This is a genomic window from Streptomyces sp. NPDC002499, from assembly GCF_053595415.1.
This window is the reverse complement of sequence record NZ_JBSFXO010000020.1, coordinates 1-57,671: the sequence shown is the minus strand read 5'-3', so window position 1 is coordinate 57,671 and position 57,671 is coordinate 1. Positions and strand designations below refer to the sequence as shown.

General features: G+C 72.0%; 40 protein-coding genes. 26 read left to right on the top strand and 14 right to left on the bottom strand.

What is annotated here, in order from left to right:
- Positions 1-295: 295 nt before the first annotated feature.
- From ACWD5F_RS43810 to ACWD5F_RS43790, 5 genes are all read left to right on the top strand, one after another.
- Positions 296-2,614, top strand: coding sequence for a serine/threonine-protein kinase (locus ACWD5F_RS43810; RefSeq protein WP_451261764.1), 2,319 nt, complete (start codon positions 296-298; stop codon positions 2,612-2,614).
- 162 nt (positions 2,615-2,776) lie between these two features.
- Positions 2,777-5,875 (top strand): protein kinase, encoded by a 3,099-nt coding sequence (locus ACWD5F_RS43805; RefSeq protein WP_451261714.1) that lies wholly within the window; start codon positions 2,777-2,779, stop codon positions 5,873-5,875.
- 210 nt (positions 5,876-6,085) lie between these two features.
- Positions 6,086-7,960: a protein kinase domain-containing protein gene (locus ACWD5F_RS43800; protein ID WP_451261713.1), complete on the top strand. Its 1,875-nt coding sequence runs from the start codon at positions 6,086-6,088 to the stop codon at positions 7,958-7,960.
- 92 nt (positions 7,961-8,052) lie between these two features.
- Positions 8,053-9,729, top strand: a complete 1,677-nt coding sequence (locus tag ACWD5F_RS43795; RefSeq protein ID WP_451261712.1) for a protein kinase domain-containing protein — start codon at positions 8,053-8,055, stop codon at positions 9,727-9,729.
- Between the two features lie 54 nt (positions 9,730-9,783).
- Positions 9,784-11,403, top strand: coding sequence for a serine/threonine-protein kinase (locus ACWD5F_RS43790; RefSeq protein WP_451261711.1), 1,620 nt, complete (start codon positions 9,784-9,786; stop codon positions 11,401-11,403).
- A gap of 12 nt (positions 11,404-11,415) precedes the next feature.
- Here ACWD5F_RS43790 and ACWD5F_RS43785 read toward each other — a convergent pair whose 3' ends face one another.
- Positions 11,416-12,327, bottom strand: a complete 912-nt coding sequence (locus ACWD5F_RS43785; RefSeq protein ID WP_451261710.1) for an AraC family transcriptional regulator — start codon at positions 12,325-12,327, stop codon at positions 11,416-11,418.
- A 104-nt stretch (positions 12,328-12,431) separates the two neighbouring features.
- Between ACWD5F_RS43785 and ACWD5F_RS43780 the strand changes: the two genes are divergently transcribed.
- From ACWD5F_RS43780 to ACWD5F_RS43760, 5 genes are all read left to right on the top strand, one after another.
- Positions 12,432-13,337, top strand: coding sequence for an MBL fold metallo-hydrolase (locus ACWD5F_RS43780; protein WP_451261709.1), 906 nt, complete (start codon positions 12,432-12,434; stop codon positions 13,335-13,337).
- 58 nt (positions 13,338-13,395) lie between these two features.
- Positions 13,396-15,222 carry a serine/threonine-protein kinase gene (locus ACWD5F_RS43775; RefSeq protein ID WP_451261707.1) on the top strand — a complete coding sequence of 609 codons (1,827 nt, stop codon included), beginning with the start codon at positions 13,396-13,398 and terminating at the stop codon, positions 15,220-15,222.
- A gap of 136 nt (positions 15,223-15,358) precedes the next feature.
- Complete coding sequence (locus tag ACWD5F_RS43770; protein ID WP_451261706.1) at positions 15,359-16,987, top strand: succinic semialdehyde dehydrogenase; 1,629 nt, start codon at positions 15,359-15,361, stop codon at positions 16,985-16,987.
- A 40-nt stretch (positions 16,988-17,027) separates the two neighbouring features.
- Positions 17,028-18,806, top strand: a complete 1,779-nt coding sequence (locus tag ACWD5F_RS43765) for a GMC oxidoreductase (RefSeq protein WP_451261705.1) — start codon at positions 17,028-17,030, stop codon at positions 18,804-18,806.
- 239 nt (positions 18,807-19,045) lie between these two features.
- Positions 19,046-20,188 (top strand): hypothetical protein, encoded by a 1,143-nt coding sequence (locus tag ACWD5F_RS43760; protein ID WP_451261704.1) that lies wholly within the window; start codon positions 19,046-19,048, stop codon positions 20,186-20,188.
- Positions 20,189-20,787: 599 nt separating this feature from the next.
- On the opposite strand, the gene ACWD5F_RS43755 is transcribed toward ACWD5F_RS43760, so the two are convergent.
- A complete protein-coding gene (locus tag ACWD5F_RS43755; protein WP_451261763.1) occupies positions 20,788-21,120 on the bottom strand; it encodes a chorismate mutase in 333 nt (110 codons plus the stop codon).
- A gap of 232 nt (positions 21,121-21,352) precedes the next feature.
- On the opposite strand from ACWD5F_RS43755, the gene guaA reads away from it, so the two are divergent.
- Complete coding sequence (gene guaA, locus ACWD5F_RS43750) at positions 21,353-22,933, top strand: glutamine-hydrolyzing GMP synthase (protein WP_451261703.1); 1,581 nt, start codon at positions 21,353-21,355, stop codon at positions 22,931-22,933.
- A gap of 34 nt (positions 22,934-22,967) precedes the next feature.
- Here the strand turns inward: guaA and ACWD5F_RS43745 are convergent, their stop codons facing one another.
- On the bottom strand, positions 22,968-23,441 hold the full coding sequence (locus ACWD5F_RS43745; protein WP_451261702.1) for a pyridoxamine 5'-phosphate oxidase family protein: 474 nt from the start codon (positions 23,439-23,441) through the stop codon (positions 22,968-22,970).
- 141 nt (positions 23,442-23,582) lie between these two features.
- Between ACWD5F_RS43745 and ACWD5F_RS43740 the strand changes: the two genes are divergently transcribed.
- Positions 23,583-24,377: a class II aldolase/adducin family protein gene (locus ACWD5F_RS43740; RefSeq protein ID WP_451261701.1), complete on the top strand. Its 795-nt coding sequence runs from the start codon at positions 23,583-23,585 to the stop codon at positions 24,375-24,377.
- A 35-nt stretch (positions 24,378-24,412) separates the two neighbouring features.
- Here the strand turns inward: ACWD5F_RS43740 and ACWD5F_RS43735 are convergent, their stop codons facing one another.
- Positions 24,413-25,309, bottom strand: a complete 897-nt coding sequence (locus ACWD5F_RS43735) for a DUF4429 domain-containing protein (protein WP_451261700.1) — start codon at positions 25,307-25,309, stop codon at positions 24,413-24,415.
- Between the two features lie 186 nt (positions 25,310-25,495).
- Here ACWD5F_RS43735 and ACWD5F_RS43730 point away from each other — a divergent pair, with 186 nt between their 5' ends.
- On the top strand, positions 25,496-26,821 hold the full coding sequence (locus tag ACWD5F_RS43730) for a hypothetical protein (RefSeq protein ID WP_451261699.1): 1,326 nt from the start codon (positions 25,496-25,498) through the stop codon (positions 26,819-26,821).
- A 166-nt stretch (positions 26,822-26,987) separates the two neighbouring features.
- Positions 26,988-27,518 (top strand): DoxX family protein, encoded by a 531-nt coding sequence (locus tag ACWD5F_RS43725; protein WP_401713901.1) that lies wholly within the window; start codon positions 26,988-26,990, stop codon positions 27,516-27,518.
- 134 nt (positions 27,519-27,652) lie between these two features.
- On the opposite strand, the gene ACWD5F_RS43720 is transcribed toward ACWD5F_RS43725, so the two are convergent.
- Positions 27,653-27,889 (bottom strand): hypothetical protein, encoded by a 237-nt coding sequence (locus ACWD5F_RS43720; RefSeq protein WP_451261698.1) that lies wholly within the window; start codon positions 27,887-27,889, stop codon positions 27,653-27,655.
- Entirely contained in the window at positions 27,876-29,384 is a 1,509-nt protein-coding gene (locus tag ACWD5F_RS43715; RefSeq protein ID WP_451261697.1) for a PspC domain-containing protein, read from the bottom strand. Before ACWD5F_RS43715 ends, ACWD5F_RS43720 begins: the two co-directional genes overlap by 14 nt.
- 244 nt (positions 29,385-29,628) lie before the next feature.
- On the opposite strand from ACWD5F_RS43715, the gene ACWD5F_RS43710 reads away from it, so the two are divergent.
- Both ACWD5F_RS43710 and ACWD5F_RS43705 read left to right on the top strand, forming a co-directional pair.
- On the top strand, positions 29,629-30,921 hold the full coding sequence (locus ACWD5F_RS43710; RefSeq protein WP_401713895.1) for an ATP-binding protein: 1,293 nt from the start codon (positions 29,629-29,631) through the stop codon (positions 30,919-30,921).
- Positions 30,918-31,640 carry a LuxR C-terminal-related transcriptional regulator gene (locus ACWD5F_RS43705; RefSeq protein WP_123998235.1) on the top strand — a complete coding sequence of 241 codons (723 nt, stop codon included), beginning with the start codon at positions 30,918-30,920 and terminating at the stop codon, positions 31,638-31,640. The genes ACWD5F_RS43710 and ACWD5F_RS43705 overlap by 4 nt, the downstream gene beginning before the upstream one ends.
- A 16-nt stretch (positions 31,641-31,656) precedes the next feature.
- On the opposite strand, the gene ACWD5F_RS43700 is transcribed toward ACWD5F_RS43705, so the two are convergent.
- Positions 31,657-32,730, bottom strand: a complete 1,074-nt coding sequence (locus ACWD5F_RS43700) for an NlpC/P60 family protein (RefSeq protein WP_451261696.1) — start codon at positions 32,728-32,730, stop codon at positions 31,657-31,659.
- A gap of 414 nt (positions 32,731-33,144) precedes the next feature.
- Between ACWD5F_RS43700 and ACWD5F_RS43695 the strand changes: the two genes are divergently transcribed.
- Entirely contained in the window at positions 33,145-33,498 is a 354-nt protein-coding gene (locus ACWD5F_RS43695) for a hypothetical protein (protein WP_401713890.1), read from the top strand.
- On the opposite strand, the gene ACWD5F_RS43690 is transcribed toward ACWD5F_RS43695, so the two are convergent.
- Together ACWD5F_RS43690 and ACWD5F_RS43685 are read right to left on the bottom strand one after the other, a co-directional pair.
- Positions 33,476-34,459 carry a tellurite resistance/C4-dicarboxylate transporter family protein gene (locus ACWD5F_RS43690; RefSeq protein WP_451261695.1) on the bottom strand — a complete coding sequence of 328 codons (984 nt, stop codon included), beginning with the start codon at positions 34,457-34,459 and terminating at the stop codon, positions 33,476-33,478. The genes ACWD5F_RS43695 and ACWD5F_RS43690 overlap by 23 nt on opposite strands.
- Positions 34,460-34,572: 113 nt before the next feature.
- Positions 34,573-35,724: an NlpC/P60 family protein gene (locus ACWD5F_RS43685; protein WP_451261694.1), complete on the bottom strand. Its 1,152-nt coding sequence runs from the start codon at positions 35,722-35,724 to the stop codon at positions 34,573-34,575.
- A gap of 293 nt (positions 35,725-36,017) precedes the next feature.
- Between ACWD5F_RS43685 and pcrA the strand changes: the two genes are divergently transcribed.
- Positions 36,018-38,516, top strand: coding sequence for a DNA helicase PcrA (gene pcrA / locus ACWD5F_RS43680; RefSeq protein ID WP_451261693.1), 2,499 nt, complete (start codon positions 36,018-36,020; stop codon positions 38,514-38,516).
- A gap of 83 nt (positions 38,517-38,599) precedes the next feature.
- Here the strand turns inward: pcrA and ACWD5F_RS43675 are convergent, their stop codons facing one another.
- Positions 38,600-40,051: a M23 family metallopeptidase gene (locus ACWD5F_RS43675; RefSeq protein WP_451261762.1), complete on the bottom strand. Its 1,452-nt coding sequence runs from the start codon at positions 40,049-40,051 to the stop codon at positions 38,600-38,602.
- Positions 40,052-40,369: 318 nt separating this feature from the next.
- Positions 40,370-41,239: a lipase family alpha/beta hydrolase gene (locus tag ACWD5F_RS43670; protein WP_451261692.1), complete on the bottom strand. Its 870-nt coding sequence runs from the start codon at positions 41,237-41,239 to the stop codon at positions 40,370-40,372.
- 385 nt (positions 41,240-41,624) lie between these two features.
- Here ACWD5F_RS43670 and ACWD5F_RS43665 point away from each other — a divergent pair, with 385 nt between their 5' ends.
- Positions 41,625-42,041 carry a cobalamin B12-binding domain-containing protein gene (locus tag ACWD5F_RS43665; RefSeq protein WP_451261691.1) on the top strand — a complete coding sequence of 139 codons (417 nt, stop codon included), beginning with the start codon at positions 41,625-41,627 and terminating at the stop codon, positions 42,039-42,041.
- 89 nt (positions 42,042-42,130) lie between these two features.
- Here ACWD5F_RS43665 and ACWD5F_RS43660 read toward each other — a convergent pair whose 3' ends face one another.
- Both ACWD5F_RS43660 and ACWD5F_RS43655 read right to left on the bottom strand, forming a co-directional pair.
- Positions 42,131-43,801 carry a DUF5691 domain-containing protein gene (locus tag ACWD5F_RS43660; RefSeq protein ID WP_451261690.1) on the bottom strand — a complete coding sequence of 557 codons (1,671 nt, stop codon included), beginning with the start codon at positions 43,799-43,801 and terminating at the stop codon, positions 42,131-42,133.
- Between the two features lie 76 nt (positions 43,802-43,877).
- Positions 43,878-45,233, bottom strand: a complete 1,356-nt coding sequence (locus tag ACWD5F_RS43655; RefSeq protein WP_451261689.1) for an SWIM zinc finger family protein — start codon at positions 45,231-45,233, stop codon at positions 43,878-43,880.
- A 156-nt stretch (positions 45,234-45,389) separates the two neighbouring features.
- Between ACWD5F_RS43655 and ACWD5F_RS43650 the strand changes: the two genes are divergently transcribed.
- The 6 genes from ACWD5F_RS43650 (at position 45,390) to sucD (ending at position 54,437) form a co-directional block, all read left to right on the top strand.
- Positions 45,390-46,520, top strand: coding sequence for an ATP-binding protein (locus tag ACWD5F_RS43650; protein WP_451261687.1), 1,131 nt, complete (start codon positions 45,390-45,392; stop codon positions 46,518-46,520).
- Between the two features lie 229 nt (positions 46,521-46,749).
- The gene (locus ACWD5F_RS43645) at positions 46,750-49,287 is read left to right on the top strand and encodes a DUF5682 family protein (protein WP_451261761.1); all 2,538 of its coding nucleotides are present in this window, start codon (positions 46,750-46,752) and stop codon (positions 49,285-49,287) included.
- A 232-nt stretch (positions 49,288-49,519) separates the two neighbouring features.
- Positions 49,520-50,677 (top strand): VWA domain-containing protein, encoded by a 1,158-nt coding sequence (locus ACWD5F_RS43640; RefSeq protein WP_451261760.1) that lies wholly within the window; start codon positions 49,520-49,522, stop codon positions 50,675-50,677.
- A gap of 199 nt (positions 50,678-50,876) precedes the next feature.
- Positions 50,877-51,857, top strand: a complete 981-nt coding sequence (locus tag ACWD5F_RS43635; protein ID WP_451261686.1) for a hypothetical protein — start codon at positions 50,877-50,879, stop codon at positions 51,855-51,857.
- Between the two features lie 496 nt (positions 51,858-52,353).
- On the top strand, positions 52,354-53,532 hold the full coding sequence (gene sucC / locus ACWD5F_RS43630) for an ADP-forming succinate--CoA ligase subunit beta (RefSeq protein WP_401713866.1): 1,179 nt from the start codon (positions 52,354-52,356) through the stop codon (positions 53,530-53,532).
- A gap of 20 nt (positions 53,533-53,552) precedes the next feature.
- Positions 53,553-54,437, top strand: coding sequence for a succinate--CoA ligase subunit alpha (gene sucD, locus ACWD5F_RS43625; protein ID WP_401713864.1), 885 nt, complete (start codon positions 53,553-53,555; stop codon positions 54,435-54,437).
- A gap of 190 nt (positions 54,438-54,627) precedes the next feature.
- Here sucD and ACWD5F_RS43620 read toward each other — a convergent pair whose 3' ends face one another.
- Positions 54,628-55,773 (bottom strand): helix-turn-helix domain-containing protein, encoded by a 1,146-nt coding sequence (locus ACWD5F_RS43620; protein WP_451261685.1) that lies wholly within the window; start codon positions 55,771-55,773, stop codon positions 54,628-54,630.
- A 96-nt stretch (positions 55,774-55,869) separates the two neighbouring features.
- Between ACWD5F_RS43620 and ACWD5F_RS43615 the strand changes: the two genes are divergently transcribed.
- Positions 55,870-57,507 (top strand): cell division protein PerM, encoded by a 1,638-nt coding sequence (locus ACWD5F_RS43615; RefSeq protein WP_451261684.1) that lies wholly within the window; start codon positions 55,870-55,872, stop codon positions 57,505-57,507.
- Positions 57,508-57,671: the final 164 nt, after the last annotated feature.

Here is a 57,671-nt window from a genome sequence, read left to right as displayed (position 1 = left end):
AGGGGGGCCGGGTTGAGCGGAACGGGCGGTTCCGGTGGGGGAGTTCCGGGATTCGGGGCGCTCGGGGTTTGGGGCCGGGGGTGCTGAAGTGTCGGGCTCGGGGTCTTGAGATGCGGGGCTTCGGGCGCTTTGTTACTGCGGGTTCGGGCGGCTGGAAGCCAGGGTTCCGGATGCGTGGGGTTTTTGGGGCAGGTGTTCGGGTCCAGGTGGGGCGTCAGAGGCACCCTGGGCGTAGGGCACTTGTCGGGTGAGGGACAATGGAGGCTCTGTCAGGGCGGGTTGCATGAGGGGACGCATGTCGGAGGCGGAGCGGGCGGGCACATCTCGCCAGGACACTCGTCAGGACAAGAGCGAGCGTCTTCTCGCCGGGCGGTACCGCCTGGGAGGAGTGCTCGGCCGCGGAGGCATGGGCACGGTCTGGCGGGCCGAGGACGAGACCCTGGGCCGGACGGTCGCGGTCAAGGAATTGCGGTTCCCGTCGAGCATCGACGACGAGGAGAAACGGCGGCTGATCACACGGACGCTGCGCGAGGCGAAGGCGATCGCGCGGATCCGTAACAACAGCGCGGTGACGGTCTTCGACGTGGTCGACGAGGACGACCGGCCGTGGATCGTGATGGAGCTCGTCGAGGGCAAGTCGCTCGCCGAGGTCATCCGCGAGGACGGCCTGCTGGAGCCGAAGCGGGCCGCGGAGGTCGGCCTCGCGATACTCGACGTGCTGCGTTCGGCGCACCGCGAGGGCATCCTGCACCGTGACGTGAAGCCGTCGAACGTGCTGCTGGAGTCCGAGACCGACCGTGTCGTGCTCACCGACTTCGGCATCGCCCAGGTCGAGGGCGACCCGTCCATCACCTCGACCGGCATGCTCGTCGGCGCGCCCTCCTACATCTCCCCGGAGCGGGCGCGCGGGCACAAGCCCGGTCCGGCGGCCGACCTGTGGTCGCTGGGCGGGTTGCTGTACGCGGCGGTCGAAGGTGCGCCGCCGTACGACAAGGGTTCCGCGATCGCGACCCTCACCGCGGTGATGACCGAGCCGTTGGAGGACCCGAAGAACGCGGGGCCGCTGAAGGACGTCATCTACGGACTGCTCACCAAGGACCCGGCGCAGCGGCTCGACGACGCGGGTGCGCGGCGGATGCTGAACGCGGTCATCCACGCGCCCGAGCCGAAGGCCGAGCCGGAGCCGGCGGTCGACACGACCAGGGTCGTGCCGTTGCCGGAGCAGCCCGACGGGCGTCGGGGCAGGGGGAGTTCGGGCTCGACGGGTTCCGGCGGCAAGCGCGGCGAGGAGGCCGCGGAGAAGCTGCGCGGGGCGTTCCGTTCCGTGAAGAAGGCGGCGGTGGCGGCCGGTGCCGCCGGGTCGGCGGCTGCGGCGCGGACCAAGTCGGGGGGCGGGTCGGAGGGTTCGAAGGCTGAGGGTGGGGCCGGGGCCGGAGCAGGGACGCGGGCTGGTGCCGGGTCCGGGACTGGTGTCGGATCCGGGGCTGGCGTCCGTGACGACCGTGTCGGTGGCTCGGCCGGGGCGGTGGCTTCCGCGGGTTCTACGGCTCCCGCGGGTTCGACGACACCCATGGCTCCCGTGACCCCTTCGGCTCCGGCTGTTCCTGCGGCTCCCAAGACTCCTGCCGCGTCCGGTGGTTCGGCTTCCCGGGGTTCTTCCGGCGGGGCCTCGACGACGGCTTCGCCGTCGTCCGGGGTGTCCTCGTCGTCGGCGACCTCGGGCGCCTCGGGGGCTTCGGGGTCCAACGCCTCGGGTGGTGGGCGGAGTTCGGGGTGGCCCGTGATGACGCCGCCGGATCTGCCGCCGCGGTCGGTGCCGAGGGCGCCGATCACGGACGTCGTGCCGAGGCGGACGTTGGTGATCATCGCGGTGGTCGTGGTGCTCGCGGTGCTCGGTGTCGTGCTGGCCTTCACGCTCGGTGGGGACGACGACGGGTCCGACAGCGGCAAGAGCGAGGGCGGGAAGACTGTCGCGAGCTCCGGTTCGAGCGCGAAGGCGAGCGCGGGGTCCGGGTCGGAGGACAACACCAAGGAGGACACCAGCGCCGGCAAGGGCGCGGGCGGGTCCTCGTCGGGGGACACCGGGACCGAGACGGACTCGACGGCCAGTGCGAACGCGTCCGGCGACGGGTCGAGTTCGGGCAGTTCGAACGGGTCGAGCGGGTCTTCCGGGGACGCCGCCGGCGTGGAGTCGACGCACAAGGGCAGCCAGGGGTACTCGATCGGGCTGCCCGCGGGGTGGAAGTACAAGTCCTCGGACGCTGCGGGTGACCGGTTCACGGGGCCCGACGGGCAGAAGCTGCTGGTCGCCTGGACGTCCACGCCGAAGGGCGACCCGGTCGCCGACTGGAAGAACCAGGAGCGTGCCATGGCGCGCTCGCAGTACACGAAGATCCGAATAGAGCAGGTGGACTACCGCGGCTGGAACACGGCCGACTGGGAGTTCACCTACGTGGACGGCGGCACCAAGTACCGCACGATCGACCGGGGGTTCGTGGTCAACGGGAGTCTCGGGTACGCGCTGATGTACACGGCGAAAGCCGCGAACTGGGACACTGACCTCCGCAAGGCCACCTGGCAGACCCTCGCGAAGACGTTCGAACCCAAATCGTGAGCTGACTGGCCGCTGTTTGGGGCGTGAGATCTGGCATCCCCTCTTTGCGAGTTGCCTCCGGCACGTATCGTGAAGGTTCGCGGACCGTACGCATCCGGGTATGCGTCGGAACGGGACGCGAGGCGAACGGAATTGACCGACCGGGCGGCTGGGGGAGGCAACGTGGACGACTATGCGGGACGGGTCCTGGCCGACCGCTACCGCCTGCCGCTGCCGCCTTCCGACGAGTACGAACTGACCGAGACCCGCGCCTTCGACACCTACAGCGGACAGGAAGTCCTCGTCCGGCAGGTGCCGTTGCCGGAGGTCGTCGAGGCCGAGGTGCTCGACGACCAGGGGTTGCCCGAGGGATTCACGGCGCGTGACCGCGGCGTGCGACGGTCCCCGGCGCGTGGTGAGCCGCGGCGGCCCGCCGATCCGGCCGTGCGGCGCGCGGTCGACGCCGCGCAGGCCGCGGCCCGGATTCCCGACCATCCTCGGCTCGACCAGGTCTTCGACGTGTTTGCCGAGGGTGGGTCGCTGTGGATAGTGAGCGAGTTGGTGCCCGCGAGGCCGCTGTCGGCGCTGCTCGCCGAGAAGTCGCTGACTCCGTACCGGGCGGCCGAGGTCGCGTCCGACGTCCTCATGGCGCTGCGGGTGCTGCACGCGCACGGCTGGGTGCACCGGAACATCACCGCGCGCACGGTGCTCGTCTGCGACGACGGCCGCGTGATGCTGACCGGGCTCGCGGTGGGGGCGGCGGAGGAGGCGTTGTGCGGGTACGACCCGGTGCCGGCGGCGGATGATGACGGTGCGGGCGCGGCCGCGGGTGTGGGTACAGGTGGCGGTGGGGCTGGGCCCGGGGTGTCAGGTACGCCGGGGCACGGTCAGGGGCATGGGCATGGGCAGGGAATTGAGCTTGGGCAGGGGGCCGGGCAGAGGTCCGGAACGGGACAGGGGCTCGGAGGGTCCGGCGGGTCCGCAGGCCAGGGATTCGCAGGAGCCGGGGCCGGTGCCAGTGCCAGTGCCTTAGGAGTGGGCAACTCCCCGGGGGGTGCGGGGGCTTCGGGGAGTCACGGTGGTGCGGGTGGTGCCGGGGGCGTTGATCCCGAGGCCGCTCGCCGTGCTGCCATCAACGCGCGTGCGGCGGGCGGGTTGCCGCCGGCCGGGACAGAGACGGCGGCCAACGGGACGGGGACGTCCGGCGCCCTCGCGCCGAAGGCGCTGGAAGGCGGCGGGGACATCAGGGCCGCGCGGGCCGGGGCGATCGCGGCGTACCGGGCGGGCGCCCGTGCCGCGGCCCGGGTCCAGGAGGCGCAGCAGCACGGGCGGGCGGCCCTGCCCGGTGCCCGGCCGGCGCCCGAGGTCGGGCCCGGCCCGCAGACCAACGGCTCGTCACAGCCGTATCCCTCCGGGGACGGCGGGGAGAGCAGGCCCGGTGCGGGAGCGCCGCCGGGGCAGATCGCCGACCCCTATGGCGTGGGCACCTCCTGGCACGGCGCGACGCCTCGCGGGGCGACACCGGTGACGGAGGGACAGGACCGTACGGCGCTGCCGGCCGGTGGCGACCCCGGCACGGGTACCGGCCCCGGCACGGGTACCGGTCCCGGCACGGGTACCGGCCCCGGCTTCAGCATGCCCTCCGCGCCCGGTGCCCCGGCTCCCGGCCTGGGCGCGGCCCCCGCGACGGGCGTCCCGACTCCCGGCCAACCCGGTTTCGGCGCTCACCCCGGGACGCCGGGTCGTCCCGACACGTTCGGCCACCCCGACTCCCCGTCAGGCCCGCACGGCGTGTCCGGCATCGGGTCTCACCTCGGTCAGCCGGGGCAGGCGGGCATCCATCGTGGCGCCGCCGCCCTTCCCTCCGCGGGTCACGCCGCGCCTGAAGTCGGGGTGTCCGGTCACTCCGGCCAAGGGCTCCAGGCTCCCGGCACCGCCGTCCCCACTCAGCGACCCCACCCCCCGAGCCGCTGGGACGACCTCCGTGCCGACGTTCCGGCCGCTCGGCGTGGGCCTGCCACTCCGCTCGCCGCCGAGCGGGCGCGGCAGGCTCGGATGGCTGTGGTGGGGCCCGTGACCGAGCGGTGGGCGCCGGAGCAGGCCGGGCCCGTGCACGAGAACTGGCAGTTGGCGGCGCCGATCGGGCCCGCCACCGACCTGTGGGCGCTGGGCGCGTTGCTGTACCGGGCCGTGCAGGGGCATGCGCCGTATCCGGAGGAGTCGACGGCCGAACTGGTGCAGATGGTGTGCGCCGAGCCGCCGGCCTTCGCGGAGGAGTGCGGTCCGCTGCGGCCGGTCGTCGAGTCGTTGTTGCGGCAGGATCCGACCGAGCGGCTGGAGTTCGAGGAACTCAGGGGCTGGCTGCGGTCGTTGGTGCGCTCCGCGCCCGAGGCCGAGGCCGGGGTGAACGTGGTGGCCGCGCCGCCCGCCGACTCCAGCCGGCTGCCCATCGTGCGCCGGCGGGGCGAGTTGGTGCGCCGGCGGCGGGCCGGGCTGCCCGCGACCTCTCCGCACGGGCGGCACAAGCGGGCCAAGACGGAGGCGAAGTCGCCGCGTCACCTCGGCCGCACCCTCCTGCTGCTGATCCTGCTTCTGCTGGCCGGGGCCGTCGCGTACGCCCTGATGTTCATGCCGAAGTCCGGCGACGACGGCGCGGCCGGCACGGACCGGACCGGGGCCGCGGGGGACGTCAGTCCCGAGCCGCAGCGGTCGGACGTGACCGCGAGCAGCGAGCCGCGGCCGGACCAGACCTCGCCCCAGCCGGAGAAGACACCGTCGAAGTCGGCGTCTGCGAGCGTCGGCGGGTCGGCGACCTCCGGGCCCGACGTCGGTGCCGGGTTCACCCTGCGCAAGGACCCCGAGGGCTTCCAGGTCGCCGTGGCCAAGGGCTGGACCCGGACGCCCAAGAACTCCTGGAACCAAGTGGTCTACTCGCACGGCGACTTCGAGCTCATCCTCGTGCCGGGCCGCGACGGCGCCGTGACCTACGGCAGCGATCCGTTGGCGTACCAGCGGGACACGGAGCACGAGTTGCAGCCGTACCGCACCTCCAGTTGGGCCACCGCCACCGGGCTGAAGTCGATCACGGTGGGCGAACGGGAGATGGCCGAGGGGCAGTACACCTGGAGCGACGACTCGGGGCGCGACCTCTTCGTACGGAATCTCGCGATCCTGATCAACGGGCGGTACCACGTGGTGCAGGTGCGTGGGCCCGAGTCGGAGCGGGACGAGGTGACACGGCTGTACGAGCAGGCGTCGGCCACCTACCAGTTCACGCGCTGACCTCCCGTCCGCAGGACGGGCTGACCTTCGCTCACGTCACCGGACGGCCTCCACTTGTGAACAGTGCGTGAAGAGGGCGATCGGTTCACTCTCCGGCCCAGAAGCGACAACTGTCACAGTGGGGTTTCCTTGGGACCCCCCTGGTTCCCTGGACGTGGACCGGTCCTTAGTCTGAGCCTGTCAAGACCATTGCGGGGCAACGTGAATCAGATGCAGGGCCAGCTTGTCGCCGGCCGTTACCGGCTCGCCGAGTCGATCGGCAGCGGTGGCATGGGCCGCGTGTGGCGCGCCCACGACGAGGTGCTGCACCGGGCCGTCGCGATCAAGGAGTTGACCGCCGCGCTCTATGTGTCCGAGGGCGACCAGGAACGGTTGCTCGCGCGGACCAGGGCCGAGGCGCGGGCCGCCGCGCGGATCAACAACTCCGCCGTCGTCACCGTGCACGACGTGCTGGAACACGACGGCCGGCCGTGGATCGTGATGGAGCTGGTCGAGGGGTACTCGCTGGCCGACGCGGTCAAGGAGCGCGGACGGATCGAGTCCGCCGAGGCCGCGCGCATCGGTCTGTGGGTGCTGCGGGCGCTGCGCGCCGCGCACACCGCCGGTGTCCTGCACCGCGATGTGAAGCCTGGAAACGTACTCATCGGGCACGACGGGCGTGTGCTCCTCACCGACTTCGGCATCGCCCAGATCGAGGGCGACTCGACGATCACCCGCACCGGTGAGGTCGTCGGCTCGGTCGACTACCTCGCCCCCGAGCGTGTCCGCGGCCACGACCCGGGCCCCGCCTCCGACCTGTGGGCGCTGGGCGCCACGCTGTACACGGCGGTGGAGGGCAGGTCGCCGTTCCGCCGCACCTCGCCGCTGTCCACGATGCAGGCGGTCGTCGAGGAGGAAGCCGCCGAGCTGCACCACGCAGGACCGCTCGCCCCCGTCATCACCGCGCTGCTGCACAAGGACCCGGCCCTGCGCCCGGACACCGCCGAGGCCGAGCAACTGCTCGCCGAGGCGGCGGAGGGGCGCCGGCCCAACGGGGCACAGGTGTACGTGCCGACGCAGCACACGGGCGTACGGCACGACCCGGAGTCCGGTACGGATTCGCAGGCCGAGTCCTGGACGGACTCTCAGCAGGGGCCCGGCGGGCGGGGCTCGCAGGCCGGTTCCGCGATGCCGCCTCGTGCGACGCCGCCGTATGCGACCGGCTCCGGCAGCTCGTATCCGGCGCCCGGTCCGGGTACGGGGTATCCCTCGGGCTCAGGTGCCGGGTACCCGTCCGGCTCGGGCACCGCCTATCCCTCCGGTCCGGGCAGCTCGTATCCCTCCGGCTCGGCCACCCCGTACCCGCCGGTCAACGGTCCGACGTCGGTCGGGCCGCACGGGATGGGGCCGGAAGGGCCCACCGGCGTCGGCCCGGGGCCCGCGCCCAGGCGTCGGCGGCTGCGGACCCTCGTGCTCGCCGTCGTCCTCGCGGCGGTCGTCGGCGGGGGGACGGTCGTGGCGCTCCAGAAGTGGGACGAGGGGCGGCAGAACGACGGGTCGGGCTCGGTGTCGTCGAGCCCGGAGCCGTCGGCGTCGTCGACGTCCACGGAGAACACCAACGGGGCCGTGCCCGCCGGGTGGCGGAAGTACGACGACCCCTGGGGCTTCAGCGTCTATCTGCCCGCGGGCTGGAAGCGGTCGGTCGTCGGGGTCGACGGCGATCTGCGGCAGGTCGACTACACGCCCGACGGCGGCGAGCACTTCGTCCGTATCGCCGTCGACACCTCGCCGGACTTCGCGACCGCCTACGACCACCAGGCCGACCTGGACCAGCAGCTCCAGGTACGGCTGGTCGACTACAAGACCGTGCGGCTGCAGAAGAACATCTACCGCGACCGCGACGGCTCCGTCTGGGAGTACACCTGGACCGCGCGGGCGAAGGACACCCCGTTCCCCGGGCCGCGCCGGGCCGTCGAGGAGACGTACATCGCGCGGGACGGCACCGAGTACGTGATCTACATTTCCTCGCCGGCCGCGGACTGGGCGACGACGAGCAAGCAGTTCACGTCGGTGCTTCAGGGCTGGCAGGAGAAGACCTCCCAGTGATCTGAACGGCCGTCCCGCCGACGGGGGTTGGCGCGCGGGTTGGCCGGTCGCGGCCCCGGAGCCGGTTCGTCCGGTGCGGCATGATGGGACGCATGGGGACCGAGGGGGCAGGCGTCCGCGTCATCGCGGGCCGTTACCGGCTGGAGTCGAGGCTGGGGCGCGGCGGCATGGGTGTGGTGTGGCGGGCGACCGACGAACTGCTCGGCAGGCAGGTGGCGGTCAAGGAGATACCGCTCGACCTCGACGAGACGCTCTCCGCGGAGGAGACCCGCCGCCAGCGCGACCGCACCCTGCGGGAGGGGCGTGCCGTGGCCCAGCTCCGCCACCCGCACATCATCGTCGTCCACGACGTCGTCGAGCAGGACGAACGCCCGTATCTCGTCATGGAGTTGATCGACGGCGGATCCCTGGCCGACCGGATCTCCACGCGCGGCCCGGTCGACGCCCCCGAGGCCGCGCGGATCGGCATCGCCCTGCTGAGCGCGCTCGCCGCGGCGCACGCGGCCGGTGTCCTGCACCGCGACATCAAGCCCGCCAACGTGCTGCTGGGGTCCGAGGGCGACCGGATCGTCCTCACCGACTTCGGTATCGCGCAGGTCGCGGGCGCCACGACGCTCACCGAGACCGGGGCCTTCGTCGGCTCGCCCGAGTACACGGCTCCGGAGCGGATGTCGGGGGCGCGGACCGGACCGGAGTCCGACCTGTGGTCGCTTGGCGCGCTGCTGTGCACGATCGTCAGCGGTGAGTCCCCGTTCCGGCGCGACTCGTTGGGCGGCATCCTGCACGCCGTCGTCTTCGACGAGATCCGCCCGCCGGCCCAGGCCGCCCCGCTCCTGCCCGTCGTACGGGGCCTGTTGGAGCGCGATCCGGACCGGCGCCTTGACGCGCCCCAGGCCGAGCGGATGCTGCGCGCCTATCTGGACTCCGGCCGCACGCCCCAACTGTCGCCCCGCTACACGCCGACCCGGCGGGACACGCCCACGCCGTCGCCCGCGCCGGCGACTCCTGCCCCGTCCTCCCCGACGGTGGAGACCCGGCGCTCCACCCGGGGCGTACTGGTGGCCGCCCTGCTCGTCGCCGCGACGGCCGGGGCGGGGGTGTCGGCGGCGGCGCTGCTCATGAACGGGGACGGGGACGGAGGCGGCGGGGCGCCGAAGAGTTCGGGGCCCGGGGTGTCGGTGAGCGCGACGACGGGGGCCCGTACGCCGACTTCGCACCCGTCCGCCCCGAGCACGCCGGTGAGCGGTACGCCGACAGCCGGTACGCCGACGCCGAGCGCGCCCCGCGCTTCCTCCCCCGCACCCACCGACGGGACCCACGCCTCCGCGCCCTCCGGCTACCGCGTCGCGGACGACCCCGCCGGATTCTCGCTCGCCGTCCCGGAGGGCTTCACCCGCACGCCCCAGGGCGAGCGCGTCTTCTACATGTCGCCGGGGCAGACATTCCGCCTCGGCATCAAGATTGCCGAACCCCAGGAGGGCGGCCCGCTCGGGGTGATGCGGCGCGCGGCGGCCAAGGGCCCGGACACGAACCCCGGTTACCACGACGGCCGGGTCACCGAGACCACGCACCACGAACTCCCCGCCGCCCTCTGGGAGTTCACCTGGAACGGCTTCAGCACGGCCGAGGGTCCCCGGCACACGTACGACGTGTGCTGGGAGGAGGACGGGCGGCTGTACGACGTGTGGGTGTCGGCGCCGGTCGGGAAGGTGCGGGAGGCGAAGGAGTACTTCGATGTCGCGGTGGACACGTTCGTCACGGCTCTGTGACCGCTGTGCCCGCTGTCTGGATGTGGAGCCACGTGGCGCGATATGCATGGTGACATGAGCAGCAACGGGGGATCCGGGCACCGGCCCGACGACACGACGAGTTTTGTTCTGCAACCGCCCAGTCAGGTCGTCGCCCATCCGCAGGTCGGCCCGCAGGAGCCCGGGACCGGTCGTCTCATCGCCGGGCGCTACCGGCTGCTGGCCAAGCTCGGGCACGGTGGCATGGGGACGGTGTGGCGGGCCAAGGACGAGACGGTGGACCGCGAGGTCGCCGTCAAGGAACCCCGCGTCCCCGACACACTTCCCGAACGCGAACGCGCCAACGCCTTCGAGCGGATGCGCCGTGAGGCCCGTGCCGCGGCCCGCCTCGACCATCCGGCCGTCGTGAACGTCCACGATGTGGCCGTCGTGGACGGCCAGCCGTGGATCGTCATGGAGCTGGTGCACGGCCGTTCGCTCGGCGACGCCCTCCAGGAGGGCACGCTGGACGCGCGCGAGGCGGCCAGGGTCGGCCTGGAGGTGCTCGGCGCGCTGGAGGCCGCGCACGCGGCGGGCATCCTGCACCGGGACGTCAAACCGGACAACGTGCTGCTCGGCCGGCACGGCCGGGTCGTCCTCACCGACTTCGGCATCGCCCAGATCGAGGGCGAGACGAACCTGACGGACACCGGCGGGTTCGTCGGCTCGCCCGAATACATCGCCCCCGAGCGGGTGTTGGGCCAGCGCCCCGGCCCCTCCTCCGACCTCTGGTCCCTCGGCGTCGTCCTCTACGCGGCCACGGAGGGCGTCTCGCCGTTCCGTCGCAGCAACACCCCGGCGACGCTCCAGTCGGTCCTCAACGGCACGCCGGCGCCGCCGACTTCGGCGTCAGGGCCGCTGTCCGACGTGATCACCCGCCTGCTCCACAAGGACCCGGCGCACAGACCGAACGCGGCGCAGGTCAGGGCGCTGCTGGAGGAGACGGCGAACCCGCCGACTCCCTTGCCCACACAGTCGGTTCGGGTCATCGCGCCGGGTGCCGGTGCCGGTGCCGGTGCCTGGGGCGGGCGCAGGACGTGGCTGGCGTTCGGCGCGGGAGTCGTCGCGGCGGCGGTGGTGGCGGGGGCGTCGGCGTATGTGGCGGTGGCGGATCCGTTCGGGGGGTCGGGGGGTCTGCCGGGTGGGTGGAAGGAGTACGACCTGGGCGCGAAGGTCGGTACGACGGTCGCGGTGCCCGCCGGTTTCGTGAAGGACAAGCCCGCGACGGACTCCGACGGGACCACCGTGCGGTTCAGGGACCCCAGCAGCGCGGTCTACGTCAGCGTGGACCGGGACGCCAAGGCCGACGACAAGGACAACGAGATCCCGGACTCCGCCGCGGCCAGGGCCTTCGCGGAGTGGGAGTCGCTCAAGGACGGCGAGTACTCCTGGGGCATCGGAGACACCCCCGCTCCCAAGGGCGGACCCGACGAGGCGACGTACGAGGGGCGCAAGGCGGAGGGGAACCACATCACCTACGTGGCGGCGGACTCGCAGAATCCACAGCCGCGCGAGGCCGAAGTCCGGTACTACCGGGCGACCAACGGCGACATGTACCGGCTGTGGATCGACTACCCGGGCAAGAGCTACTTCACCGACGAGGGCCGCGACATCGCCAAGTCCGTGATCGAGAACTGGCAGATCCACAACCTCTGACCCGTCCCTCCGTCACCCGCCCCGAACCCCCGCCCGATACCTCCCCGGCGTCACCCCGAACTCCCGGCTGAACGCGTGCGAGAGGGCGTACGGCGTGCTGTACCCGGTCTCGCGGGCCACGGACGCCAACGGGACGTCGGTGTCCCGCAGCAGCGCCGCCGTGCGGGTCAGCCGCCACCACGTCAGGTACGCCATCGGCGGCCGCCCCACCAGCGCCGTGAACCGCCGGGCCAGCGTCGCCCGGGAGACCCCCGCCTCGGCGGCCAACCGGTCGTTGGTCCAGGGGGCCGCCGGGTCCGAGTGCACGGCACGCAGAGCGGCCGTGGTCACCGGGTCGCTCAGCACCGCCGGCCACACACCCGTCGCCGCGTCCGACATCCACGCCCGGACCATGTAGATCAGCAGCAGATCGAGCAGGCTCGGCAGAGCGAGGCAGGAACCCGGCCGGCGCTCGTCGAGTTCGCGGGCCAACAGATCGACGGCGGCGCGGAGTTCGGGGTGCGCACCGACCCGGTTGGGCAGGTGGACGACCTCCGGCAACTCGGCCATCAGCGGATGCACACGGCTGCGGTCGAGGCGGTACTTCCCGCACAGCAACTCCACCGCACGCCCACCTCTGCCCTCACGCCCGCCCCCGACCGGCCCCCGCATCTCCTCGAACGGCACCGCCCGCCCCGTGTCCCCGGGCGCATCCGCCAGCACATGTCCCGCCCCGTGCGGCAGCAGTACGACATCGCCGGCGCCCAGTGTCACCGCCGCGCCGCCCCCGTCCGGCACCAGCCAGCAGCCGCCCGCGAGCACGACATGGAACCCCGCGCCCCCGTACGGCGCGAGCCGGGTGCACCAACTGCCCTCGACCCGCAGCCGGTTGGAGGAGGGCTGTCCGATCCGCACGGCAGAGATCGCGTCGCTCACCACGTCCATGGTCCCCAGGTTACGCGCCGACGGATCGCTGTTGAGGCTTTCGCGTATTCAGGCGAGCAGTTCAGGCATTGGGATGCTCACCCACTCCCCATAGCGTCGACGGCATGGCTGATGACAACGCACAGAGTTTCCTGATCGGCGACGTCGAACTCACCCGGGTCGTCGAATGGCAGGCGCCCTACGCCGGGACCCGGGACTTCCTCCCCACCGCCGGGCCCGAGGTGTGGCAGGCCCACCGGGACGTGCTCGTACCGGACCACTGGGAGCCCGAGACCGACCGTGCCGTGGTCGCGATCCAGACGTGGGTGCTGCGCAGCGGCGGGCGGACCGTGGTCGTGGACACCGGCGTGGGCAACGGGCGGGAACGGCCCGGCAATCCGCTGTTCCACCAGCGGCAGGGCGGCGATCTGCCGGGCAGGCTGGCGCGGGCCGGCGTGCGGCCCGAGGACGTCGACCTCGTCGTGAACACCCACGTCCACGGCGACCACGTCGGCTGGAACACCCATGACGAGGACGGGAGTTGGGTGCCCACCTTCCCCGACGCGACCTACCTCCTGCCGGCCGCGGACGACCGCCACTTCGGCCCCGACGGTGACTTCGGCGGCGGTGCGCGCCCCGACGACCGTCTGATCTACGAGGACAGCGTCGCGCCCGTGCACAAGTCCGGGCAGGCCCTGCTGTGGGACGGCGAGTACCGCATCGACGACCACCTCACCCTGGAGTCCGCTCCCGGCCACACCCCGGGCTCGGCCGTCCTGCGGATCCACTCGCGCGGCGAGCGGGCCGTCCTCGTCGGCGACCTGCTGCACAGCCCGGTCCAGATCCCGCACCCCGAGTGCAACAGCCGCTTCGACCTGGACCCCGCGCGGGCGGCCACCAGCCGCCGACGGGTGCTGGAACGGGCCGCTGACCAGGGCGAGTTGGTGATCCCCGCGCACCTCGCCGGTTCGGGCGTTGCCGAGGTGAGCCGGCGGGACGGCGCGCTGGTCTTCGCCCGCTGGACGCCGTAGCGGTCGTCACGGCCGGCCCGCGTCGACAACCGGGCGCCCCGCAGGGTACTGATGGGGCATGAGTGCAGGCGGCGAACGGACTCGCGAGGGACGGCTGCTCGGTGGGCGCTACCGGCTGACCGAGCGCATCGGCTCCGGCGGGATGGGCACTGTCTGGCGGGCGTACGACGAGCTCGTGGGCCGGGACGTCGCCGTCAAGCAGCCCCGGCTGCCCGGCGATCCCGAGGACGAGCACCGGCAGCGGGCCGCCCACCGCCTCTACCGTGAAGCCCGCGCCGCCGCCCGGGTCGAGCATCCGGCCGCCGTCTCCATCCATGACGTCGTCGTGGAGGAGGACGGACTCCCTTGGATCGTCATGGAGTTGGTCCGCGGCGAGTCCCTGCACGAACTCCTCCAGCGCGGCCCGGTCGACGCCCCCGAGGCCGCCCGTATCGGCCACGCCGTCCTCGGCGCCCTCCAGGCCGCGCACTCCGTCGGCATCGTCCACCGGGACGTCAAGCCGGCCAATGTGCTCCTGGGCACGCACGGCCGCGTCGTCCTCACCGACTTCGGCATCGCCCATGTCCAGGGCGAGGAATCCCTCACGATGAGCGGGGAGTTCATCGGTTCGCTGGAGTTCGTCGCGCCCGAGCGGATGTCGGGTCGTGGCGCGGGTCCGGCCTCCGACCTGTGGGCCCTGGGCGTGGTGCTGTTCGCGGCCGTGGAGGGCTGGTCCCCGTTCCGGCGTACGACGTTGGAGTCCACCCTCGCCGCGGTCATCGCCTCCGACCCGCCCGAGCCCAAACAGGCAGGCCCGCTCGGCTCGTTGATCACCCGTCTGCTGGCGAAGGACCCCGAGCAGCGGCCGGGCCCCGAGGAGGCGTCCGCGATCCTGGAGGCGGTGGCCGAGGGCTGGCCGGTACCGGTCGGCTCCGCCGGGGATGTGACGGACATTCAGGATGCTTCGCTGCTGAGGGAGTTCAAGGACGACGCGGGGACGGTACGGCTGGGGGCGGGGCCGGCGTCCCGTACGCCGTCGGAGTCGGCCGCACGAGCAGCGGCGGCGTCGGGGGCGGCGAGTGACGTGACGGCCGGGGGAGGACGGGCGCCCGAGCGTGCGTCGAACCCCGCCACCACGCCGGACTCCGAGGACGCCCCGCTCGCCGAGGGCACCCCGCCTGTCGAGGACCCGCCCCCTGCCGAACCGGTGACCCAGACCGTCCCCACCCCCGACACCCGCCCCCGCACCCGCCCCAGGCGCTCACCCCTCCGCCACCCCGCCCTCCTCGCCACCGCCGGGATCCTCGTCCTGGGTGGCGCCCTGCTCACCGTGCCGCGCTTCACCGCGTCCGACGACGGATCCACCACCGAGGTCACCGTCACCCGGAGCGTGGCCCCGGCAGCCTCCGGAACCGCGGCTCCGGCCCCCGCCCCCAGCCCCTCCGCCAGCACCTCCTGGATCGCCCACCGCGAGCCGGAGATGGACGCCGTCCTCTCCCTCCCCGCCGAGTACAAGGAGGCCGCCCGCGAGGGCAGCGCCGCCGACCAGCCCCGGCTCGTCGTCTACGACATCGGGCTCGTCCAGGTCCGCCTCACCCTGTGGGACAAGGCGCCCGGCACCGTGCTGGACCGTGCGCAGAAGGCGTACAACATCTGGAACGGCTACGCGCACGACGCGAGCGGCGGAGGGACCCGTACCGTCTTCCAGGGCTTGGACGCGGTCCTCTCCGACATCACCTACAACAAGGACGAGTCCCCGACCCGGGTGATCCAGCTGATCATCGCGACCGCGGACGACCGCATGTACGAGCTGCGCGTGGACATGCCCAAGGGCACGCCAAGCGAGAAGAAGGGCGCCGCCGTGTTCGAGGGCGCCAAGGACCGTCTGGTGATTGCGAAGGGCTGAACAGGGCTGTTGGTCCTTGCACAACAGCCTGATCAGCGTGTTCGTTGCCAGTCATCACTGGCGGTGTGTGTGCGGTCGGTGAAGCCGCGTTACCGACGGGTACCCAAAGCCTCCGCTCCGGCATACGCTGCCCGTCATGACGGACTCGCAGGCCCCGGAGAAGACCGGCACCACCGTTGCCGGCACCAACCCCCTCGCCCCCGCCCCCGAGGGCGCCCGCACCGCCGCGGACGTGGTCACCCCCGAGCTGGTCGCCCAGCTCACCAAGGGCGTGGCCGGTTCCGGGCGCACCGCCAACCACAGCCCCTTCACCGGCGAGAAGCTGGCCGACCTGCCGGAGTCGACGCCCGAGGACGTGGCGGAGGCCTTCGCGGCGGCCCGCGCCGCACAGGCGCTGTGGGCGCAGGTGCCGGTCCGGCAGCGCGCGGCCGTGCTGCTGCGCTTCCACGACCTGGTGCTCGCCCGCCAGGCCGAGGTCCTCGACCTCGTCCAGCTGGAGACCGGCAAGGCGCGGCTGCACGCGCACGAGGAGGTCCAGGCCGTCGCCGTCGCGGCCCGCCACTACGGCCGCAAGGCCCCCGCCTACCTCAAGCCGAAGCGGCACACCGGAGCCGTCCCGACCCTCACCAAGGTCACCGAACTGCGCCACCCGCGGGGGGTGGTGGGCCAGATCGCCCCCTGGAACTACCCCCTGGAGCTGTCGGTCGGCGACGCGCTCCCCGCCTTCGTCGCGGGCAACGCGGTCGTCATGAAGCCGGACACCGAGACCTGCCTGACCGCCCTGTGGGCCCGCGACCTCCTCGTCGAGGCCGGTCTGCCCGCCGACGTCTTCCAGGTCGTCATCGGTGAAGGACCGGTCATCGGCCCGGAGATCGTCAAGCACGCCGACTACGTCTCCTTCACCGGCTCCACCCGCACCGGCCGCGAGGTCGCGCAGGGCGCGGCGGCCCGTCTGGTCGGCGTCTCCCTCGAACTCGGCGGCAAGAACGCCATGCTGGTCCTGGAGGACGCCGACATCGAGAAGGCCGCGGCCGGCGCGGTCCGCGCCTGCTTCTCCTCCGCGGGCCAACTCTGCGTCTCCATCGAGCGGTTGTACGTCCACGAGTCGGTCGCCGACGCCTTCCTCGACCGCTTCGCCGCCCGCACGAAGGCGATGCGCCTGGGCACCTCCCTCGCCTACGGCGCCGACATGGGCTCGCTGGCCGGCGAACGCCAGCTGGAGTCCGTCACCCGTCACGTCGAGGAGGCCGTCGCCAAGGGCGCCACGCTCGTGGCCGGCGGCCGGGCCCGCCCGGACATCGGCCCGTACTTCTTCGAGCCGACCATCCTGGACGGCGTCGAGGCACCCATGGCCGTCTGCGCCGAGGAGACCTTCGGCCCGGTCGTCTCCCTCTACCGCTTCAAGACCGACGACGAGGCCGTGGAAGCCGCCAACTCCACGCCGTACGGCCTCAATTCCTCGGTCTGGACGAAGAGCGCGGCCCGCGGGCGCGAGGTCGCCGCCCGCCTGCGCACCGGCACGGTCAACGTCAACGAGGGCTACGCCTCCGCCTACGGCAGCGTCCAGTCCCCGATGGGCGGCATGAAGGACTCCGGCCTCGGCCGCCGCCACGGCTCCGAGGGCATCCTCAAGTACACCGAGGCCCAGACGATCGCCCAGCAGCGCCTGCTGCCGATGGCCCCGTCGTTCGGCATGACCGACGAGAAGTACGCCGCGTTCATGAGCACCAGCCTGAAGGCGATGAAGGCCTTCCGGCTCAGGTGACCGACGACGGCCCGCAGCGCATCTCAATGAGGAGAACACGTTGTCGCAAGATGCCTATGACTACGACGTCCTGGTCGTCGGTTCCGGCTTCGGCGGTTCCGTCACCGCCCTGCGCCTGACCGAAAAGGGCTATCGCGTCGGCGTGTTGGAAGCGGGCCGCCGTTTCACCAGGGAGTCCCTGCCCAAGAACTCCTGGGACCTCAGGAACTACCTCTGGGCCCCCAAGCTCAACATGTACGGAATCCAGCGCATCCACCTGCTGGGCAACGTCATGGTCCTCGCCGGCGCGGGCGTCGGCGGGGGCTCCCTCAACTACGCCAACACCCTGTACGTCCCGCCGAAGCCGTTCTTCGACGACCCTCAGTGGCGGGACATCACGGACTGGCAGGAGGAGTTGAAGCCGTACTACGACCAGGCGCAGCGCATGCTCGGCGTACGGCTCAACCCGACGATGACCCCGTCCGACGTCCATCTGAAGGCCGCGGCCGAGCGGATGGGCGTCGGCGACACCTTCCACATGGCCCCGGTCGGCGTCTTCTTCGGCGACGGCAAGGACGCCGAGGGGGAGTCGAAGGCGGCCCCTGGCGACCCGGTCGCGGACCCCTACTTCGGCGGCGCGGGCCCCGACCGCAAGGCCTGCACCGAGTGCGGCGAGTGCATGACCGGCTGCCGGCACGGTGCGAAGAACACCCTGAACGAGAACTACCTCTACCTCGCCGAGAAGGCGGGCGCGGTCGTCCACCCGATGACGACCGTCGTGTCGGTCACCGACGACTCGCAGGGCGGCTACGCGGTCGCCACGCTGCCCACCGACGCCCGCCGGAAATCCGCGGGCCGTACCTTCAAGGCCCGCCGGATCGTCCTCGCGGCCGGCACCTACGGCACCCAGACCCTGCTGCACAGGATGAAGGCGGGCGGCCAACTCCCTTACCTTTCCGAGAGGTTGGGCGAGCTGACCCGCACCAACTCCGAGGCGCTGGTCGGCGCCCAGACCGACAACCGCCGCTACCGAAAAGCGACGGGCGAGCCGAAGGTCGACTTCACGCGCGGAGTCGCCATCACCTCCTCGGTCCACCCGGACGAGAACACCCACATCGAGCCGGTCCGCTACGGCCGGGGCTCCAACTCGATGGGCGGCCTGTCGATCCTCCAAGTCCCGTACGCGGAGGGCTCGTCGAGGGCGCTGGCCTGGCTGCGCAACGCCACCCGCCACCCGCTCCTCGTGCTGCGCTCCCTCTCCAACCGGCAGTGGTCGGAGCGGACCATCATCGGCCTGGTGATGCAGTCGCTGGACAACTCCCTGACGACGTACCTGAAACCGGACGGCGTCGGCAAGGGGCTGCTCACCGCCCGGCAGGGTCACGGCGCCCCCAACCCCAAGCAGATCAGGGCCGCTTCGGAGGCCGCGACCGCGATCGCCGCCGAGATCAACGGCTTCGCCGGCTCGAACGTCGGCGAGCTGATGGGCACCCCGCTCACCGCCCACTTCCTCGGCGGCTGTCCGATCGGCTCCTCGCGCGAGAGCGGTGTCATCGACCCGTACCACCGGCTCTACGGCCACCCCGGCATCTCCGTCGTCGACGGCTCCGCGGTCTCGGCCAACCTGGGCGTGAACCCCTCGCTGACGATCACCGCCCAGGCCGAGCGCGCGATGTCGTTCTGGCCCAACAAGGGCGAGGCGGATCCGCGTCCGGCGCAGGGAACGGCGTACGAGCGGCTGAAGCCGGTCGAGCCGCAGGCGCCGGCCGTCCCCGCGGACGCGTTCGGCGGGCTGCGGCTGCCGTTCCTGGGGATGCCGACGGTGCCGCCGAAGAAGTAGGGGACGAAGCCGAAGCAGTGGGCGAAGCAGACGAAGTGGGGGACCTGCACCCCCCTCCGAGCGCAGGTCCCTCACTTCGTCTGTGGCTGTTGGTCCTGGTGATGAGACCGGTGCTTCTGGTGGTGTGACCGACGAGGCGCGGGAATGGTTGCCTCCGTATTCACGGAAACTTTTCGGCGTGAGTAATCGGCATGGGCATGGCTATCCTCGGCCCGTCGACCCAGCCAAGAGAGAGTCCGATGTCTGACAGACGGTCCGAAGATCCATCGGGGGACGAGCCGTCGTCCTCACCCATATCCGACGAGGTGTGGGAGCAGTTCATCCGTGACAACGAGCGGAGCATCCGCGACTCCGCTCCCAAGGAACCCTCCGCCCGGGCCCGCATGGTCACCGAGCGGCTGAAGCGCGAGGGGGCACCGCCCGAGGGCTGGCGCACCGGCCCGACCGGTACGCCGAAGAAGGGCCGTCGGCGCAAGGCGTGGGCGATCATCGGCGTACCCGTCGCGATCGCCGTGGCCGTCGTGGCGATGAAGCCGTCGCTGCTGCCGGGCGACCCCTTCGGCTCGGGTTCGGATTCGGCTGCGGGCGCCTCCTCCTCCCCGCTGCCCGCCGAGAGCACGAAGCCCACCGCGCCGCCCGTCGCGGCCGACCCGGACGTTCCCACGCTCGACGAGCCGTTCGCCGGTTCGCCCGCGCTGCGCTGGGCCGACGGCGAGGCAGGCATCGTGCTGCCGAAGGCCACGGCCCTCGGCGCGGTCTCCGAGGACCGGGTCGAACTGGCCCTCCAGCAGACCAGGAAGCTGCTCGTCGACGCGAACCTGAACCCGAAGGTGGTGGCGGGCGCCCGGCCCGAGGCCGCGCTCTCGGTGCTCGACCCCAAGCAGCCGAAGCTGATCGACGACCTGAACACCGCCCTGCGCACGCCGACCAAGGCCCACGACCCGCTGTCGATGTTCAGCCGCTTCGACCCGAGCGAGGTGCGGCTGGTCGGTGACGTGATCAAGACCCGCGGCCGGATCACCTTCAAGAAGGGCAAGTTCGACGCGGTCTCGGTGCACGCCGACTACACCTTCGTCTACCCGGTCGTGCGCACCGACGGCTCGACCGAGGTCACCCGCACCATCGTGCGCCGCGTGATCGACACCGAACTCCTCGACCCCACGCACTACAAGGTGACGCCGGGGCGGCTGAGCATCGCCAAGTACGACGAGGACGCCGGGAACTCCGCCTGCGACGTCAACGACGGTTATCTGCACCCCCAGTTCCCGTCCCAGGCCCCCTCCGCGAGTGCCACGCCGAGCGGTCCGGCGGTCGACCCGTACGACCGCAGCCGGGACATCGGCAAGGAGAGCGGGGACTGCGGCACGGTGAGCCGCACCTGACGGACCCCGTACGCGGATTCGGTACGTGGACCCCGTACACATGCGAAGGGCCCCGCGGGACGTGCGTCCGCGGGGCCCTTCTCCGTCAGCACCGACGTCAGGGCAGCGCCGGTGCCTGGGAGCGGCGCCGGGGGGTTGCGCCGCTTGTCTGTGCGCCCTGGTCGCCGCCCCGGCGCGAACCGGGCGCACGGATGGTCTCGACCTCTGGCAGTACGGAAGTACAGGGCTGTGCGATGGGCTGTACAGGTCAATACGGGGAGCTGTGGCGGGACTTGGGGCTTTCTAGGCATCGTGCTGGATGCTCGCGGCCTCCGCAACCGTTTGACCCAGGATCGTGCATATTTGCATATTCCGCCGGACGGCCCCGGGCGTCCCCGGAGCCGACCGTTCTCTTGGGTGACCGGGCTGCTGTCCCCTGCCGTCCGGTCACGACCCTGGAGCGAGGTCCCACGACACACGGCACGATCCCGTACGTCTCATCGCCCCAGCGGAGCCACGCGTGGTTCTTTCGGGCCCGCCCCTGGCTGGCACGGACATCGGGACCAACGAAGCGGTTCGCGCTGCGGTCACGGGCCGTACGGGTGAGAGGGGGCCCGAACTCAGATGCGCCCCCTGGACAGTTCGAGAAGCGTCATCGCGAGGGAGGTGCCGGGCTTGCCGAGCGCGCCGCTGTAGCGGCTGAGGATCTCGTTCTCACGGGACAGGTTCACGCGCCGGCCGCCGGACTCGATCCGGGCGTCCTGGATGACGGTGGAGACCGCCATCCGTTCCTGGATCAGGCCGATGATCCGGTCGTCCAGCGCGTCGATGCGCTCCCGGGCGCCGGTGATCACGTCGGCGGCCTCGGGGGTGTGCGCGCCGGTCTGCTCCGCTGCGGTGGCGGTCATGTCTGGGCTCCTCGTCGGATGCGGTGCGGAGCCCCGGAGCGGCAAGGTCCGGAAAACCACAGGCGCCCCGGACCTTGTCGGCCCGGGGCGCCTGGGAAGTCGCTTGTCAGTTGCTCAAGCAGCACGACCATGGCAGCCGGTGGGCCGGTTGCCATAGGTAAAGAGGAAGGTCGGGTGCGTGAGCATGGGCGCCAGTATGCCACGGGACCGGGCCGGGGCGGGCCTCGGTAGAATCGGCGTACGCACAAGACCCCCGCCCCACCGCCGGAAGGCTCCCGTGTCACCAGCGACCCCTACTGCCGCCGCCCCCGACACCGTCCTGGTCGTCGACTTCGGCGCGCAGTACGCCCAGCTCATCGCCCGTCGCGTCCGTGAGGCCCGGGTCTACAGCGAGATCGTGCCGAGCACCATGCCGGTCGCGGAGATGCTCGCCAAGAACCCGGCGGCGATCATCCTCTCCGGCGGCCCGTCCTCGGTGTACGCGGAGGGCGCCCCGCGCCTGGACCGCGCGCTCTTCGACGCCGGCGTCCCCGTCTTCGGCATGTGCTACGGCTTCCAGCTGATGGCGACCACCCTCGGCGGCACGGTCGACAACACCGGGGCCCGCGAGTACGGCCGGACCCCGCTGCACGTCTCCCGGTCGTCCTCCACCCTCTTCGAGGGCACCCCGGACGAGCAGTCGGTGTGGATGTCGCACGGCGACGCCTGCTCGGCCGCCCCCGAGGGCTTCTCGGTCACGGCCTCCACGGACGTCGTCCCGGTCGCCGCCTTCGAGAACGACGAGAAGAAGCTCTACGGCGTCCAGTACCACCCCGAGGTCATGCACTCCACGCACGGCCAGCAGGTCCTGGAGCACTTCCTGTACCGGGGCGCGGGCCTCACCCCGTCCTGGACCACCGGCAACGTGATCGACGAGCAGGTCGCCGCGATCCGCGAGCAGGTCGGCGACAAGCGCGCCATCTGCGGCCTGTCCGGCGGTGTCGACTCCGCCGTGGCGGCGGCCCTCGTCCAGAAGGCGATCGGCTCCCAGCTGACCTGCGTGTACGTCGACCACGGTCTGATGCGCAAGGGCGAGACCGAGCAGGTCGAGAAGGACTTCGTGGCCGCGACCGGCGTCCAGCTGAAGGTCGTGGACGCGGAGGAGCGCTTCCTCACCGCGCTCGCCGGGGTCTCGGACCCCGAGGAGAAGCGGAAGATCATCGGCCGCGAGTTCATCCGCGTCTTCGAGCAGGCCCAGGCCGAGATCATCGCGGACGAGGGCCCCGAGGTCGCGTTCCTGGTGCAGGGCACGCTCTACCCGGACGTCGTCGAGTCCGGCGGCGGCACGGGCACGGCGAACATCAAGTCGCACCACAACGTCGGCGGCCTGCCGGAAGACCTCGAGTTCAAGCTGATCGAGCCGCTGCGCAAGCTGTTCAAGGACGAGGTCCGGATGGTCGGCCAGGAGCTGGGCCTGCCGGACGAGATCGTCCAGCGTCAGCCCTTCCCCGGCCCCGGCCTCGGCATCAGGATCGTCGGCGAGGTCACCAAGGACCGCCTCGACCTGCTCCGCGAGGCCGACGCCATCGCCCGCGAGGAGCTGACCGCGGCCGGCCTGGACCGCGAGATCTGGCAGTGCCCGGTGGTCCTGCTCGCGGACGTCCGCAGCGTCGGCGTCCAGGGCGACGGCCGCACCTACGGCCACCCGATCGTCCTGCGCCCGGTCTCCTCCGAGGACGCCATGACGGCCGACTGGTCGCGGCTGCCGTACGACGTCCTCGCGAGGATCTCGACCCGGATCACGAACGAGGTCGCCGACGTCAACCGGGTCGTCCTCGACATCACGAGCAAGCCGCCGGGGACCATCGAGTGGGAGTAGAACCCCTGTTCACAGGGGTCAGGGTTGAGGGGGCTCAGGTCCGCTTGAGCGTGCGCAGCGGCTCTCCGGGCTGCCAGATCTCGACGACGAGGTACTTCTCGTCCTCGACGTAGGTCCGTACGACCTCCGTCAACTCGGTGCGGAAGAGGTGGAACGGCTCCGGCGGTTCCACCTCCCGCACGTACGCCGCCTTCGCCGCCCCGTCCTCGACCTCCACCGCCCGGCCGCCGACGCGGATGTCCCCGCCGGCCATGCCGGTGCCCTCGCCGGGGTTGGTCTGGAGCGCGAAGCGGGGGTCCCGGCGCAGGTCGAGGGCCTTGAGCGAACCCGGCATCATCCCGAACCACAGCTCACCGGCCAGGAAGCGCACCTCCAGGCCGCTGGTGCGCGGGGAGCCGTCCGCGCGCAGGGTGGCCAGGACGTGGTGGACATGGCCGGCGAAGCGCTCCTCGGCGGTCCGCGCCAGCTCGGGTTCGGCGCTGCGGAAGGCGGCCCAGTTCGATGTCATACGCCGATCGTCGCCCGTAAACCCGACATCTTCTGTCGTGATTCGGTCGCGTGCGTCATCTTTACATCACAACCCTGTTCTCCTGCGCTGACCGACGGTAACTTCCGCCCTTTAGAACACCCCAGTGCCGGAGGACCACACATGCACGGGCCGACCCCACCGCTGCCGCTCCCCACGGATCGGCTGCGCTTCGCCATGCCGCCCATGCACGAGTCGCTCGACGACGAGCGCCGGCACCGCAAGGAGCGGCTCGCGGGCGCGCTGCGGATCTTCGGACGGCTCGGCTTCGAGGACGGTGTGTCGGGGCACATAACGGCCCGCGACCCCGAGTACAGCGACTGCTTCTGGGTCAATCCGTTCGGCATGCCGTTCAAGCACGTCACCGTGAGCGACCTCGTCATGGCCAACTCCGACGGTCAGGTCATCGAGGGCCGCTACCACGTCAACCAGGCCGCCTTCACCGTGCACGCCCAGGTCCACGCGGCCCGCCCCGACGTCGTCGCCGTCGCCCACTGCCACTCCGTGCACGGCCGCGCCCTGTCCGCACTCGGCGACCTCCTCGACCCCATCACCCAGGAGAGCTGCGCCTTCTACGAGGACCACGCGCTGTACGACGCCTACACCGGCGTCGCCGTCGACGCCGACGAGGGCCGCCGGATCGCCGCCGCGTTGGGCTCCCGCAAGGCGCTCGTGCTGCGCAACCACGGGCTGCTGACGGTCGGCGACTCGGTGGACGCGGCGGCCTGGTGGTTCCTGTCCATGGAACGCTCCAGCCAGGTCCAGCTCACCGCCAAGGCGGCCGGCCGCCCGCTCCTCATCGACCACAAACTGGCCGTCGCCACCCGCGAACAGCTCGGCGGCGACCTGGTGGCGTGGATCAACTACCAGCCCGTCTGGCAGGACATCAGCCGCAGTGAGCCGGATCTGCTGAGTTGACGGTCCCGGAGCCGGCGGACGGCGTGCGGGCGGGCTCAGAAACCGCGCAGCACCGCCGCCTTCGTCATCGCGAACTCCTCGTCCGTCAGCACCCCGTCCCGGTACAGCTCGCCCAACTCCCGCAGCCTGCGCAGCAGTACGTCGTGATGGTCCGACTGCGCCGGCACGGCCGCCGCCAACTGCGGCCGCTCCTGGTCGTGGTCCGAGAGATCGCCGCCGGCACGGGTGGACGGGTGCGGGAGCCGGGCGGTGACGGCGGTGGCGATCAGCGCCGTGAGCAGGTCACGGCGGGTACTGCCCCACAGATCGAGGGCGTACGGATCCTTCTCCGGCGGCAGTTTGGAGAACACCGTCTCCCGGGTCACGAAGCGCAGAAAACCGTCCTCGTAGCCGGAGTTGGGCAGCCACTCCACCTGCACGAGGTCGCCGAGGGCGATGATCCGCGGCCCGGTCGCCCGCTTGACCCGGTCGGAGGTGTCGGACCAGTCGAGCCGCACCTGGGTGCCGTCGAAGGAGACGGTCCCGTCGGAGGAGCGCACCGAGACCGGCACCGGCGGCCCCGGCAGCAGATACGCCTTGGTCGGATCCTTCGGGATCCGGTCCAGCATCAGGGCCTGGCGGATCTCCTCCGCGATGTACTCGGCGACCCCGGAACGGTCCACGTCCACCAGCAGCCGGTACGGGTCGGCCGCCTCCGGCAGCCGCCCGCCGGTGGCCTGCAACAGCGGGTCGGCGCCCTCGCGCAGCCGCAACCGCAGCCGCCCGCGCTTGCGTTCGGGTTCAAGGACCACGCCCGCGACGGCTTCGAGGGGCACCGCGACCTCTCCGTAGGTCTGCCGGAACAGTGGCACGGAGCGGTGGAGACCCGGCGTGATCCTGACCGTGGTGCCGTCGAAGGCCCAGGTCCCGTCCCGCTGGATGATCTCGGCCATAGGGAAATTCTCGCAGCCGGGTCAACACTGCGGTCCGGGCTTCACCCGCCTCGACCAGACCTGCCGGACGCGGACGGGGTGGCGTAGGGCACAATGCGCTGTCATCACGCGGGACTTGCAAGGCGGCGGCCGGCACTCGGTCGGGGCCGCCGGTCGATGGGGTTGTGGGGAAGGCGGGCGTCGGGCGTGGCGGTGCAGGAGGCGAGAGGGGGCGCGGACGCGAGCGCCGGCCGGACGGGATACGGAACAGTGCCGGGCGGTGCTCCCGGCGGCGCGCACGGGGGTGGCTGCACCTGCGGGGACTGCCCGCACGGGGCGCGCGAGGGACACCGGCGCGCGGTCGCCGAATTCCTGCTGCTGCGCGAGGGGTTCGCCGCCGGACAGGGGCTGCCCGCCGCGGTGGCCCACTCGGCCCAGGCCTCCCGGCAGTGGGTCTCCGAGGAACTGACCCAGTCCGCGGGGCTGGTCGCCGAACGCGGCCGCGCCGAGGGCGAGGCCTGGCTGGCCTGTCTGTGGCGCCGGGCCGTGTTCACGGTGTGGGCCCTGGTCCTGACGCTTCTGCTGGTGCAGGCCCTCACGGCGATCGGCGCCGGCTGGACCGCCGCGCGCACCGCCGGACTGCTCGCCGCGCTGCTCGTGGCCGGCGCCCTGACCGCCGCGTCCTGGTTCCACCGGACGCGCGGTGGCGTACTGGCCCCGATCATCGGCGAGGACAACCGCCTCTCCACCTCCCGCACGGTCGCCGCGGTCTGGGTCCTGTTCGTCGTCTACGCCGTACTGGTGCTGGTCGGCCGGCTGGCCGCCGCGTCCGACCACGCGCAGCGCGACACCCTCATCTCCGGGCTCGAACTCGCCCGCGGCGCCGGGGTGGTGACCGTCCTCGCCGTGGTCTGCGCGATCGCCGTACTGGTCCGCCGGGTCGTCGGCCTGCGCGTGCTCGGCCAGCGACTCCAGAAGGTACGGGCGGACCGGCCCCGCGCGGCCGACCTGCTGACCGACGACTCCGGCCGGGGCACCTTCGCCGACATCCAGTACACCGTGATCAGCGCCGTCGCCGTGGTCTTCGCCGCCGTACGCCTGGCCCGCCGCCCGGACCAACTCCCCGACCTGCCCTGGGGTCTGGCCGTGGTCGTCCTCGTCTCCGCCGCCACCTACGTGGCCGGCAAGTACGCCGAGGGCGGGCGTCCGGTGATCCTCTCCGTGGTCCGCTCCCGCGAGGCCGGCGACCTCGACGCGCCCATCCGCACCGGCGACGACATCGAGATCCGGGGCGCCGGTTTCGTACCGCCGGGCGCGCAGGGCGCCGACCGGCTGTCCCGGATGGTCGTCCGGATCGGCGCGGTCCACGTCCATGTACCGCTGGTCCCGGTGGCCGGCGGCTTCCGCAACCCGACGGACGCGGTCCTGACCGTGCCGGTGCCGGCGGACGTGGAACCGGGGCGGGTGGAGGTCCAGGTGGTCACCGCGGCCGGGGTGGAGACCAACCGTTACGCGATCGACGTCACGGACTGACCAGGACCGACCAGGACTGACGCGGTCCGACAAGGACCGATACGTACGGGCGCCGGGCGTGTGTGCCCCGGCTCGAAATTCTGCACGAACGGATTGAGCGCTCCGCCCCTTACGTACGTATGGTCTTTGAAGGGGTCTTTGGCATGGCGGGCGAGAGGCGACGGCTATGACTTACGGCACGCGTACGGATATGCAAACCCCCTATCTCGACGAGGGCCCGAGCTGGCGGGACACCGCGACCCGATACGCCCTCCTCCCTCTCCGTGTGTTCCTCGGCGTCACGTTCATCTACGCCGGGTTGGACAAACTCACCGACAGCGCTTTCCTCAAGGACTCCGGCTCCGGTTCCGTCGGCGAGATGATGCGCGCCGTACGGGACTCCTCGGCCATCCCGGCCATGGTCGACATGGCCCTGAAGAACCCGGTCGGCTTCGGCTATGCCATCGCCTTCGGTGAACTCGCCGTCGGCATCGGCACCCTGATCGGGCTCCTGGCCCGGCTCGCCGCCTTCGGCGGAGCGCTGATCTCCCTCAGCCTGTGGCTGACCGTGAGCTGGGGCTCGGACCCCTACTACTACGGCAACGACCTGGCCTACCTGATGGCCTGGCTCCCGCTGGTTCTCGCGGGCGCGTCCGTGTTCTCCCTGGACGCGGCCCTGCGAGCGAGGCGGAGGCAACGTGCGGGCGGATACCGGTAGGTCCGTCCGGCCGGCGGGGACATCGGCCGAGGTGTGGGTGGGGCAGGTCCGTCGTCGGCCTGCCCCGTCGGCGTGCGGCGAGGCGGTGGCCGCCGGGGCGGGCCGTCCCGACAGGCCGGCCTCGGCGACCTGAGTCAGGCCGGTATGTCCTGGCGGGGCTCGGTGACTTTTCGTGGTGCCCGGCGGCGGCGTACCGCCCGGGTCAGGACGCTGGTCGCGCCGGCCAGGAAGAGGCCGACCGTGAGGAGCGGGATGATCGCGAACCACGGGGTGTCCCAGAGGCCGCCCGCGTCGCCGGCGTAGACGACACCCGCGAGGGCGAGGGCGAGGCCCGCGATCAGTTTGCCGGGCTGGAACTCATGACGTGGCACGGCTCACCTCCGCCTGTCCGAGGCCGACCTGGATGTCGATGTCGAGCGTGCCGGCGTTCTTGCCGCCCGTGACGGGTTTCAGGGTCACTACCTTGTGCTTGTCCGGCGCCACGTCCACGTCCTTCTGCTCGTCACCCGGCAATTGGATGTCGCCCACCCCCACGTCGATGCTCAGCCTCACGGTCGCGTCCTTCGGCACGATCACCTTCACCCGGCCCGCGCCGATCTCCGCCTCCGTCTCGACCGTCTGCCCCTTTGCCACGTGCACCCCGCTGAGGTCCAGCGTGCCGACCCCGGAGCCCAGGTTGTACTTCGCCCGCACGTCGGCCGCCGAGGCGGGCTGCCAGGTCGTGCGGATCCAGTGCGTGTCGATGTCCTTCGGGAGCGCGACCGAGCCGGCGAGCAGCGCCGCCGTGATGATCGCGAGGAAGATCGAGCCCGCGCCCGTGCGTCCCCGGACCGCGCTGACCGCGATGCCGAGGCCGAAGACGATCAGCGCGCAGGCCAGACCGGTCTGGAGGCTGGTGCCCAGGGCGTGGTCCTCCCAGGTCCCGGCGGTGCCCAGGCCGCCCGCGAGAAGGGCCAGCAGGAACACCCAGCCGCCGATCCAGCGCGACCCGCGCTGCCTCGGTGCCGGGACCTGCGGGGCGCGTATGTCCGCGCGGCTGCGCCAGGTGGAACCCAGGCTGATGTTGACCGCCGCCGCGATGTCCCGGTCGCGGGAGTCCTGGGGGCCCCAGAGATAGCCGGTGCCCCCCACGTGCGTGCCGTCCTTGACGATCGGGTCCCGCCACCAGGAGGGGTACGCGGCGGGGACCGGCGGCGCCTGGGCCTCCGGCGGGGCGTCGGCGGCGGCCTGGGCGGCGAGCGGGTCGGGGTCGTGGTTGCCGCGCTGCCGCGACCAGTACCCCGCGCCCGCGAGGAGCAGGGAGAGGACGACGGCGAAGGTCATCACCCCGCCGTTGGCCACCATCGTCAGGAACACTCCGCAGCCGACCAGCGCGAACAGCACCGCGGTCAGCGCCTGGCCGTCCACCCGGCCGGTGAGGAGCTTGCGGACCTCGTTCTCCTCCTCGTCCTCGTACGGGACCAGCAGCCAGGCGAACCCGTAGAAGATCAGGCCGATACCGCCGGTCGCGGAGAGCACGGCGAGCGTGATCCGGAAGATCACCGGGTCCATGTCGCACTGCCGCCCCAGCCCCGCGCACACGCCCGCGAGCATTTTGTAGTCGCGGTCGCGCCGGAACCTGCGGGACGCGTCGCCGACCTCGCCAGACCTGCTCACGCCGTCCGCGGCGGGCTCAGCGGCGGAGGCCGACGCCTGAGCCTGCGCGGGCCCGGACCCAGCCCGTCGCCCCGGTCGGGGCCCCGCCCCCGCGTCCGCCGTGGGTGGGGCGTCCGCGGCGGGCACGGCATCCTGCGGCCCGGCGCCCGCAGCGGGGCGCGGGCCGGAGCCGGGTCCCGGACCCGTCGCGGCGCGCTCGTGATCTGTCATGTGTCCATGGTGACGGGCGCGACGCGACGACGGCAGCCCGTACGACCCTGGCCGGACCCTGATTTCGCCCCTGACCCGAGGCCGGGGAAGCGTTCGACCGGCCCGGATCGCGGGGGCCGGGCCGGGATTCCGGGGGCGATCCCGACCCGACGCCGAAGATCACCCGACCCGGCGCCGAAGATCAGGGGAGTCTCCGGGGTCGACCCTGATGCTCTGCCGGCCTGGTCATGTGACCATCGATGCCATGCCGGAAGCCGCAGCAGCGCCCCTCGTCGAACCGCGGCCGCCGCGCAAGCTCTACCGCAGCAGTGACGGACGCTGGCTCGGTGGTGTGGCGCGGGGGCTCGCCGGGCATCTCGGGCTGCCCGTGATCTGGGTGCGGCTCGTGTTCGTCGGGCTGTTCATGGCGGACGGGCTCGGCGCGCTGCTCTACGCCGCGTTCTGGTTCTTCGTGCCGCTCGGCATCGGGGGCGTGGCCGGGCAGCGGCCGCCGTCGCTGGTCTCGACCGAGACCTCGCCGGACGGTCGGCGAAGGCTGGTCGCCCGGCGCCCCGACAAGGGGCAGATCGTCGCGCTGCTCCTCATGGTCGTCGTGGCCATGGTCTTCGTCGGCAGCGTGAATCTGGGCAACGGCGCGAAGGCCTACCTGTGGCCCGTCGTCCTCGTCGGCGCGGGCGTCGCCCTGGTCTGGCGCCAGGCGGACAACGCGCGGCGGGCCCGCTGGGCCGAGGTCGGCCGCCGCAAGCGCACCCTGCGGCTGCTGCGTGCCGCCGGCGGTGTCCTCCTCGTCACGGCCGGCGTCACCGGCATCTTCGTCCTCCAGGGTTCCGCCGCCCACCTCGGTTCCGTCCTCCAGGCGGCGCTCGCGGTGCTGGTGGGGATAACGCTCCTCGCCGGCCCCTACCTCGTCCGCATGACCCAGGACCTCTCCGAGGAGCGCCTGATGCGCATCCGCGCCCAGGAGCGCGCCGAGGTCGCCGCCCACGTCCACGACTCGGTCCTGCACACCCTCACCCTGATCCAGCGCAACGCGGAGAACGCGAGCGAGGTGCGCCGCCTCGCCCGCGCCCAGGAGCGCGACCTGCGCACCTGGCTCTACAAACCGGAGGGCACCGGCAAGGACGAGGCCGACGAACCCACCACCCTGGCCGACGCGGTGCGCCGCAACGCGGCCGAGGTGGAGGACAAGCACGGCGTCCCCATAGAGGTCGTCATCGTCGGCGACTGCGAGCTCGACGACCGCACGGGAGCACAGATGCAGGCCGCGCGCGAGGCAATGGTGAACGCGGCCAAGTACGGTGGCGAGGGCGGCGCGGTCCAGGTCTACGCCGAGGTCGAAGGAAAGACGGTCTTCGTGTCCGTCCGGGACCGCGGGCCGGGCTTCGACCCGGACTCGATACCCGCCGACCGGATGGGTGTCAGAGAATCGATCATCGGCCGCATGGAACGCCACGGCGGAACAGCCAGGCTGCGCGCGGTGCCTGACGGCGGCACAGAGGTCGAGCTGGAGATGGAGAGGGCGGAGATGACGTCATGAGCGACCCGACCGAGGCGAACCCGGAGCGCACGGAACAGGCGGCCGGCGGCGCGGGGGAGCGCCACGTACGCGTGGTCCTCGTCGACGACCACCGCATGTTCCGTACCGGCGTACAGGCCGAGATCGGCCAGACGGCACAGACCGGCGTCGAGGTCGTCGGCGAGGCCGCGGACGTCGACCAGGCGGTCACGGTCATCACCGCGACCCGCCCCGAGGTCGTCCTCCTGGACGTCCACCTGCCGGGCGGCGGCGGGGTCGAAGTCCTGCGCCGCTGCGCCCCGTTGATGGCCGACGCCGAGCAGCCGGTGCGCTTCCTCGCGCTGTCCGTGTCGGACGCGGCGGAGGACGTCATCGGCGTGATCCGTGGCGGCGCGCGCGGATACGTGACCAAGACGATCACGGGCACGGACCTGGTCAACTCCATCTTCCGGGTCCAGGAGGGCGACGCCGTCTTCTCCCCGAGGCTGGCCGGGTTCGTCCTCGACGCCTTCGCCTCCACGGACGCCCCGCCGGTCGACGAGGACCTCGACCGCCTCACCCAGCGCGAGCGGGAGGTGCTGCGGCTCATCGCCCGGGGCTACGCCTACAAGGAGATCGCCAAGCAGCTGTTCATCTCGGTGAAGACGGTCGAGTCGCACGTCTCGGCGGTGCTGCGGAAGCTCCAGTTGTCCAACCGGCACGAGTTGACGCGATGGGCCACGGCACGACGGCTGGTGTGACGGGTCGATCCGGGGTTCACACCACGCGCGTGGCGCCCGCGAACGGCATCTCGTCGATGGGCGCGATCCGCACCGGCGCCGAGGGGTTCGGCGCGTGGATCATCTGGCCCTTGCCGATGTAGATGCCGACGTGACTGATGCCTGAGTAGAAGAACACCAGGTCGCCCGGGAGCAGTTCGGAGCGGGTGACGCGGCGGCCGGCGCCGATCTGGGCGTAGGTCGTGCGGGGCACGGAGACGCCCGCGGAGCGGTACGCGGCCTGCACCAGGCCCGAGCAGTCGAAGGCGTCCGGCCCGGTCGCGCCCCAGACGTAGGGGCTGCCGAGTTTGGCGTAGGCGTACGAGACGGCCGCCGAGGCACGGGAGTTGGGGGCCGCGGCCGTGGCGGAGGAGGGGGCCTCCAGAGCGGTCCGGGCGCCCGAGGAGGACCGGGACGCGCGGTCCGAGCCGGCTCCCGTGCCCTCCTCGAACTGGGCGCGCTCGGCGGGCGACAGCTCCGACAGCAGCCGCTTGGCGGCGTCCAGCTTCCCGGTGATCGCCTTCTTGTGGCGGCTCTGCTCCGCCTGCCGTGACCGCAGCGCGGCCAGCTCGACGCGCGCGGCCCCGCGCAGTTGCTCGATCTCCCGCAGCTCCTCGCGGACGCCCGCGACCGCCGCGGCCTGCCGGGTGCCGGTCCGGTCGACGAACTCGGCGCCGTCGAGGTAGCGGTCGGGGTCGTCGGACAGCGCGAGTTGCAGCGCCGGGTCCAGACCGCCGTCGCGGTACTGGGCGGCGGCCATCGAACCCAGCGACGCACGCGCCGTGTTGAGCTTGTCCGTCTTGCGGGCGGCCTCGTCCCGCAGGGTGCCGAGACGGTGCTCGGCGGAGTCCGCCTTCTCCTTCGCCCCGTTGTACTTCTCGGTGGCCTTCTCCGCCTCCTGGTACAGCTGGTCCACCTTCGCCTTGACCTGCGTCGGCGTCAGTTTCGGCTCCGCGTGTCCCGTCCCGTCGAAGGCCGTCGCGGTCGCCGCGCCCGCCAGGGCGATGGTGAAGGCGGTGCGGGCCGTACTGCCGCCGGCCGAACGCCGGCCGGGCTTTCGGTGCGCTGCCAAGTGGACTGCACGTCCTTTCGTACGACCGCTCTCACACGTCCGGCGGCGGCCCGCACAGGGGGAGCGGGCCGCCGCCGGACCTTCTCGGCGGTGGTGGCCGACTGCCGCCCCTGGCCCGGGCGGCGGTGGGGAGCCGGTCACCTGGGGAAGGACGCTAAACCCGACTGTGTCGGCTTGGTAACGCGATGTGCGGAACTGCCGCCAGGGGACCGCCCGGTGACCGGAAACGATCGTGATCCCGGCCCGGGTCCGTCGACTTCACACAGTGCGTTGACCGATGTGACGATTCCCGGACACGTATGGGCGACGCGGTGCTATAGCCCGCATTTATGCAAGATCGGCCCTATGGGTTCGGCGCGTGCGGGGCGGCCCGGTGTCGGGTGGCACCCGGGCCCCTGACTAGGCTCCGGCGTCATGGACGTACTCATCCATCTCTTCGTCGGCCTGCACATCATCGGCATCGCCTCGCTGCTGGGCGGTTTCCTCACCCAGATGAAGGCGATGGGCCGCGGCGAGGCCCGGTTCGTCCCGGCGATGCTGCACGGCGCGCTGACGATGCTGGTCACCGGCGCGATCCTGGTCGGTCTCAACCAGGCCGACGACCAGCACGTGAACAACATCAAGATCGGCCTGAAGCTGGCCCTGCTGGTCGTGATCCTCGGCCTGGTCTATGTGAAGCGCGACGACGAGAAGGTCGACAAGAGCCTGTTCGGCCTGGTGGGCCTGCTCACCACGGCCAACATCTTCATCGCGGTGCTGTGGACGTGACCTCGGGCCCGCCCGCGGTGTAGGACCGCAGCGCCCCCGCGGCGACCACCAGCCAGGCCGCCACCGACACCCACAGCAGCACCTCCCCGGGGTCCCTGAGCCACGACACGTCCACGGCGGCGGAGACCGACAGGGTGGCGGCGGCCGTCATCCCCATCGGGAACACGGTCGACCAGCGGCGCACGTCGTAGCCGAGCCGCGGCCGGAGCACCTCCGCGACGAGCAGGACGGCGAACCAGGCCAGGTCGAGCACGAGCAGCGCGACCGTGACGCCGCGCAACACACCTCGGTCGTCGTCGTTCCACAGGTACAGCCGCGCGCTGTCGGCGGCCAGCAACTTCGACCCCGCGAGCGCCGAGATGGCGAGCGCGCCGCCCGCGATCCAGTGGTCGCCGGCGCCCGTGACCACCTGGCGCAGGTCGAAGCGGGGCAGCGCGACGAGGTAGAGGGCGAGGCCCAGCCAGAACAGCACCAGGGCCGCGTGCGCGAGCCACGCCGTGGTCCCGGCGGCGGCGAGGGAGGCACCCAGCACGGCGAGGCCCTGCGTGGCCACACACCCCAGAAACACGCCTCCCGGCATACGACGCTTCCAGTGCCGTACGACATCGACGAGCAGCACCGGCCACAGCACGGCCGCCAGCGCGAGCAGCGCCTCGGCGAGGGTCCGCCGGCCGAGGGCGACGAACCGGGTGCCGAGTACGGTCGTCGCCGCGACGGCGGTCAGCGCGGCCGGTGTCGCCGCCTCCGCCCACCATCTCGCCCGGTCCCGCAGCAGCCGTACGACGAAGTCCGCGGCCAGCGCCGTCCAGGCGACGCAGGCGACCACCAGGGCGATCCGCGACAGGACCTCGTATCCCGTCAGATGCCAGCCGACGGACACGATGCCGGTCGCCATCACGACGGCTCCGGCCGCCGGCGGACGCTGCGCCCACCAGGCGCGAAGGGAGGAGAGACCGGACATGGGCCGATGCTAAGGAGCACGGCACGGGTTGCGGGCGGGGCACGCGCGCGGGGGCGCGGAAATACGCGCGGGTGCGGGGCAGGGAGGTGGCGCCGGGGCGCGTACTCCTCGCGTCAGGCCGGGCGGACCACGCTGTGGATCGCCGACTCGCCGTCGTAGTAGATCGACTCCTCGCGGACGTACGCGCCGGGCTTCGGGGCGTGGATCATCATGCCGTTGCCTATGTAGAGGCCGACGTGGCTGATGTCGTCGTAGAAGAAGACCAGGTCGCCGGGTCGGGCGTCGGCGAGGGAGACGGTCGTCCCGGCGTTCACCTGGTCGTAGGTGACGCGGGGGAGGGTGACGCCGGCGGCTTTCCAGGCGGCCTGGGTGAGGCCGGAGCAGTCGTAGGAGTCGGGGCCGGTGGCGCCCCACACGTACGGCTTGCCGACCTGCGCGCGGGCGAAGGCGAGCGCCTTGGCGGCCTTGGTGGCGTAGGCGGAGTCGGAGCCGCTGGTGCCGGACGAGGAGGAGCCCGTGCCGCTCCGGGACGCGGCCTCCTGCGCCGCCTTCTCCTCTGCGGCCTGCTGATCCGCCAGTTCGGCCGCCTTGCGCGCGGCCTCCTGCCGCTTCTTCTTCTCGAGCTCGGCGAGCCGCGCCTTCTCCTGGGCGGTCAACTGCGACAACAGGCCGCGCGCGTCGGCGAGTTTCTTCTGGACGGTCGACTTGGCCGTCCGCAGATCGGTCTGCGTCTCGGTGAGCGTCTCCAGGCCCTGAGACGCCTCCTGGCGCTTCTTCATCGTCGCGGACTGCTCGGTGACGTAGTCGTCGACCGCGTCCTTCTGGCGGCCGGTCAGCCGGTCCATCAACTGGGTCTGGTCGAAGTAGTCCTGCGGGGAGTCGGCGAGCAGGAAGGTCGACGTGTCCGGTGCGGTGGCGCCGGTCCGGTACTGGGCGGCGGCGATGGAACCGAGCTCCGCCCGCGCCTCGTTGAGCTTCTGGGTGCGCTGGGCCACGTCGTCCAGGAGGGTGTCGACGCGCTTGCGCTGCTTGGTGGTCTTCTCTTTCGCCGCGTTGTACTTCTCGGTCGCCGACTCCGCCTGGCGGTACAGGTCGTCGACCTTTTTCTCGACCTCTTCGAGGCTCGGGTTCCCGTCGGCGGACGGGGCGGCCTCGGCCGTCTGGGAGAGCAGGGCCACGGAGGTGAGGGCGGCCGTGGCGATCGCAGGGGTGCGTATCCCTGCTACGCGCGTTCCCGAAGGACGCGACTTTCGGTGCGACGCCAAAAGAGGCGACTCCTTCCATGCTCCGACTACCGAGTCCGTGGTGGGGGGCCCAGACTGTTCGGTCGGTTCCTGAAACGGTAGCCAACTGGTGTGGCCTGTGTGAAGGTTGATGTTCGATATGCCCGATACGTTTTTGTGACCTTCGGTCAGGGATCGTCCGGCGGGGGCGCGGGGATTGCGGAACGTGAACATCCGGTTCCGGAGGGTGGGGAGAAGTCGCACCGTCACCGAATCCGGGGATGTTCCCGGGGCGGCGGCGGGTTGTCAGTGGGGCGCCCTAGACTCGGAGAGCGATGAGCAGCCTCTTTGACGACAGCTTCCTGGCGGACCTCCAGCCCCCTCGCGGGCACGCGGAGGAGCCCCCGCCACCGCCCGAGGACGAGCACGGACCGGAGCCCGTTCCGGACGATCTGTTCGGCGGGAAGTTCGACGCGCCGCCGGACAGAGACGCGTACTACCGCGACGGCGCCCCGCGCCCGGCGCTGGACGCGGCGACGCTTCTGGAAGGGCTGAACGAGAACCAGCGCGCGGCCGTCGTGCACGCCGGCACGCCCCTGCTCATCGTGGCCGGCGCAGGCTCCGGCAAGACCCGTGTGCTCACCCACCGCATCGCCCACCTGCTCGCCGAGCGGCATGTGCACCCGGGCCAGATCCTCGCGATCACCTTCACCAACAAGGCCGCGGGCGAGATGAAGGAGCGCGTCGAGCAACTCGTCGGCCCCCGCGCGAACGCGATGTGGGTGATGACCTTCCACAGCGCGTGCGTGCGCATCCTGCGCCGCGAGAGCAAGCAGCTCGGCTTCACGTCGTCGTTCTCCATCTACGACGCCGCCGACTCCAAGCGCCTGATGGCCCTGGTCTGCCGCGACCTGGACCTCGACCCCAAGCGCTACCCGCCGAAGTCCTTCAGCGCCAAGATCTCGAATCTGAAGAACGAGCTGATCGACGAGGAGGACTTCGCCGCCCAGGCCACCGACGGCTTCGAGAAGACCCTCGCCCAGGCCTACGCCATGTACCAGTCGCGGCTGCGCGAGGCCAACGCCCTCGACTTCGACGACCTGATCATGACGACGGTCAACCTGCTGCGCGCCTTCCCCGATGTCGCCGAGCACTACCGCCGCCGCTTCCGGCACGTCATGGTCGACGAGTACCAGGACACCAACCACGCGCAGTACGCGCTGGTGCGCGAGCTCGTCGGCACCGGTGCGCACGATGAGGACACCCCGCCCGCCGAGCACGACCTGCCGCCCGCCGAGCTGTGCGTGGTGGGTGACGCCGACCAGTCGATCTACGCCTTCCGCGGCGCGACCATCCGCAACATCCTCCAGTTCGAGGAGGACTACCCGAACGCGACGACGATCCTCCTGGAGCAGAACTACCGCTCCACGCAGACCATTCTGAGCGCCGCCAACGCGGTCATCGAGCGCAACGAGTCCCGCCGCCCCAAGAACCTGTGGACCAACGCGGGCGCGGGCGCGCGCATCACCGGCTACGTCGCGGACACCGAGCACGACGAGGCCCAGTTCGTCGCCGAGGAGATAGACCGTCTCACCGACGCGGGCGACGCGAAGGCCGGCGACGTCGCCGTCTTCTACCGCACCAACGCGCAGTCCCGTGTCTTCGAAGAGATCTTCATCCGCGTCGGCCTGCCCTACAAGGTCGTCGGCGGCGTCCGCTTCTACGAGCGCAAGGAGGTCCGGGACGTCCTCGCCTACCTGCGGGTCCTTGCCAACCCGGAGGACTCCGTCCCGCTGCGCCGCATCCTGAACGTGCCCAAGCGCGGCATCGGCGACCGCGCCGAGGCCATGATCGACGCGCTCTCGCAGCGCGAGAAGATCAGCTTCCCGCAGGCGCTGCGCCGCGTCGACGAGGCGTACGGCATGGCCGCGCGGTCGACGAACGCGGTCAAGAAGTTCAACACGCTGATGGAGGACCTCCGTACGATCGTCGAGTCCGGCGCGGGCCCCGCGACCGTCCTGGAGGCGATCCTCGAACGGACCGGCTACCTCGCCGAGTTGCAGGCCTCCACCGACCCGCAGGACGAGACCCGCATCGAGAACCTCCAGGAACTCGCCGCCGTGGCCCTGGAGTTCGAGCAGGAGAACAGCGGGGGCGACGGCGAGAGCGAGACGCCCGCCGGACTCGCCGCCTTCCTGGAGCGGGTCGCGCTGGTCGCCGACTCCGACCAGATCCCGGACGAGGAGGAGGACGGCTCGGGCGTCATCACCCTGATGACCCTGCACACCGCCAAGGGCCTCGAGTTCCCCGTCGTCTTCCTCACCGGCATGGAGGACGGCGTCTTCCCGCACATGCGCGCCCTCGGCCAGCCCAAGGAGCTGGAGGAGGAGCGCCGCCTGGCGTACGTCGGCATCACCCGCGCGCGTGAGCGCCTCTATCTCACCCGCTCCTCCCTGCGCAGCGCCTGGGGGCAGCCGTCGTACAACCCGCCCTCCCGCTTCCTGGAGGAGATCCCGACACAGCACGTCGACTGGAAGCGGACCGGCGCCACCGCGTCGGCCCCCGCCGGACCGGCGTCGGGCGTGGCGGCCTCGCTGTCCTCGTCCCGCTCCCGCTCCTCCGCCTCGGGCGCGTCCGGCTTCGCCACGCGCCGCAGTTCGGAGAAGCCGGTCGTGTCGCTGGCCGTCGGCGACCGCGTGACGCACGACCAGTTCGGACTCGGCACGGTCGTGGGGGTCAAAGGCACGGGCGCGAACGCCGAGGCGACGGTCGACTTCGGCGAGGAGAAGCCGAAGCGGCTCCTGCTGCGGTACGCGCCGGTGGAGAAGCTGTAGGCAACTCGCAGGGGACATGAGCTGAGCCCCCGCTCCAACCGCGGGGGCTCACAAGGAAGTCGGCGGGACGGCCCGCGCGGGAGCTACGTCGGGTTGATGCCGTGGCTGCGCAGCCACGGGAGCGGGTCGATGGCCGCGCCGCCGGCCGGCCGGACCTCGAAGTGCAGGTGCGGTCCTGTCGAGTTGCCGGAGTTCCCGGAGTACGCGATCGCGTCGCCGGCCTTCACGGTCGTACCGGAGGCGACCTGGTAGCTGGAGAGGTGGCAGTACCACGTCTCCGTACCGTCCTTCGCGGTCACGATCATCATGTTGCCGTAGGCGCTGTTCCACTGCGTCCGTACGGTGCCGTCGGTCGCGGCCATCACCTTCGTGCCGTACGAGACGGGGAAGTCGATGCCGGTGTGCACGGACATCCAGTTGATGCCGGCCTGGCCGAAGTAGGCGCTGAGTCCGTGCTGCGCGACCGGGAGCGCGTACTTGGGGCGCAGCCGCTCCTTGCGGGCGGCCTCCGCGGCGGCCTTCTTCTTCTCGGCGAGCTGCTCGGCCTTGAGGTCGATACGTTCCTGCGTACGGCTGGCCCGGTCGGCGAAGTCGTCGGCGCCGGCGGAGAGGCTCTTGAGCTGGGCGTCCAGCTTGTTGTTGGCGGCGGACGGTTTCACCGCGGTCGCGTCCGAGGCCGTGTTCGAGGAGTCCTGCTCGCTGGCGAAGGTGCCCACGGAGGCGACGGCGACACCAGCGACGCCCATCACGCACGCCGACGGGACGGCGATGGTCAGCAGCGCGGAGCGCTTGGGGGGCGGACGCCGGCGGGAACGGTTCGCGTTCCTGGTGGCCGCGCGCCCCTGCGGCGGTACGACCTCTTCCTGGTCGTCCAACAGCGGGGCCACGGCGGGCAGTTCACCGGTGGAGGCCAACTCGTCCTCGGCCGGGGCGTGTTCGCCGTACTCGGTGGCGTCGTACTCGGTGTAGTCCTCGAACTGGTCCTGCTGCTCGCCCTGTTCGCCCGGCGTGCCCTGGCTGTCCGAGTTCCACTGGGTGGCGTCGTAGGCGCCGGTGTCGAAGGCTTGCGTGCCCCATTCCCAGTGCTGGGTCTGGTCGGCCGCGGCGGCGGTGGTCTGGTCGGGCTGGAGCCAGGCGTTCGCGTCCCACTGGCCGGAGGTGTCGTTCCCGGTGGCCTGCGGCGGGATGGCGGAGAGCTGCTGGTACTCGGCGGACCAGGCGGTCGTCTCGTACGTGCCGGTGTCGTAGGCGGCGGCGTGGTGCTGGGCCGCGTACGCGTCGTAGTTCAGGGTCTGCTGCCCGCCGGTGGACCAGGTCGAGCTGTCGTACGTGCCGGTGCCTGTCCCGTCGTCCGGGAGGCAGCCGAAGAGGGGGTCGGCCGCGAAGGTCGCCGTGGCGTGGGTGCCGGTACCGGTCGCGAAACCGTTGGCGTCGTAGTCGCCGTACGTGGTGAAGTCGCCGTACTGGCCGTCCTGGGTGCCGTAGGACGCGTAATGCGTCGCGGCGGCCTCGGAGGCCGGAGCCGGGGTGGTCATGATCCCCGACGGGTGACGGTCGTTCACCAACTTCTCTTTCGCCTCGACAACAGGGGCTGGCAGAGCAGTGCGGCGACTGTACCCGGCGGTACGCGGGCGCGACAATCTTCAACAGGTTTTGCGCTCGCAGGAAACGGGCATTCGGCTGTGTTTCGGGGGAGGCCGGGCGAGGGTTTGGCCCTGTGTTCGAAGAACGTTCGATACGCGGGGGCTGTCCGAGGGGTGTCCGAGGGGTGTGGGGCGGCTGTGCGGAGGCGTCCCCCGGCTCTCCGACAGCCCACCGGACGTCACGCGCGGTGTGTCACCGACATCCCACCGTCACGCCACCGTCAGACCGCCGGCGTGCGCGACGGCCGCGGATCCCGCTTCCGTCGCGTCGAGGGCCTGGCGTATCCCGGTCGCGACGGCGGGGTGCACGGGCAGGGCGAGATGCCCGATTCCGCTCACCCGCACGTTCTGGGCGATCAGGTCGGGGTGGTCGACGCAGGCCGTCTCCAGCGGGTCCATCAGGTGGTCGAGGTCGCTCCAGAAACTGACGAAGTGCGTCCGGCAGCCCGGCGCGGGGAGCGTCAGCTCCTCCAGGACGTCCGAGCCGGGCCGCATCTGGCGCACGATCGGGTGCGCGTTGGCCAGCGGCGCCACGTTCGTGCCGGAGTGCGGGGTGCCGAGCGTCACCAGCGTGCGGACCCGGAGGTCACCGCCGAGGCGCTGCACGTAGTACCGCGCGATCAGTCCGCCGAGGCTGTGCCCGACGATGTCGACCTGCCGGCTGCCGGTGCGCTCGCAGATCTCCTCTATATGCCGGCCGAGCAGCTCGGCCGCGGTGCGGATGTCGCAGGTCAGCGGCGAGTAGTTCAGCGACTCGACCTGCTGCCTGCCGTGCTGGGCGAGGCTGCGGCGCAGCAGGACGAAGACCGAGCGGTTGTCTATGAAGCCGTGCAGCAGGACGACCGGCGGTTTGGTCCGGGTGGGCAGCTGTGCCGTGCCCTCGTCCGGCGCGGGGAGCGGGTCGGCGGGGCCTCGGCGCTCCTGGGTGATGCCCGAGGGATAGAGGAGGAGGTGTCCCGCGAGGATCGCGAACTCCAGCGCGGTCGCTTTCAGCAGGGCCAGGGAGAGTCCCGCCAGCCGGCTCGGCAGCAGCTTCTGGCAGAGCGGAACAAAGGGCGACACTGCCCCGGTGACCTTCATGGCCGACCTCCTGTCGGCACGCGGAGGACGGCTCTGTCCCCCGTGTGCCCTCGTGGGAGGTCGCGACGAAGGTGGTCGGCGGTGTGCGGGCGACCTGCGGCGTGCGGGCTGTCGGTCCCGTACGCCCTTCCCGCCGTCGCCGACCCGCCGCACCACCACGTCGCGCGGCCTGCGGCGCGATGGTGCGGCGACCCCGTTGCGGCTCCCGTCGCGCGAAATATGCGCTACGAACGTGTCCCACCGTGTGATTTCCCCCTCGGTCTCCCTCGCGAAACTGCCGGTTGCGGGATGCTGGAGATAACGTTCGTTCACTTGCTGGTAGGTCGGTACCCATGCCGGTACACATGTCGGTACGGATGGATGTAGTCGCTTCATGGAGGCAGTGATGGGTGTGGCAGCCGGTCCGATCCGCGTCGTGGTGGCCAAGCCCGGGCTCGACGGGCATGACCGCGGAGCCAAGGTGATCGCGCGGGCGCTGCGCGATGCCGGTATGGAGGTCATCTACACCGGCCTCCACCAGACTCCCGAGCAGATCGTCGACACCGCGATCCAGGAGGACGCCGACGCGATCGGGCTGTCCATCCTGTCCGGCGCCCACAACACGCTCTTCGCCGCGGTCATCGACCTGCTCAAGGAGCGGGACGCGGCGGACATCCTCGTGTTCGGCGGCGGGATCATTCCGGAGGCGGACATCGCGCCGCTCAAGGAGAAGGGCGTCGCGGAGATCTTCACGCCGGGGGCCACGACGCACGCGATCGTGGACTGGGTCCGGGTTGCCGTCCGGCAACCGACGGGGGCGTAGGTCGTTTTTCAGGCGCGGGTCGGTTGTGGTGGCCGTCCCTGGGGGCTGCGCCCCCAGACCCCCGCTTCGGCCCTGAAGGGGCCTCGTCCTCAAACGCCGGACGGGCCGGATCGGCCTGACCCGCACTCCAATTCCTCCGCCATCCTCGCCCGCAACCGCAATGTCGTGACCAGGCGTTGGAACGCCTCCGCCCAGTAGCCGCCCGCTCCCGGTGACGCGTCCTCCGCCTCCTCCGGTATCGATGTCAGGCCCTCCAGACGGCTCGCCTGGCCCGGGTCGAGGCAGCGTTCGGCGAGACCCATGACTCCGCTGAAGCTCCACGGGTAACTCCCGGCGTCCCGCGCGATGTCGAGCGCGTCGACCACCGCCCGCCCGAGCGGCTCGGACCACGGCACCGCGCACACCCCGAGCAACTGGAACGCCTCCGACAGACCGTGCGTCGCGATGAACCCGGCGACCCAGTCCGAGCGTTCGGCCGTGCTCAGGGTGCCGAGCAGCTTGGCGCGCTCCGCCAGGGACACCGCCCCCGGGCCGCCGGCCTCGGGCGCGGACGGTGTACCGAGCAGCGCCCGTGCCCACTCGGCGTTCCGCTGCCGTACCGCGGCCCGGCACCACGCCGCGTGCAGATCGCCCTGCCAGTCGTCGGCCACCGGCAGCGCCACCAGCTCCTGGGGCGTACGTCCACCGAGCCGTGCGGGCCACGTCGCCAGCGGGGCCGCCTCCGCCAACTGTCCGAACCACCACGACCGTTCACCCCGGCCCGCCGGGGCCTTGGCGACCACGCCGTCGCGCTCCATGCCCGCGTCGCACTCGTGCGGGGCCTCGACGACGACCGTCGGCGTCTCCCGCATCGGGTCGACGGCCACACACGCCCCGGCCCTGACCGCCATCCGTCCGGCGAGCGCCGAGTCCGGCAGCGCGGAGAGCAACTCCGCCGCCGTCGCCCGTACGTTGCGGCTGCGGTCGGCCAACGCCTGTTCCAGGAACGGCTCGTCCCGCGGGCCCAGTCCCGACCGCAGCGAGTCGAGGAACATCAGGCGGTCCTCGGCCCGCTCCGTCGGCCAGGTCGTCGTGAGCAACTCGCGCGCGGCGGCCGGTGCGTGGGCGCGCAGGGCCGACAACAACGCGACCCGTTCGGCGAACAGGCCCTCCTGCCAGAGCCGTCGAGTGCCCTCCTCGTCGTCCGGACCGGGCAGCGCCGCGCCCCCGCCCGGCGTCGCGCGCAGGGCGAAACGCCAGTCCGGGTTCAGCCGGGCGAGCCACACCGCGCGCGCCCCCGCGAACGTCAGCGCCGCCGGCCGTAGATCCGTCCGCCCGCGCGCCGCGTCCAGCAGGGCGGGCAGCACCTGCGGGGGCGCCCCGAACCCCCGGGCGTTCGCCGCCGCGAGCCACTGCGGCAACAGCTCCATGAGGTCGGGCGCCGTGCCCCTGCGGCCACCACCGCCCGCACCGGGACGGTCGGCGAGCAACAACGCCAGCCTGCGGGCCGCCGCGGCGGGCAGCGCCGGTCGCGAGTCCTGCGGGGCCGGTTCCGGGCGTGCGGCCGCCTGCGCCGGCCGCAACCCGGCCCGACGGCGTACGGTCTCGACGGCCGCCGCGTCCAGCAAGGCGACGGGTGCTTGGCGAACTGGCCCGTGCGCGTGTCCATGTTCGTGCACCGGCGGGGTACGCCGGTCCGTGCCGAGCAGCGCCGCTGTGACCAGTTCTTCCCAGCTGTTCGGCGCGGACCTGCTGGTGGCAGTGGACCCCGTGCTGCTCATGCGGTTCCTCTCCATGGAGTGTGAGTGGAGGGCTTGGGCGAAGGGGTGGGCCGTACCGGAGTCCCGGGCCGTCGGGTCAGCACAGCGTCACCGCCTCTGCCGTGCTCTCCGCCCAGGCCGTCAACGGCGTGAAGCCTCGGTGACCGCACTCGCCGAAGACCTTGACGGGGGTGCCGCCCGAGAGGGCGACCAGGCGCCAGAGGCCGGGGCGGGTCCGGGCCGTGGGGGTGAGGGGGAGCGCGGTGTCCGTGTCGGCGTCCACGAGTTGCCAGCCGTCGCCCGCCGGGGTCGGTATGACGCGGTCCAGGGTGATGGGGACCGAGTCCAGCCAGGGGTCGGCGCGCAGTGCCTCGCCATAGCGGGCCGCGGCCTGGCTGGTCGTCACTCCCGGTGGGCGTATCCCGGCGGGTGTCGGGGGTGCGAACTGATCGCCGAGCGCCGCCCGGGGCTGGCCCGCGCCCGGATACGCGGACACCTCCGCGTCCAGGGTCAGGCCCACCGGGAGCGCCAGTTCGGGGGCGCGGCCGGCGGCGCCGTAGGAGAGGAGCAGGGCCGTGCGGTCCGAGTCGGCGCCGTAGAGCCAGACGCGACGGGTCGTCAGGCGGGCGTCCGCCGTGTCGTACTGGGCCAGGATCAGCCAGCGGTCGCGCAGCGGCGGGCCGTCCGCCGAGTTGGGGAGGCCGATGCGGGAGCGGACCGTCGCCGCCAGGGACTCCGGCAGCCCTTCGCGGTGGAGCCAGGCCTGGTCGAGGAGGTGGAGCAGCGCGCACTCCTCCAGCAGCCGCACCGGCCAACCGGGACCGGACGACGGGATCGCCCCCAACTCCCGTACCCGCGCGGCCAGTCCGGGCGCCTGGGCGTCGACCATGCGGGCCGCCGTCTCCTCCCACAGCGCGTACCCCGTCTGCTCCGCGCCGGCCAGGCCACCGCGCAACAGGTCCGCCAGGCGCTGCTCCAACTCGGTCGCGCCCGCGGTGATCCGCTCGGCCCGGCGCTCAGCCCGCCGCCGCGCTGCCTCCGGGTCAGCGGATCCGGACGCGGAGTCGGAGTCGCCCGCGGTCCGCTTCTGCTCGGTGCGTTTCCTTCTCCCCTCTATCCACTCCGCCGCCCAGTCCGGCGGCGCGCCCGGCGCCACCGCGCCGTCCTCGCCCGCCCACAGCAGCAACAGCCCGAGCGCGTGTTTGCACGGGAACTTCCGGCTCGGACAACTGCACTTGTACGCGGGCCCGGAGGCGTCCGCGATGTCCACGACCGTCTGATACGGCTTGCTGCCACTGCCCTTGCACAGCCCCCACACCGTCCCCTCCTCGCCGCTCCCCGCCTCGGACCACGGCCCGGCCGCCCCGAGTTTGCTCCCCGCTTTGCGTGATGCGGCGTCAGGAGCCAGTGCCAGCACCTGATCCGCGCTCCAGCGCACCCCCAGCTCAGTCATGACATCGAAGGTAGAGCCCGGCACTGACAATCGGTCCGCGAGCGGTTCGGCGGGCGGGCCGGCAAGCGCGTTTTAGCAGGTCAGATCGCGTTGTCAGTGGCATGGTGCACGGTGGACACCAGATCCGAACCGGCCGAGCTGGAGGGGGCCTCAGCCATGACTGTGTCCGTAGAACCCGCGTCCGTCCGAGCGAGCGAGAAGCCGTCGAACGAGCCGTTGCGGCCGCACGCCGAGCACGCCTTCGCTGATGAACTCGCCGCACTGGCCGCGCAGGACGACCGCCCGCGCCCGGCCCGCTGGAAGCTGTCGCCGTGGGCGGTGGCGACCTATCTGCTCGGCGGCACGCTGCCGGACGGCACGGTGATCACGCCGAAGTACGTGGGCCCGCGCCGCCTCGTCGAGGTCGCCGTCACCACCCTCGCCACCGATCGCGCCCTGCTCCTGCTCGGCGTGCCCGGCACGGCCAAGACCTGGGTGTCCGAGCACCTGGCCGCCGCCGTCAGCGGTGACTCGACGCTGCTCGTGCAGGGCACGGCGGGAACGCCGGAGGAGGCGATCCGGTACGGGTGGAACTACGCCCAGTTGCTCGCCCACGGCCCGAGCCGCGACGCCCTCGTGCCCAGCCCGGTCATGCGGGCCATGGCGGAGGGGATGACGGTGCGGGTGGAGGAACTGACCCGCATTCCCGCCGACGTACAGGACACGCTGATCACGATCCTGTCCGAGAAGACGCTGCCGATACCGGAGTTGGGGCAGGAGGTGCAGGCGGTCCGCGGCTTCAACCTGATCGCGACGGCCAACGACCGCGACCGCGGGGTCAACGACCTCTCCAGCGCCCTGCGCCGCCGTTTCAACACGGTGGTGCTGCCACTGCCGGAGAGCGTGGAGGCCGAGGTCGACATCGTCTCGCGCCGCGTCGACCAACTCGGCAGCTCCCTCGACCTGCCGTCCGCACCCGACGGCATCGACGAGATCCGCCGTGTCGTGACGGTCTTCCGCGAGCTGCGTGACGGGGTGACGTCCGACGGCCGTACGAAGGTGAAGTCGCCGAGCGGCACGCTGTCGACGGCGGAGGCGATCTCGGTCGTCACCAACGGACTTGCCCTGGCCGCCCACTTCGGCGACGGCGTGCTGCGGGCCGGCGACGTCGCCGCGGGCCTCCTCGGCGCGGTCGTCCGCGACCCGGCGGCCGACCGCGTGATCTGGCAGGAGTACCTGGAGGCGGTCGTGCGGGAGCGCGACGGCTGGACGGACTTCTACCGGGCCTGCCGAGAGGTGAGCGTGTGACGAACGACCTGGGGTGGGGGCGCTCCGGCGGGGGCCAGGGATCGGGCGGATCCGGTGGGAGCGGGGGAGCTGGCGGGACCGGCGGGTCCGGCGCTTCGGGAGAGTCGGACGGCGCGGTGTGTGTGGGGTGCGTGACTGCCGGGGGCGGTCGGGGCGACGGGCGCGGGCGCCGGGGGAGGCGGCCGGTTCGACGAGGGGAACGGGGTCGATGGGGGCGGCGGTGGCTTCGATGGCAGAGCGGGGGCCGGGGTCGGCTTCAGCGAGGTGTCCGGCGGGCGAAGTCGGTGGGCGCGGTGCGGAGGGGGACGTTGTGACGGGCCTTGAGCCTGAGCCGGGTGCGAGCGGGCCGGTCGGTGATCGGCCGTTGCTGCTGGGCGTACGGCATCACGGGCCCGGGTCGGCGCGGGCCGTGCGGGCGGCGCTGGACGCGGCCCGGCCGCGGGTCGTGCTGATCGAGGGACCGCCCGAGGCCGATTTCCTGATCCCGTTGGCCGCCGAGGAGGACATGCGGCCGCCGGTCGCCCTTCTCGCCCATGCCGTGGACGAGCCCGGCCGCTCCGCGTTCTGGCCGCTGGCCGAGTTCTCGCCGGAGTGGGTGGCCATTCGCTGGTCCCTGGAGCACGACGTCCCGGCCCGTTTCATCGACCTGCCGGCGACGCACACGCTGGCATGGGAGAAGGAGTCGGAGGACGGGCCGGACGAGACGCCGGACTCCGGCTCACAACAGGCCCTCGACGCTTCCGTCCGGGTCGATCCGCTCGCAGTGCTCGCCGACGCCGCCGGTTACGACGATCCCGAGCGGTGGTGGGAGGACGTCGTCGAGCACCGGGGGGTGGGCGAGGGGGACGCGTTCGCGCCGTTCGCCGCGCTGGAAGAGGCCATGGGGGCGCTGCGGGAGACCTACGGCGCCGGGGGACACGACCGGGATCTCGTGCGGGAGGCGTACATGCGGCTCCAAGTGCGGGCCACGCAGCGTGAGTTCGGGGACGACGTGGCCGTGGTGTGCGGGGCCTGGCACGTGCCGGCGCTGCGGCAGCGGACGGCCGTCGCCGCCGACCGGGCGCTGGTGAAGGGGCTGCCCAAGGTCAAGGCGGACATGACGTGGGTGCCGTGGACGCACCGGAGGCTGGCGCGGGTCAGCGGATACGGGGCGGGGATCGACTCGCCCGGCTGGTACGGGCACTTGTTCAGCGCGCCGGACCGGCCGGTCGAGCGGTGGCTGACCAAGGTGGCCGGGCTGCTGCGGGACCAGGACCGGTTGGTGTCCTCGGCGCATGTCATCGAGGCGGTGCGGTTGGCCGAGACGCTCGCCGCGATGCGTGGGCGTCCGCTGCCGGGGCTCGGTGAGACGACCGACGCCGTGCGCGCGGTGATGTGCGAGGGCTCGGACGTGCCGTTGGCGCTGGTGCACGACCGGTTGGTCGTGGGGGACGTGCTGGGGGAGGTCCCGCGGTCGGCGCCGGCGGTGCCGTTGCAGCGGGACCTCGACCGGATCCAGCGGAAGCTGCGGCTCAAACCGGAGGCGCTGGAGCGGGAGTTGGAGCTCGACCTGCGCAAGGAGACCGACGCCGGGCGCAGCAGGCTGCTGCATCGGCTCCGGCTGCTGGGCATCGGGTGGGGCGAGCCGACGGCCTCGCGGGGGAGCACGGGGACCTTCCGGGAGACGTGGCGGCTGCGGTGGGAGCCGGAGCTGTCCGTGCGGGTGGCCGAGGCCGGGGTGTGGGGCACGACCGTGCTCGGCGCCGCGACGGCCAAGGCCGAGGCGGACGCGGTGGGCGCGCGGGGCCTCGCCGACGTCACCGGGCTCGCGGAGCGCTGCCTGCTGGCCGAACTGCCCGACGCGCTGCCCGTGGTGATGCGGGTCCTCGCCGACCGGGCCGCGCTCGACACGGACGTCGGTCATCTCGCCCAGGCCCTGCCGGCCCTGGTCCGTTCGCTGCGGTACGGCGATGTGCGCGGCACGGACACCGGGGCCCTGGCCGGGGTCGCCGCGGGCCTCGCCGAACGCGTCTTCGTCGGCCTTCCCCCGGCCTGCGCCGCCCTGGACGCCGACGCGGCCGAGGAGATGCGACGCCACCTGGACGCGGTGCACGGCGCGGTGGGGTTGCTGGCCGACGCGCCTGCGCAGGGTGCCTCCGGGGTGGAGGTGGCCCCGCGCGATTCCACGGTCGGGGTCGGGTCGGGGGGTGGTGGGACTGCGTTGCGGGGGCGTTGGTATCGCGTGTTGCGGGTTCTGGGGGTGCGGGACACCGTTGCGGGGGTGGTGCGGGGGCGGGCCGTGCGGTTGCTGCTGGACGAAGGGGAGTTGGGGCAGGACGAGGCCGCGCGGCTCATGGGGCTCGTGCTGTCGCCGGGGACGGCGCCGGGGGACGCGGCCGCGTGGATCGAGGGGTTCGTGGGCGGCGGGTCCGGGGGCGGGATGCTGCTCGTGCACGACGAGCGGCTGCTCGCGCTGGTCGACGCCTGGCTGACGGCCGTGCCGGCGGCCGCGTTCACGGACGTGCTGCCGCTGCTGCGGCGGACGTTCTCGGCGTACGAGCCCGGGGTGCGGCGGACCCTCGGTGAACTGGTCCGGCGTGGGCCCGGACGGCCGGGGCATACGGCGGTGACCGGTGCCGGGATACCCGGCTTCGCGGCCGAGCTCGACGCGGAGCGCGCGGACGCCGTACTGCCCGTGGTGCGGCTGCTGTTGGGACTGGACGCCGTGGACGGCGTGAACGGCATGGCCAAGGACGCGGACGACAACCTTGTGGGGGTGGCTCGATGAGGACCGACGGGCGGGCGCAGGTGGGGGAGCGGGGCGATGTGGTGGACGCCGATGGACGCACGCCCGGTCGCAAGTGCGGGCAGCGGACAGGGACTTACCGTCGACCGGTGACGACCGTGACGGTGGTGCCGCTGTGGGACCGGCGCCGTACGGAGGCGCGCGGATGAGCACCGGAACGACGGACACGGGAGCGGGAACGGGAGCCTCGACGGGTGCGGCAACGGGGGCCCCGATGGCCCCGGACCCGACCCAGGAGCGGCTTCGGCGGTGGCGGCTCGTGCTCGGGGGTGACGCGGCCGACGGCACCGGATGCACGTTGTCGGGGCGGGACGCGGCGATGGACGGGGCGTTGGGCGCCCTGTACGGGAGGGGCGAGGGGCAGGCGAAGGCGGGGCGGGATCGTTCGGCGGGGCTCGGGGCGTCGGCGCCGTCGGTGGCGCGTTGGCTCGGCGACATCCGGACGTACTTCCCCTCCTCCGTCGTGCAGGTGATGCAGCGGGACGCCATCGACCGGCTCGGGCTGTCCGCGCTGCTGCTCGAACCGGAGATGCTGGAGGCGGTGGAGGCCGACGTGCACCTGGTCGGCACGCTGCTCTCCCTCAACAAGGCGATGCCGGAGACGACGAAGGAGACGGCGCGGGCGGTCGTACGCAAGGTGGTCCAGGACCTGGAGAAGCGGCTCGCCACCCGCACCCGGGCCACGCTCTCCGGCGCCCTGGACCGCAGCGCCCGTATCAACCGGCCGCGTCACCACGACATCGACTGGAACCGCACGATCGCGGCCAACCTCAAGCACTACCTGCCGGAGTACGGAACGATCGTGCCCGAGCGGCTCATCGGGTACGGGCGTGCCTCCCAGTCGGTGAAGAAAGAGGTCGTCCTCTGCATCGACCAGTCGGGGTCGATGGCGGCGTCCGTCGTCTACGCGTCGGTGTTCGGGGCGGTCCTCGCGTCCATGCGGTCGATCAGCACCCGGCTGGTCGTCTTCGACACGGCGGTCGTCGACCTCACCGACCAGCTCGACGACCCGGTCGACGTGCTGTTCGGCACCCAGCTCGGCGGCGGCACGGACATCAACCGGGCGCTCGCCTACTGCCAGTCCCAGATAACTCGCCCTGCCGAGACGGTGGTCGTGTTGATCAGCGACCTCTACGAGGGCGGGATACGCGACGAGATGCTGAAGCGGGTCGCGGCGATGAAGGCGTCGGGGGTGCAGTTCGTGGCATTGCTCGCGCTGTCGGACGAGGGGGCGCCGGCGTACGACAGGGAGCACGCGGCGGCGTTGGCCGCGCTGGGCGCACCGGCGTTCGCGTGCACGCCGGACCTCTTTCCGGAGGTGATGGCGGCGGCGATCGAGAAGCGGCCGATACCGGTGCCGGACACGGCGTGAGGGTTCGGCAACTCGGGCGCGAGGTAGGCGACTTGGCAGGAGACTTGTCGATCCGTTGACACCGGCGCGGGCAGCAAAACGGACATGAGTGTCCATCGGTAACAGGGGGCTTGCGCAACCTCGGCAGGGGCGTGCAAGGATCGACGCCCGCCAGCGGTGCGCATGAGTCGCCCGCCCGCACGGGAGGACCCGCCCCCACTTGAACCGGCCCGCAGCACTGCCCGGTGCCGCTCTGCGCGTGATGCGCACGGCGGTTGGGCGGCGTGCGCTGCAAGTGGCGTTACTGGTGGGCGGGTTGTTCGCGGTCGGGCTCCTCTGCGGAGAGCAGGCGCAGGCGGCGGACGGGGCGACCTCGGGATCGTCGGTGCGGCCGTTGACGGTGCATGTGGTCGGGCAGTTGCTCAAGCCGCGGGCGCCGGCTGGAGTGAGGCCGCCGAGGCCGACGGAGCCGCCGAGGCCGACGGAGCTGCCGAGGCCGCCGAAGTCGACGGAGCCGCCGAGGCGGGTCAAGCCGGTCGCGGTGGCCGATCACGTCGTGCAGTCCGTGAACGTCGGGGTCCTGGAGCCGGTCGGCGGAGTCGTGCGGGCGGTCACCGACGAGCTGGGCGAGGTGACCGCGCAGATACCGCCGCTGTCGTCGTTGCCGATCCTCTCCTCGCTCCCGGACCTCCCTGCGCTGCCCACGCTCCCCACCCTGCCTACGCAGCCGGAGCCTCCCGAAGCGCCGGGACAGACGTTGCCCGCGCCCGCCCCCACCCCCGCGCCCGTCGTGCAGGCGCCTCAGCCGGACGGTGCCGGGCACACGACAGGCAGGGCCCCGGGTAAGGGCAACGGCAAGGCCAGGGGACGGAGCGGCTCGGCCGAGGTCGGATCGACGACGTACGGCCCGCTGCTCATCGTCGATGCCGGTGCCGTCGGGCATGGCTCGGCGCCGAGCGGTGGTCAGCGGGTTGCCGGTGCCGGGTACGCGCCCGTGCACCAGGCGCCCGGCGGTGACCCGAGCGATGGTGCGGCGGGCAGCCGTTCGGGTGTCGACGGTGGTTCCTCGCGGCACGGTGACGCGCATGCGGTCGCGCTGACTCACCGGGTGCCGTTGCGGTTCGTGGCCGGTGCCGCCGGGCGGTCCGAGGCGGCCGAGATCCGGGACAGGCACCGGGACATTCCGGTCTCCCCCGCGTAGAGCCGTCTCCCAGGGCACTCAGGACCCTCCCGGCTCCTCTGCTGCTCCCTCCCTTGCTGTCCCCTCCCCTTTCTTTCTGCTTCCTGCTGCCTGCCGCCGTTCCACGACTCCGCGGGTCCCGAGCAAGGACGACCGAAAACCGTCGGTCGGTCCTGCTGACATCCCGCGGTCGGGGCGGGTGACTCCCATTGGGGTGGGCGTCACCCGTTCCGCGCCCCTCGGGGCGGTACCAAGGGCCCCACCGGGTCAACCCCAGCCCGGTGGGGCCTCACTCGCGGCACGGCGTGCCAGTGAGCGCGGCATCATGTGACAGGTATCACCGCTCAGGTGTGACCCTCGATTTAGGGGCCCTCCGCAAGCAGCGATAACCTGCGAGACGGACATGCCGCGCGCTCGGTCACCGTGTGCGCCTCCCTTGTGACAGCGGACGTCACGTTGCCCTTCGCGGCACGCCCACGCATCCAACGAACCGCGAGATCACTGAGGACGGAAGCGCGTGGACCTGTTCGAGTATCAGGCGAGGGACCTCTTCGCCAAGCACGATGTACCGGTGCTGGCCGGTGAAGTCATCGACACGCCTGAGGCGGCCCGCGCAGCCACCGAGCGGCTCGGTGGCAAGTCCGTCGTCAAGGCCCAGGTGAAGGTCGGCGGCCGTGGCAAGGCCGGTGGCGTGAAGCTCGCCGCCACCCCGGACGAGGCCGTCGCGCGTGCGACGGACATCCTCGGCATGGACATCAAGGGCCACACGGTCCACAAGGTGATGATCGCCGAGACCGCGCCCGAGATCCTGGAGGAGTACTACGTCTCCTTCCTTCTCGACCGCACCAACCGCACCTTCCTCGCCATGGCGTCCGTCCAGGGCGGCGTGGAGATCGAGGTCGTCGCGGAGGAGAACCCCGAGGCCCTCGCGAAGGTCCCGGTCGACGCCAACGAGGGTGTCTCGATCGAGAAGGCCCGCGAGATCGTCGCGCAGGCGAAGTTCCCGGCCGACGTGGCCGAGCAGGTCGCCGAGATCCTGGTGACGCTGTGGGACACCTTCGTCAAGGAGGACGCCCTCCTGGTCGAGGTCAACCCGCTCGCCAAGGTCGCCTCCGGCAAGGTCATCGCCCTTGACGGCAAGGTCTCCCTCGACGAGAACGCCGAGTTCCGCCAGCCGGAGCACGAGGCGCTCGAGGACAAGGACTCGGCCAACCCGCTCGAGGCCGCGGCCAAGGCCAAGAACCTCAACTACGTCAAGCTCGACGGCGAGGTCGGCATCATCGGCAACGGCGCGGGTCTCGTCATGAGCACCCTCGACGTCGTCGCGTACGCCGGTGAGGCGCACGGTGGGGTCAAGCCCGCCAACTTCCTCGACATCGGCGGCGGCGCGTCCGCGGCCGTGATGGCGAACGGCCTGGAGATCATCCTCGGCGACCCGGACGTCAAGTCCGTCTTCGTCAACGTCTTCGGCGGCATCACCGCCTGCGACGAGGTCGCCAACGGCATCGTCCAGGCGCTTCAGCTGCTCGCGGACAAGGGCGAGGACGTCACCAAGCCGCTGGTCGTCCGTCTCGACGGCAACAACGCCGAGCTGGGTCGCAAGATCCTCTCCGACGCCAACCACCCGCTGGTCCAGCGCGTGGACACCATGGACGGCGCGGCCGACAAGGCCGCCGAGCTCGCGGCTGCGAAGTAAGGGACGAGGGACTAACAGCCATGGCTATCTTCCTCAACAAGGACAGCAAGGTCATCGTCCAGGGCATGACCGGTGCCACGGGCATGAAGCACACCAAGCTCATGCTGGCCGACGGCACGAACATCGTCGGTGGCGTGAACCCGCGTAAGGCGGGCACGTCCGTCGACTTCGACGGCACCGAGATCCCGGTCTTCGGCACGGTCGCCGAGGCGATCGAGAAGACGGGTGCGAACGTATCCGTCCTCTTCGTACCGCCGGCCTTCTCCAAGGCCGCCGTCGTCGAGGCCATCGACGCCGAGATCCCGCTCGCGGTCGTCATCACCGAGGGCATCGCCGTCCACGACTCGGCTGCGTTCTACGCGTACGCGGTCGCGAAGGGCAACAAGACGCGCATCATCGGTCCGAACTGCCCGGGTCTGATCACCCCCGGTCAGTCGAACGCCGGCATCATCCCGGGCGACATCACGAAGCCGGGCCGTATCGGCCTGGTCTCGAAGTCCGGCACGCTGACGTACCAGATGATGTACGAGCTGCGTGACATCGGCTTCTCGTCGGCGGTGGGCATCGGCGGCGACCCCGTCATCGGCACCACCCACATCGACGCTCTGGCCGCCTTCGAGGCCGACCCCGACACCGACCTGATCGTGATGATCGGTGAGATCGGTGGCGACGCGGAGGAGCGGGCCGCGGACTTCATCGCGAAGAACGTGACCAAGCCGGTCGTCGGTTACGTCGCGGGCTTCACCGCGCCCGAGGGCAAGACGATGGGCCACGCCGGCGCCATCGTCTCCGGCTCCTCCGGCACGGCCGCCGCGAAGAAGGAGGCCCTTGAGGCCGCGGGCGTCAAGGTCGGCAAGACGCCGACCGAGACGGCCAAGCTCGCGCGCGAGATCTTGGGCGGCTGAGGTCAGCTAGCTGAACGTTGATGGGCTCGTTCTGTGGGTTGGGGCGGGCCCATCGGCGCGTTATCGGGCGGGTGCGGGTTCGTTGTGGCTGGTCGCGCAGTTCCCCGCGCCCCTAAAAGATGGGGCGTCCGAGCCGACCTGCTTTTAAGGGGCGCGGGGAACTGCGCGACCAGCCCCCACCGGGCCGCGGCTAACGACTCAACGGAAGTAGCCTTTCGGGTCCGCTCGTCATCTCGCCGTGCAGCTTCTCCCGGAGCTCGATCTCCTCGTCCGACAAAGAACCCGGCGCCACCTGCGGTGGCACACCCTGCACCTCCGCCCCGGGGGCGATCGGTGGCTCGTAGTGCGTGGGAGCCGTCCGCACCGTGAGGGCCGTCGTGCCGATCAGGGCGATGGTGAACGCGATCGCCGCCCGCGTCCAGAAACGTGCCCTCCGCTCACTCCCGATCCGCACCGCCGGCGGCCGAGCCGCGCGCAGCCGCTCCGTCGCGGCGACCTCGGCCAGGCGCCGATGCAGCACCTCAGGATCCGCCAACTCCGGCAACCGCGCGGCAAGCGCCTCGCGCGCGTGCAGCAGCCGGTTGGCCGTCGCCGGCGTGCTCGCCTCCGTCTCCGCCGCCGTCTCGGGCAGGTCGAGGCCGACACCGTCGTAGAGCATGAGGGTGCGGCGGTGCGGGGCCGGGAGCTTGAGGAGTGCGGTCAGCAGGGCGCGGTCGGCCGCGTCGGGGGGTGGCGGCTCGGGGTGGCGGTAGCGCGGGCGGAGGCGGTGCCAGGGGGAGAGCGCGTATTCGTACGCCGTCGCCCGTACCCAGCCCGCCGGGTCGCGGTCGACCGCCACCTCGGGCCAGCGCTGCCAGGCGAGTTGGAAGGCCCGCTCGACCGACTCGCGCGCGAGTTCGCGGCGGCCGGTGAGGAGATAGGCCTGGCGTACGAGGGCGGGGGCGCAGAACGCGTAGAGCGCGTCGAAGGCCTGAGTGGGCGTCAGGGGAGTGGCAGGTTCGGTGGCGGGCACGGCGGCGGGCTCCGGCACTGACTCCGGCTCCGGCTTTGGCTCCGGCATTGGCTTCGGCTTCTGTGGCTTTTTCAGAGACACCGTCACCGGCCGGGGCTTCGGCGGCTCCTGACGGGGAGTCGGGCATTCGAGCGAAGCCAGCAGTTTCGCGTACGCCTCCCGTTTGTCGCCGCGTGGAGTCGTGCGGCCTGTCTCCCAGGAGCGGACGGTCTCGCGCGAGACGCCGACCCGTTCGGCGACCTGAGCCTGCGTCAGCGAGCCGGACTCGCGCAGGCGTCGGCGTTCCTTGGGTGAGGGGAGGGGAGTTGCAGGGCTCTGCGTCACAGGACGCCCCTTCGTACGAAAAAGTACATAAATATATATTGGGCGACACTTCGGAGGTTCGCCTGTTACGACGAAAAAGCGCGTGTCGTTGGGAGCATGACGGGCGTGATCCAGATGACCGCTCGTCGATCGCCGTTGTCGTCCCTGCTCACCCGGATGCTCGACCGATCACCCGGACTGGCTGCCAGCCTCCTGGGTGGTGTGCTCGCCGCCGGCCTCGGGCTGGGGTCGTTCGCCGTGCTCGTGATGGTGCTGTGGATCAGTTCGCCGTATCCCGACAGCGGGCCCGGGGGCGCGCTGCATGTCGCGGCGGCGCTGTGGCTGCTCGCGCACGGTGCCGAACTGGTCCGTACCGACACGCTCTCCGGCGTGCCCGCGCCGGTCGGTGTCACCCCCTTGCTGTTGCTCGCGGTGCCTGTGTGGCTGGTGCATCGGGCTGCGCGGGATGCGGTCGACGGGGGCGGGGGAGCGGGCGACGGTGCGGATGGGGACGAGGGCGAGGGGGAGGGCGGGGACGGTGATCGGCCGCTGGTGGCCGGACGTACGGCGTGGGTCGGGGTCGTGGTCGGGTATCTCGGCGTGGGGACGGCTGCCGCGCTGTACGCGTCCGGCGGGGAGTTGCGGCCGTCGTGGGCGTGGACCGTGGTGTGTCTGCCGACGGTTGTCGTGATGGCGGCGGGGGTGGGGGTGTGGACGGCGTACGGGCGTCCGCGGGATGTCGCCGACGGGGTGCTGATTCTGTTGCCGGGGTCGTTGCGGCGGCTGGTGCTCGGGGTGGAGGCGCGGGAACGGCTCGGGGTGGCCGTGCGGGGTGGGCTGGCCGGGGTGGCGGTGCTTGTCGGGGGTGGGGCGTTGTTGCTCGGGGGCTCGCTGGTGTGGCACGGCGGGGTGGTTCGGGGGTCGTTTCTGCAGTTGACGGGGGGGTGGTCGGGGCGGTTCGCGGTGCTGTTGCTGTGTGTGGCGTTGGTGCCGAACGCGGTGGTGTGGGCGGTGGGGTACGGGGTGGGGCCGGGGTTCGTGCTGGGGGCGGGGCATGTGGTGGGGCCGTTGTCGTCCGATCCCGCGCCGTTGCTGCCGCCGTTTCCGTTGTTGGCCGCGGTGCCGGGGGTGGGGGTCGGGGGGCCGTTGGAGTGGGCGGTGGGGGTGGTGCCGGTCGTTGCGGGGGTGGTCGTGGGGTGGTTCGTGGGGCGGGGGGCCGGTGTCGCGGGCGGGGGTGAGAGGTGGTCGCGGGGGCGGACTGCTGGGGTTTGTGGGGTGGCGGCGGTGCTGGGTGGGGGGATGGTCGCGGTTCTGGCGGGGCTTGCGGGTGGGCGGCTCGGGGTGGGGGCGTTGGCTCAGTTCGGGCCGGTGTGGTGGCAGGTGGGTGGGGTGGCGGTTGTGTGGATGGCGGGGGTGGGGGTGCCTGTCGCGTTGGGGGTTCGTGGGTGGCGGGGGCGTGAGGTCGGGGCGGGGTTTCGGGTGGGTTCTGTCGTGGGGTGGTTGGGGATTCGGAAGGGGGGTGGGGAAGCGCGAGGAGCGGGGGCCCGTGAGGAAGGGGCTGCTGCGGCTGAGGTGCCGGTGGTTCAGGGGGCTGTCGTGGCCGCGTTGCTGCGGGATCAGCGGAGCGATGATGCGTTGGAGCCGTATGACCTGTTGCCGGTCGAGCCGGTGGAGGGGGGTTGGCACGATGACGCTGCGCGGGAGGCTCGGTGGGCGGCGCTTCGGGAGGCGGCGGATGGTTCTGACGGGAGTTGATCGCCCCCGCCGCCCCTACCCGTCCCATCCCAGGGGCGCTGCCCCTTCGACCCCGCCGGGGCTCCGCCCCGGACCCCGATCGGCCCTGAAGGGGCCTCGTCCTCAAACGCCGGTCGGTGCTGTTCGGCGTGCAGGCAGCCGGTGATCTTGGGCTCCTTGCCCTC

Coding starts and splice junctions, on each gene's coding strand:
- ACWD5F_RS43670 (WP_451261692.1), bottom strand. CDS start 41,239: ATGAAGGTCACCGGGGCAGTGTCGCCCTTTGTTCCGCTCTGCCAGAAG.
- ACWD5F_RS43785 (WP_451261710.1), bottom strand. CDS start 12,327: ATGGACGTGGTGAGCGACGCGATCTCTGCCGTGCGGATCGGACAGCCC.
- ACWD5F_RS43790 (WP_451261711.1), top strand. CDS start 9,784: ATGAGCAGCAACGGGGGATCCGGGCACCGGCCCGACGACACGACGAGT.
- ACWD5F_RS43640 (WP_451261760.1), top strand. CDS start 49,520: ATGGCCCCGGACCCGACCCAGGAGCGGCTTCGGCGGTGGCGGCTCGTG.
- ACWD5F_RS43710 (WP_401713895.1), top strand. CDS start 29,629: ATGCCGGAAGCCGCAGCAGCGCCCCTCGTCGAACCGCGGCCGCCGCGC.
- ACWD5F_RS43745 (WP_451261702.1), bottom strand. CDS start 23,441: ATGACATCGAACTGGGCCGCCTTCCGCAGCGCCGAACCCGAGCTGGCG.
- ACWD5F_RS43715 (WP_451261697.1), bottom strand. CDS start 29,384: ATGACAGATCACGAGCGCGCCGCGACGGGTCCGGGACCCGGCTCCGGC.
- ACWD5F_RS43650 (WP_451261687.1), top strand. CDS start 45,390: ATGACTGTGTCCGTAGAACCCGCGTCCGTCCGAGCGAGCGAGAAGCCG.
- ACWD5F_RS43665 (WP_451261691.1), top strand. CDS start 41,625: ATGGGTGTGGCAGCCGGTCCGATCCGCGTCGTGGTGGCCAAGCCCGGG.
- ACWD5F_RS43690 (WP_451261695.1), bottom strand. CDS start 34,459: ATGTCCGGTCTCTCCTCCCTTCGCGCCTGGTGGGCGCAGCGTCCGCCG.
- ACWD5F_RS43800 (WP_451261713.1), top strand. CDS start 6,086: ATGCAGGGCCAGCTTGTCGCCGGCCGTTACCGGCTCGCCGAGTCGATC.
- ACWD5F_RS43735 (WP_451261700.1), bottom strand. CDS start 25,309: ATGGCCGAGATCATCCAGCGGGACGGGACCTGGGCCTTCGACGGCACC.
- pcrA (WP_451261693.1), top strand. CDS start 36,018: ATGAGCAGCCTCTTTGACGACAGCTTCCTGGCGGACCTCCAGCCCCCT.
- ACWD5F_RS43775 (WP_451261707.1), top strand. CDS start 13,396: ATGAGTGCAGGCGGCGAACGGACTCGCGAGGGACGGCTGCTCGGTGGG.
- ACWD5F_RS43795 (WP_451261712.1), top strand. CDS start 8,053: ATGGGGACCGAGGGGGCAGGCGTCCGCGTCATCGCGGGCCGTTACCGG.
- ACWD5F_RS43770 (WP_451261706.1), top strand. CDS start 15,359: ATGACGGACTCGCAGGCCCCGGAGAAGACCGGCACCACCGTTGCCGGC.
- ACWD5F_RS43705 (WP_123998235.1), top strand. CDS start 30,918: ATGAGCGACCCGACCGAGGCGAACCCGGAGCGCACGGAACAGGCGGCC.
- ACWD5F_RS43695 (WP_401713890.1), top strand. CDS start 33,145: ATGGACGTACTCATCCATCTCTTCGTCGGCCTGCACATCATCGGCATC.
- ACWD5F_RS43810 (WP_451261764.1), top strand. CDS start 296: ATGTCGGAGGCGGAGCGGGCGGGCACATCTCGCCAGGACACTCGTCAG.
- ACWD5F_RS43675 (WP_451261762.1), bottom strand. CDS start 40,051: ATGACCACCCCGGCTCCGGCCTCCGAGGCCGCCGCGACGCATTACGCG.
- sucD (WP_401713864.1), top strand. CDS start 53,553: ATGGCTATCTTCCTCAACAAGGACAGCAAGGTCATCGTCCAGGGCATG.
- ACWD5F_RS43615 (WP_451261684.1), top strand. CDS start 55,870: ATGACGGGCGTGATCCAGATGACCGCTCGTCGATCGCCGTTGTCGTCC.
- ACWD5F_RS43660 (WP_451261690.1), bottom strand. CDS start 43,801: ATGAGCAGCACGGGGTCCACTGCCACCAGCAGGTCCGCGCCGAACAGC.
- ACWD5F_RS43645 (WP_451261761.1), top strand. CDS start 46,750: ATGGCAGAGCGGGGGCCGGGGTCGGCTTCAGCGAGGTGTCCGGCGGGC.
- ACWD5F_RS43655 (WP_451261689.1), bottom strand. CDS start 45,233: ATGACTGAGCTGGGGGTGCGCTGGAGCGCGGATCAGGTGCTGGCACTG.
- ACWD5F_RS43760 (WP_451261704.1), top strand. CDS start 19,046: ATGTCTGACAGACGGTCCGAAGATCCATCGGGGGACGAGCCGTCGTCC.
- ACWD5F_RS43725 (WP_401713901.1), top strand. CDS start 26,988: ATGACTTACGGCACGCGTACGGATATGCAAACCCCCTATCTCGACGAG.
- ACWD5F_RS43780 (WP_451261709.1), top strand. CDS start 12,432: ATGGCTGATGACAACGCACAGAGTTTCCTGATCGGCGACGTCGAACTC.
- ACWD5F_RS43740 (WP_451261701.1), top strand. CDS start 23,583: ATGCACGGGCCGACCCCACCGCTGCCGCTCCCCACGGATCGGCTGCGC.